Below are 57671 nucleotides of genomic sequence, written 5' to 3'. Positions count from 1 at the left end.
CATTCGCACAGCCTTCACCTCCGTCATCAGCGATGTGAAGATCTACCCCCCGTTTACTGGTAATAACTCACGAAGTTTTCCCTGTACGTTGCTTTCAGAGGCGTTTAAACGCCCGGTGTCTGCAATTCAGGGAGGACTGAGCCATGTCTGCTAATACTTCTGCCGCTCCGGCGACTCAGCGCGTACAACTGCGTAAAACCCTGACGCTGGTTCAGGTTGTGATGATGGGTCTGGCCTATCTGCAACCGATGACCATTTTCGATACGTTCGGCATTGTGTCCGGCCTGACCGATGGTCACGTCGCGACGGCGTACATCTTTGCGCTGATCGCCGTGCTGTTTACCGCCGTGAGCTACGGCAAACTGGTGCAGCGTTTCCCGTCTGCCGGTTCTGCTTACACTTACGCGCAAAAAGCCATCAGCCCGCACGTCGGCTTTATGGTCGGCTGGTCATCATTGCTGGACTACCTGTTCATGCCGATGATCAACATCCTGCTGGCGAAAATTTACCTGGAAGCCATCTTCCCGGGCGTGCCGTCGTGGATTTTCGTGACTGCACTGGTCGCGATGATGACCGCGTTCAACCTGCGTGGAATCAAAGTGGTGGCTAACCTCAACAGCATCATTGTTGTCGTGCAGGTGGCAATCATGGTGGTGTTCCTGGGGCTGCTGGTCCGTGGCGTTTACATGGGCGAGGGCATGGGCACGCTGGCGACTACCAAGCCATTCTTCAGTGAGAATGCGCACGTGGTGCCGATGATCACCGGTGCGACAATTCTGTGCTTCTCGTTCCTGGGCTTCGACGGCATCAGCTCGTTGTCTGAAGAAACACCGAACGCGGGTAAAGTCATCCCGAAAGCGATTTTCCTGACTGCACTGATTGGCGGCATCATCTTCGTTGTGGTGTCTTACTTCCTGCAGCTTTATTTTCCGGACATCTCGCGCTTTAAAGATCCCGACGCGTCACAACCTGAAATCATGCTGTACGTGGCGGGTAAATTCTTCCAGTCCGTCATCCTGTGCTTTAGCTGCGTCACCGTTCTGGCATCTGGCATGGCCGCGCACGCGGGCGTTTCCCGTCTGCTGTACGTGATGGGCCGTGACGGCGTATTCCCGGAGAAAGTGTTCGGTTACGTGCATCCGAAATGGCGTACCCCGACGTTCAACGTTCTGCTGGTCGGTGTTGTGGCGATGTCTGCCGTGACCTTTGATCTGGTGACCGCCACGGCGCTGATTAACTTCGGTGCGCTGGTGGCCTTCACCTTCGTGAACCTGTCGGTGATTTCCCAGTTCTATATCCGTGAGAAGCGTAACCGCACGCTGAAAGACCACGTCAACTACCTGATCCTGCCGGTAATTGGGGCGCTGACTGTGGGGGCGTTGTGGCTGAATCTGGAAGCAAGTTCAATGACGCTGGGCTTAGTCTGGGGCGCGATTGGTCTGGGGTATCTGGCGTTCATCACCAATGCGTTCAGGAAACAGCCACCGCAGATGAGCGGGGAGATAGCGCCGGAGGCGTGATTTATAGCCCTTTGAAAAGGGCAGGAAACTTTCTTTGCAGAAAGGCCGCTGCAATGGCGACTTTTCAAATCTGATTGAGAATATTTCGGTTTCTCACGAACGGTGATTATTTAACGTTTCGCGCCGAAACCGACGAGAGAGGAAAATGCTTTTCCTCTCTCGACTCTCCTCGCTTTTTTCACTGCGCGCTTTGCTTGTTACTATGTTTCAGGTGCTATTGCGACAGGCTGGAAATCTTGCCGCTGCGCGGTACCTTCTCCCGGTCTTCGAGCCAAAGGTCTCGAAGCCGCTCCTTCAGCAAGATTTCTGAACCGCCCGGACGATCTTAAAATCACAGGCAAACGTTTCTTTATCTTTTAGAAATGTTGATTGGCGCGATCAAAAATGGCACCGAATGAACGGTTCGAGACCAGAGGCTCGAGCCGAGCGGAGGGAGACAACGTCACGAAGTGACGGCCCGAAGGGCGAGGCCGTAGGCCGAGTAATCCTGAAGTTCGGGAATCGCGTAGCGATGACATTTTGCGCCATTCACTATTGCCACAGGATATGTCCGTCGTGCCAGCGATAGCGCGCAGTAAAAAAGCGGGGAGGAATCCAAAGGAGTGAAAGCACTTCCCTCCTTTGGGCGGTTTCGGCGCAACGAAATAAGTGATCACTGCACGTGAGAAACCGAAATGTACCCGGTCAGTTTTTAACGACGGGTACTCACTGCTTTTGAAAAACCGAAACTTTCACTATTCCAGAAGGGGCCTTTGGGGAATCCCCAAAAATTAACCCACCAGTTTCTTCCCATATTCAAACAGCGCTCCGAGCAATGCGATCTTCTCCGAATCCCCCTCATGCAAGTTATAGAGCGCCTCAAGCTCTAACGCATAATTCTGGAAACGCTCGTCAGTGAGTTTCGTCTGACGATGCAAGAGCCAGCGCTTTTGCTCGGCATCGGTCAGCGTTGCGGGGTAATTGCGTGCGCGGAAACGGAACAACAGCGGTTCGATGCGCGAATCATTAAACGTCAGATCCAGCGCCGGAAGGTTTTCCGGGCGTGTCTCCAGGATAATTCGCATTGCGGCGCGATCCGCATCGCTGAAGAAGCCATCGTACAAACGGGCATCCACATCTTCTGAGGGCGTAAAGGGCTCGGCTTCGGCAAACATCGTCACCACTTTTTCACGCACCTGCGGGTTCTGGCGAAGTAACTGTAAATTCTCAAGACAACGCTGACGATCAATGCCCAGACGTTCGGCGTTTTCCGGTAACAGCGTTTTGGCCGGAGCCAGCACCGGACATTTATTGATGTGAACCAGTTTGATCGGCAGCGGAGATTGCCCGGCCTGCAAACTGTCGCGGCGGCTGTACAAGCGCTCGCGCATCTGGTCGGGGTCGAGATCTAACAGCGTGGACATATCGCCTGCCAGATCGCACATGATCACGGCGTTTTTGTTTTCTGGATGCCAGGCCAGCGGCGCGACCCACGCGGTATTACCGCGCGCAGCACCAAACATGCCGGAGACATGCACCAGCGGCGCCATCGCCGGAATATCAATCAGCGTATTGAGTTTGTGCTTGCTGCGGTGCTCAAGCAGGAAGCTGAACAGACGCGGTTGCGCCTGTTTCACCAGTTTTGCCATCGCAATCGTGGCGTAAACATCGGCCATCGCGTCGTGGGCATTTTCATGTTCAATGCCGTTGGCTTTGGTCAGATGTTCAAGACGAAAACTCGGGAAACCGTCGTCGTTTTCCGGCCAGTTGATGCCTTCAGGGCGCAGCGCGTAACAGGCGCGCATCACATCCAGCAAATCCCAGCGGGAATTACCGTTCTGCCAGCTGTAGGCGTACGGGTCATAAAAGTTGCGATAAAGGATATTACGGCTGACTTCGTCGTCGAAACGGATGTTGTTGTAGCCCACAATGCAGGTGCCCGGCACGCTAAACGCTTTGTGGATTTGCGCAGTAAACTCGGCTTCAATCACGCCACGTTCCAGCGCAATTTGCGGAGTAATTCCGGTGATCATCACCGCTTCCGGTTCTGGCAGATAATCATCAGAAGGGCGGCAATAAATCACTAACGGTTCTTCAATGATATTGAAATCTTCGTCAGTTCTCACCCCGGCAAACTGCGCCGGGCGGTCCAGCGCCGGATTTTTACCGAATGTCTCGTAATCGTGAAAGTAGAAGGTTTTTTGCGGCTTGTCTGACATTACGAAGATAACCTTATCAGTGCGGAAATAGGGGCGAAACGTTGACTAGGATACCATCCGGCGCAGTGAAGTCATGTCAAAATCCGTGGTGCTGCGGGATAACGTCCAAAACGTCGTAAAATTCAGCATCAATCCGCCAAAACCCTGACTAAAGCAGGGTGATCACCTCAGGTAACTCAGCTAGACTTAACGCCTTCTTTGAATTTTCGCCTTACGGCAGGCTAAACGTGCGCCTCGACAAGAAAATTTCTCCGCTGGATAACGTCATTTACCGTAACTACCGTATTACTCATGCGCTGCGCATCGCGGTGGCGTTTATTCTGACATTCCTGATCGTCCGTCTGACTGAAATCCCTGAAGGCACCTGGCCGCTGATCACGCTGGTGGTGGTCATGGGGCCGATTTCGTTCTGGGGAAATGTAGTTCAGCGCGTGCTGGAACGCATTACCGGTACAGTACTTGGCTCCGTTTCCGGCCTTATCGCGCTGTGGCTTGAGCTGTATTCGCTGCCGGTGATGCTGGTCTGGTGCGGCGTTGTCATGTTTGTCAGCGGATATCTGACGCTCGGCAAACGGCCCTACATGGCGCTGCTGATCGGCATCACGCTGGCGGTGGTGTGCGGCGCAGGGCCGGGCGACATGGAGATGGCGCTGTGGCGTTCCGGAGACGTGATTTTCGGTTCCCTGCTGGCTCTGCTGTTTGCCAGCATTTATCCGCAGCGCGCGTTTATTCACTGGCGCATGCAGATGGCCGATTATCTGATGTCGCTCAATAAACTCTACAGCGCGTGGCTGTCGCCGAACATGCTGGAACGTCCGCATCTGCACGGCAAAATGAAAAGTACCATGAGCCAGATGGTGAAAATGCGTTCGCTGTTTGCGCCCGCCAGCAAAGAATCTCATGTGCCGCGCGAGGCGTTTGACGCCATCCAGACGCTCAGCCGTAACCTGTTGTGTACGCTGGAACTGCTGGCCGATGCTTACTGGAGTTCGCGCGAAAGCCATTATCTGATGCTCAATGCCCGCACGCTGCGCAGCGCGCAATTGCTGATGCTCAGCACGCTGGAGAAACTCAGCCTGATGTTGCTCAACGGCACGCGGGGCGATGAAGTGGCAATCAGCCATGAGCTGAATGAATCTGCTGAAGAGCTGAAAGCGCTGCTTACCGAGATGAATGCCGCGAATCACCTGGAAGCACAGGTCTACGGTTACGTCTGGCTGAGCACGCAGGTGGCGGAGCAGTTGCGCTCAATGGGCGACCTGATCACCATGGTGATGCAAAAAGAAGAAGCTCAAAATATCAGCGGTAAAACAACGAAAGCATGAAGGGATTTTTGTCTGTGGCCTAAAACGGGTAAGATGGGGCCATTGGACGATTATCTGAGCGTACTGCCCGATTTTTGCTACGCTAGCTATTCCTGTAGCGTCAAATCGGGTTGCGGCAAATCAGTCACTGAATCTGTGTAACTTAATCGAAGGTGTTAAAATGGACAATATCAATAAGCCGAGTTTCCAGGACGTTCTGGAGTTTGTGCGTGTTTTCCGTCGTAAAAACAAATTACAACGCGAAATCGCTGATAACGAAAAGAAAATCCGTGACAACCAGAAACGCGTTCTGCTGCTCGACAACCTGAGTGATTACATCAAACCAGGCATGAGCATCGAAGAAATTCAGGCGATCATTGCTAACATGCGCGGCGACTATGAAGATCGCGTTGATGACTACATCATCCGAAATGCTGACCTGTCGAAAGAACGTCGTGAAATGTCCAAAAAGCTGAAAGCACTGGGCGAAATCAAAGCCAACGAAACCAAATAATTTCGCTGCCGCTTAAAGAGAAAAACCGGGTTTATGCCCGGTTTTTTTTTGCCTGAAATCCGGATTAGCTCAGCGTCCGCACCGGGTTTCCGGCGAGAAATGCCTGGATGTCTTCGACGGCTTCACGGAAATATGCCTGATAGTTGCCGTCGGAAACGTAGCCCAGATGTGGCGTCGCCAGCACGTTGGGCAGCACTCTGAAAGGATCGCCAGGCGGCAGCGGTTCTGTTTCGAAAACGTCCAGCCCGGCACCGGCAATCTGCCTGGTTTGCAGGGCGTGCAGCAGGGCAGGCTGATCGACAATCGCGGCGCGCGAGGTATTGATCAGCAATGCGTCGGGTTTCATCAGCGCCAGTTCCGGTGCGCCGAGCAGCCCGTGCGTGCGCTCACTCAGGACCAGATGCACTGACACCACATCGCTGGTTTTCAGCAAGGCTTCTTTCGATGCCGCCAGTTCCACGCCATGCTCAGCGGCGCGTTCGGCAGTCAGGTTCTGGCTCCAGGCGCTGACTACCATCCCGAATGCCTGCGCAATCAGCGCTACTTTCTGCCCGATTTTACCCAATCCCAGCAGGCCGAGACGTTTGCCGCTCAACCCGGTGCCGACCGTGCTTTGCCACGGCCCGTTGTGGCGCAGTGCGTTATTTTCCGTCACCAGATGCCGTGCAAGCCCGAGGATCAGCGCCCAGGTCAGCTCAACCGGCGCCGTCGAACCGCTGCCCGTGCCGCAAACCGTCACGCCATTTTCACGGGCGGCGGCCAGATCGACCGACGCGTTGCGCATTCCCGAGGTGACCAGCAGTCGTAGCTTTGGCAGACGGGAAAATAGCGCTGCGCTGAATGGCGTGCGTTCGCGCATGATCACCACAATCTCTGCGTCCTGTAACTGCGCGACCAGCTGGTCTTCATCACTGATATGCACCGTCAGCGCGCGGCATTCCACCTGCGGCGCGAGTGCCTGCCTGCCAGCCGGCCAGAGACAGTGCGACATTTTGATAATCATCCAGGATCAGGCATTGCATGGGCATGGAACTTCCTCATCTGTAAAAAAGAGATAAAGAGGTATAGCACTGAATTTACGCGGAGGTGAAGCAGGGCGCCGGTTCTTTTGCAACAGAGTCTTAGCAGGAATACCCGCCCGGCGAAGGGCGGTTATTGATAATGGCATTAATGCAGATGTGAAAGGCTGGCGGCACTGATGCGCAGGCCGTCTTCACCAAATACCATGCAGCGTTGGGCGTCGAACCAGGTTGTCAGGCTCTGATACGGATTAAAGGCCATATCGCCCGGCAGCAGCATTTTAAACCCGTCGATGCCATAACACTGGCCGAACAGATAGGTGCTGTTGCCCAGACGCTCAACCACCTCGCAGTTAAATTCCAGCTGATTTTCGGTTTCATGGGAAAGCAGATGTTCCGGGCGAATGCCCAGCGTCACTTTGTCACCCGCCGCCAGCTCGCGGGTACTCAGCGCCAGCGTCAGGGTTTTCTCCGGCGTCAGGCGCACTTCAAGCCGGTCGGGCTGCCAGCTCAACACTTCGGCAGGCAGGAAATTCATTTTCGGCGACCCGATAAAACCGGCCACAAACTGATTCACCGGGTTGTAATACAAATCCATCGGTGCGCCCGTTTGCTCGACTTTGCCGTAGTTCATCACCACGATTTTATCGGCCAGCGTCATGGCTTCGGTCTGATCGTGCGTCACATAAACCATGGTGGTTTTCAGTTCCTGATGCAGTTTGGAAATGTGCAGACGCATATCCACGCGCAGTTCGGCATCCAGATTGGAAAGCGGCTCATCGAACATAAAGACCTGCGGATTACGCACAATTGCGCGGCCAATGGCAGTGCGCTGGCGCTGGCCACCGGAAAGCTGCTTCGGCTTTCTGTCCAGCAGATGGGAAAGCTGTAACGTTTTGGCGACCATCTCCACCTGATGGCGGATTTCGTCTTTAGGCACCCCGTTCACTTTCAGGCCGTAACCCATGTTCTCGGCAATCGTCATATGCGGATAGAGCGCGTAAGACTGAAACACCATCGCCACGCCGCGGCGCGACGGGTCGACGTCATTCACACGCTGCTCGCCGATATACACATCACCTTCCGTTATATCTTCCAGCCCGGCAATCATGCGCAGCAATGTGGATTTTCCGCAGCCGGATGGTCCGACGAACACCGTAAATTCGCCGTCTTCTATATCAATATTGATGCCATGCAACGTCACCGTTTTATCGAAACGCTTAACCACATTTTTAAGCCTGATGCTGGACATGTTTGACCTCGTAATAAATTCATACCGCTGATATTTCGGACTATAACCACCTTGTGTAAACGTTTGCACGAGCGGGTTCGAATTTTGCAGTTGCGATCACACAATACACATCTTTTGGTAGTGATTTTCGGGTTATAAGTCTAACGTATAACACGATATTTATGACGGCATTAATCACTTTGTATTCAGCATTTGTAGGGTTCCTATCGCTGGGTGTTGATTGGGTGTCGTTGTTATACACACAAAAATGTTATACCTTCACATCCAGGAGCAACAATGAAAATTACACACCTTACTGCCTTGGTACTGATGTCATTAAGTCTGAGCAGCCAGGCCGTGCGGGCAGCCGAAGGACAGCTACTTGTCTGGGAAGATATTAAGAAATCCTCCGGTATTTCCGATGCTGTAAAAGACTTTGAAAAAGAGAACAACGTCAAAGTTGTGGTGCAGGAAACGCCGTATGCACAACAGACTGAAAAACTGCGTCTCGACGGCCCGGCGGGCATCGGCCCCGACGTGGTTGTGATCCCGAACGACCAGCTCGGCACCGCCGTGGTACAGGGGTTGCTGGCACCGCTGACGCTCGAGAAAGGGTTCACCGACAGCTTTACGCCGTCGGCTATTCACGCGTTCCAGCTCAAGGGCCACACCTACGGCGTGCCGAAAGCCGTTGAAACGCTGGTGCTGATATACAACAAAGATTTGCTGCCCGAAGCCCCGGCGACGCTCGACGAGTATTACACCTTCTCGAAAGCGGAAAGGGCGAAGGGCAAATACGGCCTGCTCGCCAAATTTGACGAAGTCTATTACGCCTACGGCGCGATGGCTTCCATGGGCGGCTACATCTTCGGTAAAGATGCCAAAGGGGAGATCAACGTCGACGATATCGGCCTGAACAAACCGGGCAGCATTGAAGCCGTCACGTACCTGAAGAAATTCTATGCCGACGGTTTATTCCCGGCGGGGATCACCGGCGACAACGGCCTGAATGCCATCGACTCGCTGTTTACTGAGAAGAAAGCCGCCGCCGTGATCACCGGCCCGTGGGCGTTCCAGCCTTATGAAGCCGCTGGCATCAACTACGGCGTGAAAGCGCTGCCGCTGTTGCCGAACGGCAAACCGATGAGCTCATTCCTGGGCGTTAAAGGTTATGCGGTATCGACCTACAGCAAACAAAAACCGCTGGCCGAAAAATTCATCACCTTCATCAACCAGCCGAAATACGCCAAGGTGCGCTACGAAGTGACCAAGGAAATTCCGGCACTGACGGCGCTGGTGAATGACCCGATGATCAAAAATGACGAGAAAGCCAATGCGGTAGCCGAGCAGTCAACCCGCGCCACAGCGATGCCCGGCGTACCTGAAATGCAGGAAGTCTGGGGTCCGGCGAACAACGGGATCCAGCTGGGCGTAACCGGCAAACAGCCGGTGGACGCAGCGCTCAATGACGCCGTGAAAAATATCCAGATGCAGATTGAAGCCGCGAAAGCCAGCAACGAGTGATCTGCGGGTAACAGCATCGGCAACCGCATCTGAAACGGCTGTACGTCTGAAAAGAGGGAGTGATTTCACTCCCTCACAGTGAAAGGAATATCTTTGTGTCTATGCGTCTTCATGAGGAAAACCAGGAGCCACTGTCTGCCCGCCATCACGCGCCGGTGGCACTGGCTTTGGCATTCATTCCCGGTTTTGGTCAGTTCTATAACGGGCAATGGGCCAAGGGAATTCTGTTTTTTATCATTCTGTTTTGTTTCGTTGGTGTTTTTTATGATTTCCTGCAACAGGGAATGTGGGGGCTTTATACGCTGGGGGAAGAAGTTCCTCGCGATAACTCGATATTCCTGCTGGCGAAAGGAATTATCAGCGTATTAATTGGTGCGTTTGGCGCAGGCTTTTATTACTGGAGCCTGCGTGATGCGTGGATTAACGGAAAACGCCGCGATCCGGGCATGGAATTACCCAGCGTCAGAAAGCAATATCATTTGCTCCTGCGCGAAGGTTTCCCGTATTTAATGATTACGCCCGGTTTTATTCTGCTGGTCTTCGTGGTGGTGTTCCCGATTATCTTCGGCTTCTCCATTGCCTTTACTAATTACAATTTATATCACACGCCGCCGGCTAAATTAGTTGACTGGGTGGGATTCAAAAACTTTATTAATATCTTCACGCTCAATATCTGGCGTTCGACGTTACTCGATGTCTTACAGTGGACCGTCGTCTGGACCGTGCTGGCGACCACGCTGCAATGCACCGTCGGCGTGATGCTGGCGATTCTGGTGAACCAGAAAGATCTGCGCTTCAAGGCGCTTATCCGCACGGTGCTTATCCTGCCGTGGGCGGTGCCGGGCTTCGTTACCATTCTGGTCTTCGCCGGGATGTTCAACGACTCGTTTGGCGTGATTAACAACGGGATACTGGCGGCGTTAGGCATTGAACCTAAAGCGTGGATGACCGATCCGTTCTGGACCAAAACGGCTCTGATCATGATGCAGACCTGGCTCGGTTTCCCGTTTGTCTTTGCGATGACCACCGGCGTATTACAGGCGATCCCTAACGACCTGTACGAAGCCGCCACGATGGACGGAGCCAGCACCTGGAAGAAATTAAAAACCATTACGCTGCCGCTGGTATTGTATTCCATTGCGCCAATTATTATCACGCAATACACCTTCAACTTTAATAACTTCAATATTATCTATCTGTTTAATAACGGCGGCCCGGCCGTAGCGGGATCGAATGCAGGCGGAACGGATATTCTGGTGTCGTGGATTTATAAACTCACCATGTCTTCCTCGCAATATGCGATTGCCGCGACCATTACGATTTTGCTGTCGATATTTGTTGTCGGTATTGCGCTGTGGCAATTCCGTTCAACCAATTCATTTAAACAAGATGATATGGCGTAAGCGGGAGCAAACTGATGGATAAGAACAGCAGTATTAAAAGAAACCGGTTTATCCGCCTGTCGCTGAGTTATTTCCTGTTACTGATTGTGGCGGTCATTATTATTTATCCCCTGATCTGGACCGTCGGCGCGTCGCTGAATGCCGGGAACAGTCTGCTCAGCACGTCGATTATTCCGCAGAACCTCTCCTTCCAGCATTACAAAGATCTGTTCAACGGACAGGTGAATTACATGGCGTGGTACTGGAACTCGATGAAAATCAGTTTCCTGACCATGGTGCTGACGCTGATTTGCGTCAGCTTCACCGCCTATTCCTTCTCACGCTTTCGCTTTAAAGGGCGCAAAGACGGGCTGATGCTGTTTCTGTTATTGCAGATGATCCCGCAGTTCTCGGCGCTGATCGCCATTTTCGTACTGGCGCAACTGCTCGGCCTGATCAACAGCCATCTGGCGCTTGTGCTGATTTACGTCGGCGGCATGATCCCGATGAACACCTATCTGATGAAAGGGTATCTGGACGCAATCCCGAAAGATTTGGATGAATCGGCACGCATGGACGGCGCGGGGAATTTCCGCATTTTTATCGAGATCATTATGCCGCTGTCGAAGCCGATTCTGGCGGTGATTGCGCTGTTTTCCTTCACCGGGCCGCTGGGCGATTTCATTCTCTCCAGCACCATTTTGCGCACGCCGGATAAATACACGCTGCCGATTGGTCTCTACAACCTGGTCGCACAGAAAATGGGCGCGAGCTACACCACGTATGCAGCGGGCGCGGTGCTGATTGCCGTGCCGGTGGCGATTTTCTATCTCGCCTTACAAAAATACTTCGTCTCCGGCCTGACCGCTGGCAGCACCAAAGGATAATCACATGACTCTCTTTACTCAGAAGATTTTCACGAAAAGCGCCGTGGCCTGTGTGCTGCTGGCGATGTCTTTTTCCTGTGTGGCACAGGACGTGGTCATCAAAAAAGTCGCCAATGTCCCGGCGGATTTCATTAAGGGCGCGGATATTTCCACGCTGATTGACGTGGAAAAACACGGCGGCAAGTTCTACGACCAGAACCACAAACAGACCGACGCGATGGTGATCCTCAGACAGAACGGTTTCAACTACGTGCGTCTGCGGCTGTGGGTGGATCCGAAGGATGCGCAGGGGCATCCGTACGGCGGCGGCAACAACGACCTGGCGACCACGCTGGAACTGGCGAAACGCGCCAAAGCGCAGGGTTTTAAAATCCTGCTCGATTTCCACTACAGCGACTTCTGGACCGATCCCGGTAAACAGTTCAAGCCGAAAGCCTGGGAAAAAATGGATTATCCGCAGCTGAAAACTGCCATTCATGATTACAGCCGTGACGTGATTGCGCAGTTTCGTCAGCAGGGCGTTGTGCCGGATATGGTGCAGGTCGGCAATGAAATGAACGGCGGGATTTTGTGGCCGGAAGGAAAAAGCTGGGGCGCGGGCGGCGGCGAATTTGACCGTCTGGCCGGGCTGCTGAATGCGGCGATCTCCGGTGTCAGGGCCGACGAGAAAAACCCTTCAGACATCAAAATCATGCTGCATCTGGCCGAAGGCACCAAGAACGACACCTTCCGCTGGTGGTTCGATGAAATCAACCAGCGCAAGGTGCCTTACGACGTTATCGGCCTGTCGTTTTATACCTACTGGAATGGCCCGATTTCTGCGTTACAGGCCAACATGGACGACATCAGCAAACGCTACAACAAAGACGTGATCGTGGTCGAAGTGGCTTACGGCTACACCCTTGAAAACTGCGATGCCGCGGAGAACAGTTTCACCGCCAAAGAAGCTAAAGATGGCGGCTATCCGGGAACTGTGCAGGGGCAGGCCGATTTCCTCAGCGACATGATCAAAAGCCTGGTGAGCGTGCCCGGGCATCGCGGCAAAGGCCTGTTCTACTGGGAACCGACGTGGATCCCGGTTAACGGCGCAGGCTGGGCAACACCGGCGGGCATGACCTACATCAACGACCACTGGAAAGAGGGCAATGCCCGTGAAAATCAGGCGCTGTTTGGCTGCGGCGGTCAGGTTCTTCCTTCCATTAAAGTCTTCAACTGATCCCCTTTTCCCCGGCTAATTTGGCCGGGGAGTTTTATTTCTTAAAGTTCGTAAGGACCTAACATGACGAAATTCCCTCTTCTGAGCAGTAAGATTTCCGGCCTGTTACACGGCGCGGATTACAACCCGGAACAGTGGCTGCAAAGCCCGGAAGTACTGATTCGCGATGTCGAAATGATGAAAGAGGCGCGCTGTAATGTCATGTCTGTCGGGATTTTCAGCTGGTCTGCACTGGAACCCGAAGAAGGACGTTATACCTTTGACTGGATGGATCAGGTGCTGGACAGATTGCACGAAAACGGCATTTCGGTGTTTCTGGCCACGCCAAGCGGCGCACGTCCGGCGTGGATGTCGCAAAAATACCCGGAAGTGTTACGCGTCGGGCGTGACCGCGTAAAAGCGCTGCACGGCGGGCGTCATAACCACTGCATGACCTCGCCGGTGTACCGCGACAAAGTGCAGCAGATGAACACGGCGCTGGCGAAACGTTACGCGCATCATCCGGCAGTGATCGGCTGGCATATTTCCAACGAATACGGCGGCGAATGCCATTGTGATTTGTGTCAGGAACGGTTCCGTGGCTGGGTAAAAGCCCGATATGAAACCCTCGACGCGCTGAATACCGCCTGGTGGAGCACCTTCTGGAGCCACACGTACACCGACTGGTCACAGATCGAATCACCGTCACCGCAGGGCGAAAGCGGGGTGCATGGTCTGAATCTCGACTGGCGTCGCTTTAATACCGATCAGGTCACGCGTTTTTACAGCGAAGAGATCCGCCCGCTGAAAGCCGAAAACCCGGCATTACCGGCGACCACTAATTTCATGGAATATTTCTACGACTACGATTACTGGAAACTCGCCAGCGTGCTGGATTTCATTTCGTGGGACAGCTACCCGATGTGGCACACGCGCAAAGACGATATCGGGCTGGCGGCGTACACCGCGATGTATCACGACCTGATGCGCACGCTCAAAAAAGGCCAGCCGTTCGTGCTGATGGAATCGACGCCGAGCTTCACCAACTGGCAGCCGACCAGCAAACTGAAAAAACCGGGGATGCACATTTTGTCCTCGCTACAGGCGGTCGCGCACGGTGCGGATTCGGTACAGTATTTCCAGTGGCGCAAAAGCCGCGGTTCTTCCGAGAAATTCCACGGCGCTGTGGTGGATTACGTCGGACACATTAATACCCGCGTCGGTCGCGAAGTGGCGGAACTCGGCACTATTCTCTCGGCCTTAGCGCCGGTCGCGGGCAGCCGCGTGGAAGCTAAAGTTGCGATCATATTTGACTGGGAAAGCCGCTGGGCGATGGACGATGCGATGGGGCCGCGCAACGCCGGATTGCATTATGAAAACACCGTGGCCGCGCATTATCAGGCACTGTGGGCGCAGGGCATTGCGGTTGACGTGATCAACGCCGACTGCGCACTGGACGGTTACGACTTAGTCATCGCCCCGATGTTGTACATGGTGCGCGAAGGCGTCGGTGAGCGGATCAGCGCCTTTGTGCAGGCGGGCGGGCGCTTCGTCGCCACTTACTGGAGCGGCATCGTCAACGAAACGGATTTGTGTTTCCTCAACGGATTCCCGGGTCCATTGCGTCCGGTGCTGGGCATCTGGGCGGAAGAAATCGACAGCCTGACAGACGAACAGCACAACAGCGTTTGCGGTATTGAAGGCAACGCACTGGGGCTGAACGGGCCGTATCAGGTTTCCGAATTGTGCGAAGTGATCCACCTCGAAGGGGCGGCAGCGCTGGCAACTTACGGCGATGATTTCTACGCCGGAACGCCTGCGGTGACCGTGAATCTGTACGGCAAAGGGCAGGCGTATTATGTGGCATCGCGCAACGATCAACAGTTCCAGGCGGATTTTTTCACCGCGCTGGCAAATGAGATGAACCTGCCGCGCGCCATCAGCACGACGCTGCCGGAAGGTGTCACCGCCGCACGCCGTACCGACGGCAAAAGTGAATTCATCTTCCTGCAAAACTATTGCAGCGACAGCCAGACCGTCAGTTTGCCGGGCGATTATCAGGATATGGTTCACGGCGGAATATTGCCGCACAAATTAACGTTACCGGCATTCGGTTGCCAGATACTGACGCGTAAAGTCTCCCGATAATTTTTAATCACCAACGTGCAGCGGGGAATATTCCCTTCTGCACGTTTTTTCATTTCTGAAAGAGGGTATTCATTATGGTTAATATTAAAGATTTCATGCATGTCTTTTCCGCAAAGAATAAAAACCCTAAAGATGACGTTCCGCCGTCAACGGACGTGGCGTTATTAATTGATGCGTTAGGCGGACGCGAGAATATTATTAACGTCGATGCGTGTATCACACGACTGCGCGTTACGGTGAAAGAACTCCGGCGGGTTAATTCCGGTGCTATCCAGCAGACCGGCGCGATTGGCGTGGTGATCATCGGGCAGGAAGTCCATGCGATATTCGGTAAGCAGTCCGACAGCCTGAAGAAACTCATGACCGAGAAATTTGGCTTAAAAAGTCAGTAATCGGGTCTGGTTTTAATTTGGCGTATTAAATAAAAGAAGAACATTGAAATAAATAAAGGCAGCCCGACACAAGGCTGCCTTTATTGTTTACTGCTTTATTTTAAATAATGATGCTGCTGTGCGGGTACAAAAACGTCACGATCCCCTACAAGAGAAAATGCGTTAAACCCTGAGCGTTTATTACAATGAGGATTACTGTTTTAATTAACGACTATAACTATTTCCAAAGTTATTGGAGTTGCAGCAAGGCGGCAAGTGAGCGAATCCCGATGAGCTGACTGATGTCAGTGATTCGGGTGAGCAAACGCAGCTAACGCAGTTGCAGCTTCAGGAACGAAGGAAATTTACCACCAGGCTTCTACCTGCACACCAAAGTTCCACGTATCGGATTTAGTGTGGTCTTCAAACGTATTGCCGTGCTCTGAATCATTCAGGTAAGAGGCGAACACGCGCAGTTCCGGGCGTGACATAAACTCAGGACCGGCCGCCAGACCCATCGCCAGCGTATATTTCTGCCCGCCTTGCTTATAGTTGGTGCCATTCTTGTAATCGTCTTTCTGGTAGAACGTACCGACTTCACCGATGGTGCGCACGTAATCCGTCCACTGATATTGCGCACGGCCAACCAGAGAAACCAGCTCGGTAGTGTCGGTGTAATCCGTGATATTTTCCGCATGGCCGTAAGTCAGCACATGGTTGAGGCTGAACTTGCTGGTGATCGGGATAAGACCGGTGATGATGCCGCGATAACCGCTGGCGTCGTTGGTGTAGTTCCACATGTCATACCAGCCGCCGCCCTGGGAAATCATGTTCTGCGCCAGACCTTTGTTGGCGTACTGTAAAACCAGCTTGTTGTAGCCGCCCCACATGTCCTGGCTGATTTCGCCGGTCAGCATTACGCCATTTTCCGCGTCATACAGGCCGCCGTAGTCTTTCTGATCGTGCGTCAGGTTCGGCATGGCGTAGTCGGCACCGACTTCCATCCACGCGCCGCTCCAGGGTTTGATACCGGCATAACGCACGTCGATGAAGTTAATATTGACATCGTTATCGCCGTCTACGCGGTAATCCACATCATTGGCATCGCCGCGGATCCAGGCCACTGACAGCGCGCCTTCGCCCATTTTCAGGTTTTCCACACCGGCGCCTGCACCGGAAATGTTCCAGTATTTGGTATCGATGATATGTAAATCATGGCGCTGGTAATAACGTTTACCGCCCCAGATCACCGCATCTTTGTCCCACGGCACCAGCCCTTTGATTTGCAGATTCAGCTGACGCAGGCCAAATTGCGCATCATCATTGAGCGTGTTTTCGTCATCGTTGGACCCGTCTGACACCATGCTGACCATGGAATCGACGTAAAAACTCACATCGTCCTTTTTGTAAACTTCACTGCCCAGTTCGATTTCGCCGTAAGTGTCATTTTCGTTGCCCAGACGACCGACTTTGTTTTTCTGAAACTGCTCCAGACTGCCGCTGCCGGAAACGCCCAATCCGGAACGCAGATATCCATGAAAATCAATGTCGTTAGCCACTGCGGGGCCTGTCACCAGCCCAAGAGAGACCGCCACAGCCAGAGTACGTAAGTTGTGTTTCATTATTTTTCCTTATTGATGTATGACGTTCACATTTACGGAATCTATAAGATACCCAGAAACAATAATGATCAATTTAACACAGTGTGAATTGTGAGTTAGATCCACAAGTTGTGTGTTTAAAATAAACGTCTGGTGATTTAAATCACGAATTTAACGAATGTTAACGTATAACTTTTAAGTCAAACGGTTCTCAGATTGAACTTTTAAATGAGATCCCGTACTTTGGCTCGATTATCATGAGATTGCGTAAAATCACGGGCTGCAAAACGGGAAAAGCATGAAATCGAAAAGTTCGACATTAGAAGACGTTGCCCGCTATGCCGGTGTTTCCTATCAGACGGTTTCGCGTGTTTTAAACAAATCGGCCAACGTATCCGACGCTACGCGCCAGAAAGTTGAGCAGGCGATTGAAGAGCTGCGTTATGTACCCAACCGGCTGGCGCAGCAGTTAGTGGGAAAACAGAGTTTTACGATAGGGCTGGTGACGACCTCGCTGGCGTTGCACGCTCCGTCGCAAATTGCTGCTTCGGTGAAGAAATATGCCCACCAGGCCGGGTATCAGGTACTGATTTCAATGATTGACGAAGACGTGAATCAGAGCATTCAGGACTCCATTAACGAGCTGAAATCGCAGCGGGTTGAGCGCGTGATCATCAACATTCCGCTGGAAAGTGCCGAAGCCGAACGCATTTACGAGAACAACCGCGACATTCTTTGCCTGTTTCTGGATGTGGATCCGACCAGCCCGGTGTTTAACGTTTGCTTTAATCCGGCCGACGGTTCGCGCGCCAGCGTGGAATATCTGCTTGATTTGGGGCACCGGGAATTTGCCTTGCTGGCCGGGCCGGAAGAGTCGGTATCTTCGCGTCTGCGTCTGGAAAGCTGGCAGAAAACGCTGACCGAAAAAGGATTACAGCCGGTGACGGTGGTTCACGGCGACTGGAGTGCCAAAAGCGGTTACTACGGCGCGTTGCAGATTTTGCGGGAGACGCCGCAGTTTACGGCCCTGCTGGTAGGGAATGACCAGATGGCGCTGGGCGTGATCAGCGCGCTGCATCAGCACAACGTGGCGATCCCGCAACAGGTTTCTATTATCGGCTACGACGACACCTACGACAGCGCCTTCTTCCATCCGGCGCTGACCACGGTTTCTCTGGATCTCGATTTGCAAAGCAAAGAAGCCGTCGGGCTTTTGCTGGCAACGGAGCCTGACACGACGTCGCGTATTTTGCCTGCGCAACTGGTCGTGCGAAATTCCACGCGCGCGCCGGGACAGCCGGACAAAGACCTTAACCAGATCGCCGATCAGCTCGATAAACTCGCCCGACAGCTGCGCGGCCAGTGACGTCCGGCAGATGTAAATAAAGATTTCAGAATGCTTTTGATAGCGTTTAAGATATGAAAAATTTCAAACGATAAACAAAAGGATATGACGGAATGACCGTATGGCAGTGTTTTGTTCGGGGCTGGAAAGGGTACGTGAAGTTTGAAGGGCGTGCGACCCGCAAAGAGTTTTGGGTGTTCACGCTGGTCAATATCTTGCTGATGATTTTGCTGACGGGGACTGTGGCGACCGTGATGGCGCTGGCGGGAAACCCTTACGGCGTGTTCTATGCCGGTATGGCCTACACTATTTACGCCCTGGCGCTGGCATTACCGATCCTGGCGGTCGGCATCCGCCGTATGCACGACATCAACCGCTCCGGCTGGTGGTTCGGCGGTGTTTATCTGGCAGGTATCGTGTCGCGTTTGCTCAACATGATCCTGATGGAATACGCGTCACCGGAAACCTATGTCTGGATGAAAATTACGCTGGGTATCGTGCTCGGCTGGATCCCGCTTCTGGTGATGATTTACCTGTGCTGCGTGAAATCCAAACCGTTACCGGAAGCAGATAACCGCATCGTCCGTTAAGCCTGTTTTCAACGGGAGTTTGCCGACAGTCGCGCGGCAAACTCTTCCAGTTTTGCCTGCCCCCACGGCCATTCTCCGAAACCCGATTCCACATTGATATGCCCGGCCTCGCCGATATCCACCAGCTCGCAGCCCCACGCCTGCGCCCAGAACTGTGCGCGGATAAAAGGCAATAACGGATCCGTATGGCTGGCGACCAGCAGACCGGGAACCGCCAGCGGCTCAGGTAAAATGTCATCGTCCAGACCAAAACGCATCGGTTCTGCGGGGGCGACCAGCATCACACCTGCGCAAAGCGGCGGATTGCGGTTCGCCCACACCAGACTGGCGAGCGCGCCAAAACTGTGGCCAATCAGCAGCAACGGGTTTTTCGCCAGCTTCTGCTCGCGGTCGATAGCGGTGATCCAACCTTCGAGATCCACCTGCGCCCAGTTGCGCTGTTTCACCCGCAGCCACTGCGGATTTTGTTCATGCCAGCGGCTTTGCCAGTGTCCGGCTTCGCTGTCGCGTAAACCGGGAACCAGCATCCGCGTGATGTTTGAATTCTCATTCATTGCGGGAAAGCCATCAGTACGGTCGCGATTGCCAGCAAATCGGCACTGCCGCCGGGGCTGAGATGCCGGGAAATCAGCGCCTGATCCATCTCCTGTAAATCCTCTTTTTGCCAGCCGCTTTTCAGCAACTTGCGGGCATAATCCTGAACAAAATGCAGCCCGCTCAGCCCGCCGCGGGACACCAGATTCGTATCCGGGTTAAACGCCATCAGACGCAGCAGGGCGTTCAGACCACGGCGTTCAGGCTGGGTTTCTGTCTGCCAGTAAGGAAAAACATGGCGACGCAACGTCACGAATCCGCTCTGCACTTCGCCGCGCGCGCCGGTCATGCCGTGCGCCTGAAACAACCGTTCTCCTGCGGTCACCGGCTGGCGGCAATGTTGTAATTCCCGTTCCACCAGCCCTTGCGTGAGCGCGGCCACTTCGGCGCATAACGCCGTGCGGGTCAGCAGTTGCTGACGGGCGCTGATCCGGCCTGCCGCCGTACACAAAATTCCCAAAGAAAAAATGCCGCCTTTGTGCGTATTTATGCCGTTTGTTGCGCCGAACATCGCCTGCTCACAGGCCAGGCCGGCAGGGCGGATCCGCATCAGCATTGCCGTGGCCGGTTGCGCGGTATCCTGCTGGCCGAGCCGGTAAAACTGATGCAACCACGGCGTAATCGCACCGATGCTGCGCAAAAACATCGGCAAATCCATGTCACTGTGTGAACCGTTATTGGCGCTGTCCACCAGACCGGGTTTAGGCGTCAGCCAGACTTCCTGGCGGAGCGCGTCGGCCGCCAGGGTGGCGATGTCGGTACAAACCTGCGGCTCAATGAGTGCGATGCCAGCCATCAATCAGCGCCTCCACTTTGGCGATCACGTCGGGCAACGGATGCCGACGCGAACGCGCGCAGGCGTGGGCGGGGCCGTCACAGATAAGACACCGGCGGCTGGCATTATCCAGCGACCGGCGGCCTACAACGCCAGCCTCGGGGCAGATCACATCGAAATCCCATAAACGCCCAAGCGCATGTGATTGCTCAAGCGCGACGGTAGCCGCTTTCACTTCCGGCGCCGGGTGCTCAATGCTCCAGAACGCTTCCGCGCCGGTCGGCAACCAGAATACTGCGTGTTTGAGCACCGCCCAGCCACGTTGTAACAGCAGTGTTTCCGCCGCGCCCAACGCTTCGCGCATAACCTGGCGATAACTCACGCTATCTTTCACCGCGCCGGGCGTAACCAGCGTGAGAGAAATCAGGGTGTGTGGGAATTGTGTCAGCCAGTCGGTTTGCCGCTGCGCACGCTGTTCCTTTGCCGCCAGCAAATCCTCCAGACTGACGCCTGCATTTGCAGGCGTCAAAATCGTCATTATGCGTCCTCTTTGACCTGATGAACGACGTCAATCACGCTGCCGTCGCGGTAACGGATCACGCCCACGACGCGCTGCGTAAACTCAATCGGCTTCGGTTCGCCGGTCAGGGATATGGCACGCTGATACAACGTTTCGATATCCATGATTTTCATGCCGGCTTCTTCGAGCCGCTGGCGGATTTCAGGACGTGCCGGATTGACGGCGATCCCGTGGTCAGTGACCAGCACATCGATGCTTTCGCCCGGTGTGACGCGGGTTGTGACACGGCGCACGACGGTCGGAATGCGGCTGCGCAGAAGTGGCGCGACCACAATCGTCAGGTTGGCGGCGCTGGCGACGTCGCAATGGCCGCCCGATGCGCCGCGCATCACGCCGTCGGAACCGGTAATCACGTTCACATTAAAATCGGTGTCGATCTCCAGTGCGCTCAGAATGACGATATCCAGCTGATCGCAGCTTGCGGCTTTGGCCCCCGGATTGGCGTAAACATTGGTGGAAATTTCAATGTGCTGCGGATTGCGGCCCAGCGATGACGCGGCCTGACCGTCGAAGCATTGCGTATCCAGCAGCGTTTCGATCAATCCTTTTTCGTGCAAATCCACCAGACTGCCGGTGATGCCGCCGAGGGCAAAACGCGCGGTGATCTGGTTACGTTCCATCTTTTCTTCCATGAAACGGGTACAGGCCGTTGCCGCCGCGCCGGAACCGGTTTGCATTGAAAAGCCGGATTTGAAATAGCCAGAATATTCAATGACTTCGGCTGCCGTGCGGGCAATCATCAGCTCGCGCGGGTTACTGGTGACGCGAGCTGCGCCCACGCTGATTTTCGCCGGGTCGCCGACCTGATCGACTTTCACGATGTAATCCACCTGATCCTGCACCAGGCTGGCGGGCATGTTAGGGAAGGGCACCAGTTCTTCGGTCAGCAGCACGACGGTTTTGGCGAACTGCGCATCCACCATCGCATAGCCCAGCGAACCGCAGCAGGATTTGCCGTGCGTACCGTTGGCATTACCGAATTCATCACTGCAAGGAACGCCTAAAAAGGCGACGTCAATATTCAGCTCGCCGTCCTGCAAAAGTTTGACCCGGCCACCGTGAGAGTGGATCTGGACCGGTTCCTCCATCAGGCCGTGCGAAATGGCATCGGCCAGTTTGCCGCGCATCCCCGAGGTATAAATGCGGGTGATCACGCCGTTGCGAATGTGTTCGATCAGCACGTCGTTGCAGGTCATCAGGGAACTGGACGCCAGCGTCAGATTTTTGAAACCCAGACGTGCCAGCGTGCCGACGACATTATTAATCACCTGATCGCCTTCGCGAAAAGCGTGGTGGAAGGAGATAGTCATGCCGTCTTTCAGCCCGCTGCGGGCGATCGCCTGTTCCAGCGAATCACATAATTTACGATGCAGACGGGCATCGGGATCAGAAAGATACGGCGTGGTGCGGTGTGCTCCGTCGAAAGCAACCAGATGCTTCATGCCGGGATATTGGCTGTGCAACATTTCTGTTAAATGGCTCATTCTCTTCATATTCCTGTGCAAAATTGAGGGCTAGCGACGCACACCGGAGGCGCTGGCGCGTTCAAGCACCACTTGTGCGTGGTTGATGATCGGGCCATCGATCATCTTGCCGTTGAGCGAAATTACGCCGAGGCCTTTGCGCTCGCCTTCTTCTGCGGCGGCGATAACGCGACGCGCGTAATCCACGTCTTCCTGCGTCGGCGCGTAAGCGTTGTGCAGCAACTCAATCTGGCGCGGGTTAATCAGGGATTTGCCGTTGAAACCCATTTTGCGGATAAGCTCGACTTCACGCAGGAAACCGGCTTCATCGTTGATATCGGAATACACCACATCAAAGGCGTCGATACCGGCGGCGCGCGCGGCGTGCAGCACGGCGCATCGGGCGTAGAACAGCTCAGTGCCATCACCGCGCTCAGTTTGCATGTCCATCACATAGTCGAAAGCGGCCAGCGCGATGCCAATCAGACGCGGCGAACAGCGGGCAATGGCGACGGCGTTGATGACGCCAATAGCCGATTCGATGGCGGCCATGACTTTGGTGGAACCGACTTCACGCCCGCAGTCTTTTTCGATGCGTTCGATGTGCGCTTCGAGCTCGAAAATATCTTCCGGCGTATCGGTTTTCGGCAGACGAACCACGTCCACACCGGCGCGTACCACGGCTTCCAGGTCCTTCAAACCAAACGGCGTGCTGAGCTGATTAATGCGCACGACGGTTTCGATATCCTTGTACATCGGGTGTTGCAGGGCGTGGAACACCAGAATGCGGGCGGTATCTTTTTCGCGCAGGGAAACCGCGTCTTCCAGATCAAACATGATGGAATCAGGACGATAGATAAATGCCGTGGATAACATGGCGGCACTGGCCCCCGGCAGGAACAGCATGCTGCGGCGGAGTTTTTTCATCGTAACGTCTCCCAGTGAATATTTTCTTCCTGTGCTGCACGCAGTACCGCGCTTTGCACGCGGGCGCGGATAACGCAATCGAGCGCGCCTTTATCTTCAATAATCAGTAAGCCTTCTTTCACGCCAAGGGCTTCCAGCGTTTCGTTCACAACGCGGCGGATCTGGTCGCCAAACTGCTTGATCACTTCGCTGTTGATCACCACGCTCAGCTCGCTGGCCGGGGCGATTTTTACCAGCAAATCGCTGGATTCAACCGTACCTGCCAGCGCCTCCTTCACAATTTTCATTCGTTTTTTCCTGCTTTAACAAAGAGTGGTAGAAATAATAAGTTCATCGCTGCGCGCCGTTTCGGCGGGCGCCTCAGCGCAATAATGGTGTTCAAGATGCGTATACGTGCTGGGCGGAACAATGTCGCGGATGCGCGGTAACTGACAGGTTTTCAGCAATGCGCGGACTTCAGAGGCTGAAATCGCGATGCCACCGGCATGGCGTTTACGCGGCAGTTCAATAACGGTCAGCGGTTTTGAGGCCGAACGTGAGGGCGTTTCCAGCCAGTCGTGCATGTCGCAGTTGTACTGATGCGTGACCGGGCAGAAGGGCTCGCTGCCGACAAAACGATGCGTTATACCCAGCGCCGGGGCGATGTACTGGCGGAAAATCAGCAGATCCATCACGCTCCAGGTCTGGTTCACCAGCCCGGCATCTTTAAGGAAATAACCGGGAAACGTGGCGCGTGAAATCATGTATTCAGAACCGGCGTGAACCGTAACATTCGGTAAATCGGCGACGCCCTGACGCACCATTTCCAGCCGTTCCTGAAACGGGAAATACGACACGTCTTCGCTGACCACAAACACGTGCAGCCAGTCGCACGTCGCCGCCGCCTGTTCCGCCAGATAACGATGGCCGAGCGTAAACGGATTGGCATTCATCACTACCGCGCCAACGCGCTGACCTTCGTGATAATGGCGCTTCAGGGCGCGGCAATATTGGCTGATGCCGACCGGCGTGTTTTCCATCAGCACCGCGACGTTGTCCCACTGCACCAGCGGATAAAATCCGCAACCGCGAAAGCGTTCCAGATTGCCTGGACGGGTGTAGAGAAACAGATGGAGTTTGCCGCGCTGAACGGCAAAGTTTTCGACTTCACTGAGCAATCTGGCGCTGAGATTTTCGCCGCGCCAGTCAGCCGCCACTGCCACGCATTTGATGGTGTTACTGACCAGACCTGCACATCCGATCAGCCGTCTGCCGGAAAGGGCCACCACGAAATACTCGATATCATCATCCATGCCCAGCTGGCTTTGATGCAGCAGGGCGCGGATATCGGCCAGCAAGCCCTGAGGTGCCTGGCTGGTGGTGATGACGTGAAAGTCGGGTTCGTCACGGCTGAACATAATGCATTCCTGATATCGGGTATTGTTCAAATAAAACGGAGCATGCCGGGCACGAAGCCCGGCGTTTAACACGTTAATGGGCGGCAGGTGCATGGCTCACCTGACGGTCCGCGGCAACAATGACGTTGCTGAGATGACCGATTTTTTCGATTTCCACTTCAATGCGGTCGCCGGGTTTCATAAACAGCGGCGGTACGCGTTTCTTGCCCACGCCGCCCGGAGAACCGGTGATGATCACGTCGCCTGCGCTCAGTGAGGTAAAGGTACTGATGTACTCAATCAGCTCGGCAACCTTGTGGATCATGCTGCGGGTGTTGTCGTCCTGAACCATATTGCCGTTCAGCCAGGTGCGGATTGCCAGCGCATGCGGATCAGGAATTTCATCCGCCGTGGTCATCCACGGGCCAAAGGCACCGGTCTGCCGCCAGTTTTTACCGGCGGTAAACCAGGTGTGCTGCCAGTCGCGGGCGGAACCGTCCATGTAACAGCTGTAACCGGCAACGTGGGAAAGGGCGTTTTCGCGGGAAATATTTTCGCCCGCTGACCCGATGATGACGGCCAGTTCGCCTTCGTAATCAAACTCAACCGAACGGCTGGGTTTGATGATCGGGGAGGCGTGGCCGGTTTGTGAGTCAGCAAAGCGGACAAACAGCGTCGGTGCCGGATTGTGCTGATCGAACTCTTTGCGTTTTTCAGCGTAATTCATGCCGACGCAGAGAATTTTTTCCGGATTCTGAATAACCGGCAAAAACGTCAGGTCGTCAAAGCTCAGATCTGCCGGTCGGCTGGCCAGTTCCTGCGCCTGTGACAGTGCGTCGCCCGCCAGCAGAGCCTTGAGGTCGGGATAACGCTGGCCGAGAAGGCGGCCAAGGTCGATCATGCCGCTCTGCGTTGCGATGCCGTAGGACTTGCGCCCCTGATAGAGATAACTTGCCAGTTTCATAAATATGTCCTGAATTGAATCAATCAAAAATCACAATCGTGCTTGCCGGATAACGCTGTCAGACCAGGAAATTCCCCAGAACCAGCAGTGCTACCGAAACGTTGATCGCGCCGCCGATGCGGGTCGCGATTTGTGCGAAAGGCATCAGTTGCATACGGTTGCCCGCCGTCAGAATGGCGACGTCACCGGTGCCGCCCTGACCGCTCTGGCAGCAGGACACGATGGCGACATCAATCGGGTGCATACCGATTTTCTTGCCCACGAAGAAGCCGGTGGCAACCAGCGCGGCGACGGTGCTGACGATGACCAGCAGATTTGAAATAGTGAACGCGGCGACCAGTTCGTTCCACGGTGTGATAGCCACGCCCACGGCAAACAGAATCGGGTAGGTCACGGAGGTCTGGAAGAATTTGTACACCACCTGCGAACCTTCAAGCAGGCGAGGTGAGACGCCGTGCGCCAGCTTGAGCGCGACCGCGGCAAACAACATGCCGACCGGGGCAGGCAGGCCAATCAGTTTGTGTAACAGCATGCCGACCATGTACAGCAGAACCGCCAGCAGGGCGCCTGCGGCAATGGTGGTGACATCGGTTTTACCGCTGGTTGCCGACAGCGCGCTTTTATCTGCGGTGGCATTTTTGGCGGAAGGCATCAGCTGGCCTTCGCCGGTAAGATGCGGATAACGTTTACCGAGCTGATTGAGTGAGCCCGAGATAACAATGGCGGTCAGGCCGCCGAGCATCACGATAGGCAGAATGCGGCCCAGCGCCACGCCCTGATCCATATGCAGCAACGTGGCGTAGCCGATAGACAGCGGGATCGCGCCTTCACCTACACCCCCGGCCATAATCGGCAGGATCAGGAAGAAGAAGATCTGGAAAGGTTCCATGCCCAGTGCCAGACCCACGCCCATCCCGACCAGCATGCCGACCACTTCACCGCACAACATCGGGAAGAAAATACGCATGAAGCCCTGAATGAGCACTTTGCGATCCATGCTCATGATGCTGCCGACAATAATGCAGCAGATGTAGAGATAAAGGATGTTGGTGCTTTTGTAGAATTTCGTGGTGGATTCGACCACGACGTCCGGCAGCAGGCCGTAATACACCAGTGCGGAGGGAATGAAGGTCGCGCAAATCGCCGCGGCGCCCATTTTGCCGATGAACGGCAGACGTTTACCGAACTCGCCGCAGGCAAAGCCGAAGAACGCTAACGTCGCCACCATCACCACGATATCGCTCGGCAGTTTGCCGTCCAGACAGTCGATGGCAATCAGCACACCGGCCATCACAAACAGTGGTAAAGGAATAATGCCAATTTTCCAGGTGTCGAGAATGTGCCACCATTTATCTTTTAATGAGAGCTGTTTTGCAGGCACTGAACCTGCGGGAACAGAATAAGTGTTGTCGGTTGTACTCATGATGAATCCCCTGTGTCAATTTGTGCAGGGAGTGTAAGAGAGATAATAACCGGTATTATGTGAAGTCCCGCAAGTTAACACCGATATTTTAAAGGAGTGAAAGGTTTTTATGGTTTTAATTAATTCTTAGGGTTTTGCTTAATATGTTTTTCTGTGGTTTTTATGGTGTTATTTGTAATTATAATATTACTGTTAATTTATGGTGAAATAACTGTTGTGAACTTTGCTATCAGCCGCAGGGGGCTTGCTGCGCCTGCGGTTGTTCTGCGGTGTGCCTCGCAACTTTGATTTTCCCATCTGACAGAAATAGCCCCGGATGATAAAGTGCCGTCACTGTTAATAATTATCTCAGCGCTCTTTATAACGGATGTCACGATGCAGTTTCGACCCTCTTTCCAGATAAAGCTTTTTATTTATCTTGTGGTTTTATTCGTCACGCTGTTTTCAATAGTGGGTGTTTATTACTATCACGATATTGAACGTCAGTTATATGAAGATATGGGTGTGCGTGCAAAAGTACAGGCAGAAGAAATTGCACTTATACCGTCGTTAATTACCGCAGTGGAAAATAAGGATGTTTCTGCAATTAACAGACTGATGAGGAATATATCCGCGCACAGTGACGCGAGTTATATGGTGATTGGTGACGGAAAAGCGATGCATCTTTTCCATTCCATTTATGCCGACCGCGTGGGTAAGGCGCTGGTCGGCGACGACAACGTCGATGTGCTGGCGGGTAAAAGCAGCACCACTGTGCGCCTCGGCGGTATCGGCCTGTCGCTGCGCAGCAAAGCGCCGATTTTAAATGCGCAGGGCCACGTCATCGGCATCGTCTCTGTGGGATATCTGACCAGCCACATTAATACGCTGACCGTCGAGAAAGCCATCCGTATTCTGGTGGCCGCCGCGACGCTCCTGCTGGCGCTGTTTACCTTCTCGTGGTTTTTCTCGCGCTCGATTAAAAAGCAGATGTTTTCGCTGGAGCCACGCGAAATCGGTCTGCTGGTTCGTCAGCAAAAAGCGCTGATGGAATCCATTTATGAAGGCGTGATCGCCATTGACGGGCAGTCGCGTATTGCCGTGATTAATCAGGCGGCGAAAAAACTGCTGAATCTGGACACACCCTCGCGGGAACTGCGCGGAAAACCGCTGGAAGAGGTGATTGTGCCGGTCAGCTTTTTTGATCGTCAGGTCATGCTGGAGAAAGATATTCACGATGAAATCTGCCTGTTCAACAACCTGACAGTGGTCGCCAGCCGTGTGCGGATCATGCTGGAAGACCAGCTTCAGGGCTGGGTGATTACCTTCCGGGATTGCAGCGACATCGATCGCCTGAGCATTCAGCTCAGTCAGGTGCAGCGCTACGCCGATAACCTGCGGGTGATGCGCCATGAGCAGCTGAACTGGACGGCAACGCTGGCCGGGCTGTTACACATGGGTCGTTACGATGAGGCGATCCGGTATATCGAAGCGCAATCGGAAAGTGCGCAGGAACTGCTGGATTTTGTCTCGGCGCGGTTTTGTTCGCCCAGACTGTGCGGATTGCTGCTGGGGAAATATGCGCGTGCGCGTGAAAAGGGCGTAGAACTGGCCTTCGATCCGGCGTGTGAATTAACGCATTTGCCTCCGACGCTGAGTGAAACAGAGCTGATGTCGGTTATCGGTAACCTGCTGGATAACGCCATCGAAGCCACCCTGCTGCGCGGCGAAAATGCCGGGCCGGTTGAGGTATACATCGTTTCCGCCCGCGCGGATCTGGTGATCGAAGTCGCCGATCAGGGCGTCGGTATTGCACCGGAGCGGCGCGAGCAGATTTTCTCGCTCGGTGTGACGTCCAAACGGGAAGGGGATCACGGGCTGGGGCTGCATCTGGTTGCCAGCTATGTCAGCCACGCGGGTGGCACCATTGAAGTTTCTGATAACTCCCCGACAGGTTCTGTTTTCTCTGTCTTCATACCTGACGGGCTGCCGGTCCATTCAACCGGAACAACGGGAAAAGCATAAATGATTCAAGCTGAAATGATTGACGTAATGATTGTGGAAGATGAAAACCAGCTGGCGCAGCTTTACGCCGAGCTTATCGATAATCACCGCTGGCTGCGGCTGGTGGGGATGGCCTCCACGCTGCGGGAAGCGAAGATGCTGATTGAGGAAAAGCGGCCGCAGCTGTTGCTGCTGGATAACTATTTGCCGGACGGACAGGGGATTTCCCTGCTTGAAAATGATGTGCTGAAGAAAACGAATTGCTCGGTGATTTTTATCACGGCGGCCAGCGACATGAACACATGCAGTCAGGCGATTCGTTCTGGCGCGTTTGATTACATCCTCAAACCGGTGTCCTGGAACCGTCTGCAACAATCGCTGGAACGGTTCATTCAGTTCAGCCAGACGCAGCGGGCGTGGAAAGTGGTCGATCAGCAAAACGTCGACAGTCTCTATCAGCTACAGGCCAAAGACTTCACGCCCAGGGCCGGAAACAAAGGCATCGAAGAGAACACGCTGAATCTGGTAGAAGCGATTTTTATACAGGATGCCGGGCGCTGTTATTCGGTCGATGAAGTGGTCAGTGAAACGAAGTTAAGCAAAACCACCGCCCGCCGGTATCTCGAGCATTGCGTTCAGAAAGGGGATTTGCGGGTGGAAATGCTGTACGGAAAAATCGGGCATCCCCGCCGGATGTACCGGCGGGCGTAACGCAGGGCTTTATTGCGTTTTTTTCTCTCTCGGGTATTTCCACAACCAGCGGCCGCTCGCCATACGCCAGTAGAAAAAGATACCGCGTACGATCCAGTCGAGGAACATCCCGAGCCAGATACCCACGACGCCGAAATTAAGCACGATACCGAGGAAGTAGCCTACTACGATGCGACAGCCCCACATGCCGACCATGGAAACGTACATGGTGAAACGGGCATCGCGCGCGCCTTTCAGCCCGGCAGGCAACACCCAGGAGGCGGCCCAGAATGGCATAAAGGCGGCGTTCAGCCAGATCAGGATTTTTACGACGTCGATAACGTCCTGTTCATTGGTGTAGAACCGCGCCAGAAGCCCGGCGAACGGCACAGACATAAAGGCCAGCACGCAAAGCCCGAAAGTCGATAACCAGAAAATATGCCGCAGCTGGCGTTCGGACTGGGCGATTTGCCCTTTGCCCAGACGGGTGCCGACAATAATCGTTGAGGCCGACCCTAAGGCGTTCCCCGGCAGGTTAATCAGGGCGGCAATCGAGAAGGCGATGAAGTTACCGGCAATCACGTTGGTGCCCATGCCCGCCACAAACACCTGCGTCAGTAATTTGCCGCCGTTGAACAGTACGGATTCAATACTGGCCGGAATACCGATGCCCAGCACTTCGCGCAGAATGTTGGTATTGAGTGGCAGAAAGTAACTTTTGAGGGAGATTTTCAGCGACGGGTTAAAGCCGATCATCAGGACAAAAATGACCGCCACGGCACCGATATAACGGGAAATCGTCAGCCCCAGACCGGCACCGATAAAGCCGAAACCCTGCCAGCCGAAGCAGCCGTAAATGAGCACGCTGCTGATGACCAGATTGAGGATGTTCATGCCGCCGTTGAGCAGCATCGGGATCTTGGTATTACCGGCACCGCGCAGGGCACCGGAACCGATCAGCGCAATGGCAGCGGCCGGATAACTCCAGCTGCTCATCTGAAGATAAGAAAGTGCCATTTCTTTCACTTCAGGTTCAGCGTTACCGGCAATCATGTCGATAATGACATGCCCGGAAAACTGAAGCAGCACCGCCAGAAGCACGGCGAAAACGGTCATGATCGCCAGTGACTGGCGGGCGGCCGCGCGGGCGCGTTCGTGGTCAAGTTTGCCCAGGCTGAATGCAACGACAACGGTGGTTCCCAGATCGACCGCGGCGAAGAAAGAGATGACCACCATGTTAAAACTGTCGGCCAGCCCGACACCGGCCATCGCTTCTTTACCCAGCCAGCTGACGAGGAACGTGCTCAACACGCCCATTAACAGAACGCAGGCATTCTCAAAGAAAATTGGTACTGCGAGGGGCGTTATTTCACGCCAGAACAACGTACGGTATGAACGCCGTTTCGGATACCAGGGCGTGCGCTCGATGGCTTTGCGCAAAGAGACGATGACGTTTTGCAAGAGAATTCCAGGGTGGCAGAAAGTAGAACAGCGTTTTAATTTATGATGGTAAAAGACTTCGCATTATGCAAAGTCTTTTTCATCCAAAGCTCTAATTAAATTGTTAAAAAAGAATTAACGGAAAGGCGGTTCGTTAAAGGTACGTAATTTGCGTGAATGCAGATGATCGCCCTCGGCGCGCAGCAGGTCGATGGCGCAGATGCCGATTTGCAGATGTTCCGAGATAGCGCCTTCGTAAAATTTATTAGCCTGTCCCGGCAGCTTGATTTCGCCGTGCAAAGGCTTATCAGAAACGCACAACAACGTGCCGTATGGCACACGGAAGCGGTAGCCTTGCGCGGCAATGGTGGCGCTTTCCATATCAACGGCCACGGCGCGGCTGAGGTTAAACCGCAGCGCAGACGCCGCATAACGCAGTTCCCAGTTCCGGTCGTCGGTCGTCACCACGGTGCCGGTACGCAGACGTTGTTTGACTTCTTCGCCCGGCATGCCGCTCATCATTTTTGTGGCGTCATACAGCGCGCGCTGCACTTCGGCGATGCTTGGGATCGGGATGTCCGGCGGTAACACGGCGTCGAGAACATGGTCGTCACGCAAATAAGCGTGTGCCAGCACGTAGTCGCCGATAGACTGCGTTTCGCGCAGCCCGCCGCAGTGACCAATCATCAGCCAGACGTGCGGACGCAGCACGGCAAGGTGGTCGCAGATGGTTTTTGCATTCGCCGGGCCAACGCCAATATTGACCAGCGTAATGCCTGCACCGTCGCGGGCAATCAGGTGATAGGCGGGCATCTGGTGTTTTTTCCACGCCAGATCAGAAACGGCTTGCTCCGGATTTTGCGTCTCAGCGGTGATAAATACGCTGCCTGCGCAAGCCAGCGCTTCATACGGGCTTTCAGGGTCGGCGATTTGCGCGCACGCCCAGCTCACGAACTCATCGACATAACGGGTGTAGTTGGTGAATAACACATAAGGCTGGAAATGCTCGATCAGCGTGCCCGTGTAATGGCGCAGACGAGCCAGCGAGAAGTCGGCGCGCAGCGCATTAAAATGCGAAAGCGGGAAAGTATCGCCGGGATACTGCAGGCCGTCCGCGGTTTCATCGCCAATCTGCGAAAGTTCGGTGGTCGGGAAATGTTTTGCCAGCCCGGCACTCATTGAGCGATCCAGCATCAGATCTGAACCGTCGATCACGTAGGAATAGGGGATTTCCTGTTGTGACGGCACGACTTCAATCAGCGCGTCATATTCTTCTTCGAGCAGGGAAAGCTGTTCCAGCAGGTAATCGCGGAACAGTTCGGGATGGGTGATGGTATTGGCATAACGCCCGGGATGTGAAAAACGTCCATAGGCGCGGGTCGGGTTTTTCGCAGGCGTGACGCCGTCCCAGCTGACGCGTAATTCCGGGTAAACAAACAGCCCGGCAGCTCTGGCCGCAACATCCGGCAGCTTACCCTGAACGATGAAATCTTTAATCGCATCCCGCAGGGCGGCAACAGAGTTGTTATACATCTCCTCGAGCTTATCAATCGCCTGTGCGGAGGTGAGGGATTTGTTATCCATACGTTTTTCCTTTGTGCTTCGTTCATCATCATTCTTTCTAAATATGGCTTGTCTGGCCGGAGCCGCCAATGTTTTATTGGAGCGCGGCGGCCGGATGATGATTTTATGAGCGCATGAAGTGAGCATGAAAGGAAACGCCAGAATCTGAACCGGAGAAGCCCGCCAGTTTCCCGGCGGGCAAGATGCAAAGTTTTCGACGGTGTTTACCCGGCCTGCGGGCGGATCACGCGTTTTTGCGCCATATCGAGCGTCAGCCCGTCGCCGGGAATAATATTTTTCAGCGCGTCATATTGCTGGCAGAGAAACGCGATACCGGCCTCGCGGGCAATAATCGCGCTGTGGGAAACATCGCTTCCCGCGCGAAGGCAAATGCCTTTTATCTGCTGCGCATCGAGCTGCAAAACCGTTGAAGGGAAAATGTCGTCGGCGATAAGAATCGCAGGCCAGCTGATGGCCGGTTGCGCGACGGATTTGCCTGCCAGATGCGCCAGCGTGCGGTTTCGCAAATCTTCGATATCGATATAACGCGCCTGTAAATAGCTGTCGTTGAGCTGTCGGTATTGTTTACTCAGCTCGGTCATGACCGAATCCCACGCCCACGAGGCGCTGCAATATTTCTCGCTGATGATCCGGCACGCTTCTTCATACAAATCTGCATCATCGAGCAGCATGTGATGGCCGGAAAATATGGCGGCAATATCGGCGGAGTATTTTTCTTCGGCCATGACGGTGAGCACGTTCAGGTCATCCAGCGTCAGTTCGATGGCGCGCATTAAATTGCGCTGTTCCTGCAAGACGTCCGTGCAGGGTTGCAGGCCGGGAAGCTGATGCGGTAAATCCCACAACACGGCGCTGCCCTCCACGCGGGTAAGAAGAGGTGCAGGCGCAGGGGTTTCTGCTTTCGCGATCTCCGCGCTTTCGCCAAAATCTTCGGCTGCCAGCGCGGTAAATGCGGCCAGCGCAGCGTCTGCCTGGGGTCCGCGTGCCAGCAAAGTCAGCGGGTCATTGCAACGCACCTGCAACAGGGCAATCTGGTTGATGTTGTCCGGCGTTGCCCGTTTTCCGTCTTTCTCCAGAACCAGTTCGGCATCAAAGCCGGAAAGCACGGCAACCAGACGCGAGGCAGGGCGCACATGCAAACCGTTAGGATTTCTGATCATCACCGACGCCGACCGCACGTCACGATCATCGGCAAAAGAGGCCACCACCGGCGATGGCGGTGTGTGCGGCGGTAAACCCAGTTGTACGCGTTTTGCCTCCAGGGCGTTCATCGCGTCGTTAATCACTTTGTCGATACCAGCACCGGCCGCCGCGCTGACCGTGGCGGCCAGGGTTCCTTCGACCAGCGGTGCTGCGCACAGCCGGACTTTGGCGGCAATTGCCGGATCGAGTAAATCCAGCGCAGTTTCTGCACTGAGCAGCGCGCTGCCAATGTCCATCATCACCAGCACATGATCGGTATCGGCGACGGACTCAATGGCTTCCATCACCTTGATCGGGTCCGTGCCAATCGGATTATCCACATCGTCAATGCCCGCAGCGATGGCCAGTTTGCAGCCATCGCCCGATAACATCTGCCGCGCCAGTTCTCCAACGCCATTGCCCAGTTGGGCACTATGAGAAACGATCACCAGGTTTACCATCGCGTTTTCCTTACTCTTTGGCTGCCGCTGCCAGCATCTGAATCATGAACATCACCGAGGTGGCACCCGGATCCTGATGGCCGATGCTGCGCTCGCCCAGATAGCTGGCGCGACCTTTGCGCGCCTGCATGGTGATGGTGGCATGCGCGGCGGCTTCGGCCCGTTCACTGGCCGCATCCAGCGCGGCGCTGACAGACAAATGCTGCCCGCTTGACTGACGCAGTGAATCGACCACCGGCAGCCAGACGTCGCACATGGTTTTATCGCCGGGCTCGGCCTTGCCGCGGCTGATGACGCCTTCTGCACCTTCGCGGATCATCTCGCACAGTTCTTCCAGCGTCAGGCTTTGGTGCGCCTGCGTTACCGTCGCGGCGCGGATAAAGAACGTCCCGAGCAGCGGGCCGCTGGCACCGCCGACGTTGGACAGCAGCGTCATGCCGGTGTTTTTGAGAATAAAACCAATGTCTTTGTCGGCAATAGACGGCAGTTTTTCTACCACTTTGCTGAACCCCCGGTGCATGTTCAGGCCGTGATCGGCGTCGCCTATTTCCTTATCCAGCCCGGTCAGAAAGTCACTTTCCTTGGTGAAAATATCCCCGCAGCGGTAGAGCCAGTTGACGATTTGCGTTCTGTTCAGTGACATGTGTTGCTCCTTATTTTCCCCAGTTCAGGCCGGGGGTATGGACCGGCGCATCCCATAATGCGAGCGTGTCGTTATCGACTTTCAGCAGCGTGATGGAAAATCCTGCCATATCCAGAGACGTGCAGTACGCGCCAACCAGGTTGCGTTCGATGGTGATACCGGTTTGCTGGCAGCGTTGTTCGAGGCGGTTATAAACACCATAAAGTTCAGACAGCGGGGTCGCACCCAGATTATTGACCAGCGCAATCACGCGGTCTCCGTTGCCCAGCGCCTGTTTACCTTGCTGGACATCCTGCCAGCTGCCTTGCGCGGTATCCCACTGGCGCAGCGTGCGGCTGTAAGTGCCGTTTTCCAGCAGCGTGTCGAACATTTCATCCACGGTCTGATCGAGCGAACTGAAGCGGCGGCGGTCGATGCCCGGTTCGCCGTGAATACCGACGCCGAATTCCATTTCGTCATCTTTGAGCGTGAAAGAGGGTTGTCCGGCGGCAGGCACGGTGCAGGCACCGAGTGCGATGCCAATGGAATGACCGAGGTTATTGAGTTTTCGACCCAGTACGGCGCAGGCCTCCAGCGAATCACCGCGTTCAGCAGCGGCACCCACCAGTTTCTCGATAAGCACGGTATTGGCTACGCCGCGGCGTCCGGCGGTGTACAGGCTGTCTTTTACCGCGACATCATCATCCACCACCACAGTGGAGACTTTTACGCCGCTTTCGTGCAGCAGTTCAGTGGCAGTTTCGAAATTAAGAATGTCGCCGGTGTAGTTTTTGATGATCAGCAGAACGCCTTCGCCGCCGTCGATATGCATGGCGCATTCGAACATTTTGTCCGGCGTCGGCGAGGTGAAGATTTCACCGGGGCAGGCGCCAGACAACATTCCGTGGCCGATAAAACCGCAGTGCATCGGTTCGTGACCGCTCCCGCCACCGGAAAGCAACGCCACTTTTCCGGCCACGGGCGCATCGGCGCGGGTGACATAAACAGGATCCTGGTGAAGTGTCAGTTCCGGGTGAGCCTTTGCCAGCCCGCTCAATTGTTCACTCAGCACATCTTCTACACGGTTAATGAGCTTTTTCATTATTCGTACTCCGTCGGAGGTTATCTGAAGCTGCCCCTTATAGGCGGTGGCAGTCATCGTGCGTAGGGTTACCGGTCATTGTCACCTGGCCGGTAGAGTGATTCTGGATGAGTTAGCGGCAAAAAGAATTTCGGAAAAATGAGTTCCAATACGGAACATGAATCAGAGGTTTTTGTTTCTGAATGGAACGTTTTGGAAAGGAAAAAACCGAAACTGGGACGCAGCGCTATTTTCTGACGGCCATTCACGGCAAAGATAGAACCACGACAGACAGTTTTTTGCGCCTGGACTGCGATTCTCAGCACGACAGGCTGTTTCGTTGTTTTGCTGTGGTGAATGATTTTGAAGAAAACGGCAGACAGCGATCGCAATCCGCACTGTTTTTATGGCTTTACGTTTCATTATGAAACGCATTGTTTTTCACAAGGTTTCAAATCAGAACATAAACGCGAAAGATTTATTTGTGTTTCGCGAGCCCTAGAGTGATTGCATCACGTCGGGACAACATTTCGCGCCGCAGGTTATTGAAAGCAGAGCGGAACGTGAACCGGCGACATTCTGCAAACATGGACTATCTGAGGGCGAAAACAATGCTGAAAGTAATTCAATCTCCGGCCAAATATCTTCAGGGCGCTGACGCGTCTGCGTCATTCGGGCAATACGCTAAAAATCTGGCGGAGAGCTATTTCGTGATTGCTGACGACTTCGTGATGAAGCTCGCCGGGGACAAAGTGATTAACGGCCTGCACGATTACGGCGTCAGCAGCCACGCGGAACGCTTTAAAGGTGAATGCAGCCACGCCGAAATTAAGCGCCTGATTGCCATCCTGAAACAAAAGGGATGTCAGGGTGTGGTCGGTATCGGCGGCGGCAAAACGCTGGATACGGCAAAAGCCATCGGCTATTACCAGAAATTGCCGGTGATTGTTGTGCCGACGATTGCGTCAACGGATGCGCCGACCAGCGCACTGTCCGTGATTTACACCGAAGCGGGTGAGTTTGAAGAGTATCTGGTTTACCCGAAAAACCCCGACATGGTGGTGATGGATACCACGATTATCGCGAAAGCGCCGGTGCGTTTGCTGGTCGCCGGAATGGGCGATGCGCTGTCGACCTGGTTTGAAGCCAAAGCCTGTTATGACTCCCGCGCCACCAGCATGGCGGGCGGCCAATCCACGGTGGCGGCGCTCAGCCTGGCGCGTTTGTGCTTCGATACGCTGCTGGCGGAAGGCGAAAAAGCCCGGCTGGCCTGCGATGCCGGCGTGGTCACTGAGGCGCTGGAACGTATTGTTGAAGCCAATACCTATCTTAGTGGCATCGGTTTTGAAAGCAGCGGGCTGGCAGCGGCGCACGCAATCCATAACGGATTCACAATTCTTGAAGAGTGCCATCATCTTTATCACGGCGAAAAAGTGGCGTTTGGCACATTGTCGCAACTGGTGCTGCAAAACAGCCCGATGGACGAAATCGAAACCGTTCTCGGTTTTTGCCACAAGGTCGGGTTACCGGTGACGCTGGGCGAAATGGGCGTGAAAGAGGGGATTGAAGCGAAGATTATGGCGGTGGCGCAGGCGACCTGTGCGGAAGGGGAAACCATTCACAACATGCCTTTCCCGGTTTCGCCGGACAGCGTTTACGCCGCTATCGTGACCGCAGATAAACTGGGGCAACAGTGGCTGGCGCGCTGAGTCGCCGCGAATAACTGATCTGACCGTTCATCTGCGGCATAACGTTTCCCCTCTGACTCGGCGATAAATGCGCATCAGAGGGGTTTTTTATGACACATAAAACGGAAAAGGTTATGACAAGCCGGGAACAGGATGTGGAAAAAGAAGAAGTCTCTTCGCTTATTGCGCGGTCATGGCAACGCTGCGACCGGTTTATGCAGCGCGAAACCTGGCAGCCGCCGCATCAGGCGCAGGGGCTGACGTTTGAATCGATTTGCCGTCGCAAAACTACGCTGCTGACTATCGGCCAGGCAGCGCTGGAAGATGCCTGGGAATACATGGACAACCGGCCCTGCGCGCTGCTGATTCTGGATGAATCGGCCTGTATTCTCTGCTGCTGCGGTGACCCATACACGCTGTCGCAGCTGGCCGGTTTAGGCTTTCTGGCAGGCAGTTATTGTGCCGAAAGTATTATCGGAAGCTGCGCGTTATCGCTGGCGGCGCTGCTCGGGCAGCCGGTCAGAACCCATGGCGCTCAGCATTTTAAACAGGCGCTTCACCCGTGGTCGTTCAGTACCACGCCGGTGTTTGATAACCACGGGCGGCTTTCGGGTTCGATTTCCCTTTGCTGCCTCAATGAGCAGCAGGCGTCGTCTGATTTGTCCCTGACGCTGGCGGTCGCGCGCGAAGTAGGCAATTCACTTATCACCGACAGCCTGCTGGCGGAATCCAACCGGCATCTTAATCAGATGTACGGTCTGCTGGAAAGCATGGACGATGGAGTAATGGCGTGGAACGAGCAGGGCGTTTTGCAGTTTCTGAATGTTCAGGCCGCGACGCTTTTGCATCTGGATGCGCAGGTCAGCCAGGGGAAAAATCTCAGCGAGCTGGTGACGCTGCCCGCGTTGTTGCGCCGCGCCATCAAACACGCACGCGGGCTTAACCACACCGAAGTGACGTTCGAGAGCCAGCATCAGTTTATCGACGCCGTGATTACCCTTAAACCGATCGTTGAAGAGCAGGGCATCAGCTTTATTATGCTGCTGCATCCTGTGGAACAGATGCGTCAGCTGATGACCAGCCAGCTCGGCAAAGTCAGCTACACGTTTGAGCAGATGTCCGCCGACGATCAGGAATCGCGCCGGTTAATTCATTTCGGGCGGCAGGCAGCGCGGGGCAGTTTTCCGGTGCTGTTATGCGGGGAAGAGGGCGTGGGCAAAGAGCTGCTCAGTCAGGCCATTCACAATGAAAGCGAATGCGCCGGCGGCCCGTATATTGCGGTGAACTGTCAGCTTTATGCCGACAGCGCGCTGGGGCAGGATTTCATGGGCAATGCGCCCACCGATGATGCTAAAGGGCGGCTCAGCCGTCTGGAACTGGCCAACGGCGGCACGTTATTTCTGGAAAAAATTGAGTATCTGGCGCCGGAGTTACAGTCGGGTTTGTTGCAGGTGATCAAGCAGGGTGTCCTGACGCGGCTGGACGCGCGGCGGCTGATCCCGGTGAACGTCAAAGTGATTGCCACGACGACGGTGGATCTTTCCGCGCTGGTCGAACAAAACCGCTTCAGCCGTCAGCTTTATTACGCGCTGCATTCTTTTGAGATTGTCATCCCGCCGCTGCGGGCGAGGCGCAGCAGCATTCCGTCGCTGGTACATAACCGGCTGCACAGCCTTGAAAAACGCTTTACGTCGAAACTGAAAGTTGATGACGACGCGCTGGCACAGCTGGTGGCGTACTCCTGGCCGGGCAATGATTTTGAGCTTAACAGCGTTATCGAAAATATCGCCATCAGCAGTGAAAATGGCCGTATCCGCCTGAGTCATCTGCCGGAATACTTGTTTTCTGAACGTCCGGCGGGCGAGAATCCGTCCACGCTGATGCCAGCCAGCCTCACGTTTTCTTCCATCGAGAAAGAGGCCATTATCCACGCCGCCCGCGTCACCAGCGGCCGTGTCCGGGAAATGTCTCAGCTTTTAAACATCGGGCGAACCACGTTATGGCGGAAAATGAAGCAATACGAGATCGATGCCAGCCAGTTTAAACGCAGTCATTCGAACTGATTGCGGCTAAATTTGCAGGTATAATCCAGGAAATTATTCAACGGATTTAGAAACGAAGATGACAAAACTCACCTTACAAGAGCAGCTGCTGAAAGCGGGACTGGTAACCTCCAAGAAAATGGATAAAGTCCAGAGAACGGCCAAAAAGTCACGCGTTCAGTCGCGTGAGGCCAGAGCGGCTGTGGAAGAAAACAAAAAAGCCCAGCTTGAGCGTGACAAGCAGCTTAACGAACAGCAAAAACAAGCGGCTTTGTCGAAAGAACATAAAGCGCAGGTGAAACAGCTGATTGAGATGAACCGTATCGACATTTCTAAAGGCGATATCGGCTTTAACTTCACCGATAATAATCTGATTAAAAAGGTTTTTGTCGATAAGACAACGCAGGCTCAGCTGATCAGCGGCCGTCTGGCGATTGCGCGTCTGGTCACGGAGAGCAATGGTGAGAGCCAGTACGCGATTATCCCCGCCAGCGTCGCGGATAAAATTGCACAGCGTGACGCCAGCAGCATCGTCTTAAACAGCACGCTGAGCCAGGAAGAGCAGGACGAAGAAGATCCGTACGCTGATTTCAAAGTGCCTGATGATCTGATGTGGTAATCAGCTTCAGAACGGGCTGTTACACCGCGCGCTGACCGGTTTTCCGCTGACCGGGTGAACAAAATTCAGTTCACTCGCGTGCAGCATTAAGCGCGGTGTCTTTTCGGTGCCGGGCAGCAGAAGGCCGCCATACAGATCGCAGCCTAAAATAGGGTGGCCCAGTTGCTGGCAGTGGATGCGCAGCTGATGGGTTCGCCCGGTTTCCGGGGTCAGCTGCACCCGCGTCAGCGGCAGTAACGTTCCGTCTTCCCGTTTTTGCTCAAAGCGCTCAAGCACCCGATAGTGCGAGCGGGCGGGCTTTCCGCTGATTTCGCAAATTGACATCAGCGGGAACAGCGCCGGATCTTTAGCAATCGCTGCATCAATCACCCCTTCATTGTCCGCCACATATCCGCAGAGCAGCGCGACGTAGACTTTCGTGACCGTACGCTGGCTGAACTGCTGGCAAAGGGCGGCATTAATCGCCTTATTCCGCGCAATCACCATCAGCCCGGAAGTCCCGAAATCAAGACGATGCACCAGCGTGCAGCCGGGGAAAATCCTGACCAGCCGGTGATGTACGGAATCGAGGTTTTGCGGGTTTTTGCCCGACAGACTCAGCAACCCGGCAGGTTTATTGATCAGCGCCAGATGCTCGTCCTGAAAGAGGATTTCTATTTCGTCATGACACGGCGGGGCAACAAAAGTATCGATAATCGCGGACATCAGGCTAACCGAAGGGAAAGTGGGAGCGGATGATAACCAATTTTCAGCCCGCTGACGACCCGGCTGATCCGATGCAAAGCAAAACGCCCGCTCAGGTTTTCTAAGCGGGCGTTTTCAGATGCGATCTCAAATTCAGTGCGGCTTTGGCGACTTCATCAGTATCGCCGTCAGTGCCGAAAGCAGGCAGCCTGCCATCAGATAAATAGCCACAGAATGCCATTCACCACCGGAGAACGTCAGCAATGCAGCAGCAATAAACGGCGTGAAACCGCCACCCACCACGCTGGCAACCTGATACCCCACGCCCGCACCGCTGTAGCGATAACCGGCGCCAAACATTTCCGTAAACATCGGCTGTTGCACGCAAACCACCATGTCGTGGGCGATATTCGCCAGCAGCAGCGAGAAGATCACCACGCCCACAATTGAGCGCGCATCCAGCGCCATAAAGAACGGGAAAGCGCTCAGCGCACCGACGATTGCGCCGGTAATGTAGATACGGCGTCGCCCGAACCGATCGGCCAGCCAGGCGAACATCGGGATGGTCAGGCAGCTCACACCGCCGATCAGCAGCCCGATATTCAGAAACAGTTCGCGTGACATCCCCAGATTATGCGTCGAATAATTAAGCGCAAACGCGGTGACGATGTACATCGTCAGCAGTTCGCACAGGCGCAGGAGAATGATTTTCAAAAACGCGCCGGGGTGGCTGATTAGGGCTTCGAACACCGGCAGACGCTTTTTGGCCTGCTTCGGCTGTTCTGCCAGAGCACGTTCGAACTCGACGGACTCTTCCATACCGTTTCGCACCCACAGCGCGCCCAGAACCAGCACAATGCTGAACAGGAAAGGTAAACGCCAGCCCCAGCTCAGGAACTGCTCGTTGGTGGTCAGGCTGCTGATAAGTGAGACCAGCCCGGTAGACAGCAACAGGCCAACGCCATATCCCATCTGGATCCCGCTGCTGTAAAAAGCTTTCTTGCCGGAGGGCGCACTTTCAACGGCCAGCAGCGCGGCGCCGCCCCATTCACCGCCCACGGCAAACCCCTGAATGGCGCGCAGCGTGACCAGTAAAGCAGGTGCCCACCAGCCAATTGCAGAATACGACGGAAGAATACCAATACACGCAGTGGCGATGCCCATGATCCAGACGGTCATCATCAGCATGCGTTTACGGCCTAAGCGGTCGCCAAAATGACCGAAAACAATGCCGCCGAGGGGGCGGAATAAAAAGCCCACGCCAAAGGTCGCAAAAGCCGCAAGCGTGCCCGTCGTCGGGTCGACCTGCGGAAAGAATTCGCTGTTAAACACCAGTGCCGCGGTAATGCCATAGAGTAAAAAATCGAACCAGTCGACCACGGCCCCGGCGAAACTGCCCCAGGCAGCGCGGCGTGCGCGGTTAAGTGAAGGTATCTCCTTATCGGGGCGGGGAGTAATGAGCGTGGAGTCCATAGTTGTTCTGACCGTTCCTTAAATTTCTAAAATTTTTAGTTATTAAAATAGGCAAAAAGGTAATACGTCGTGCACAGCAAAAATCAGCCGCTGTTGAGACTACAGGGACAGCCGTCAGGTTAAAACGCTTTTGCAAAAACAGCAGGTTTGAAAGGGAGATTTAACTCAGGGAATGCGGATGCGCAGATAATTATCCGGCGGCGGAGGGCAATAAGCGATGATGCTGAGCGTACGGATCCGCCCGAAAAACGGGGAAAACACAAAAGCAAAACGCCCGCTTAAGTTTCCTTAAGCGGGCGTCTTTAATTTGGCTCCTCTAACTGGGATCGCCTTAGCCATTAACTGGCTAATAATTAAATTAAATCTGATTTACCCGTCTGTCAAGACCACCAGAATGACCACTTTTTTTGCATGTTGAACAGGCATGGTGCTCCACAATAAACGTCTAGTGTCCATTAAAGACCATAAAACGTTTACGCCTATCATCGAATAACACATATGGCTAACATTCATCTGCTGGTGGAAAGTTGTCTATTTGCCAGGTGCGCGGTTTTTCACTACACAAAAATGCCAGCGGCGTCCATTACTTTGCAATTCGCTTATACTGAGCGGGTGGATATCAATACACTTAAATGACTGAGGTGGTGCGCCGAGAACGTCGACGATCATTGCGCGGATTACGGCTGCGGGTACAACTGCACAGTGAAGACTCGGAATATTAAAATGTTGAGCCAGCCATGCGACGCAGCGTGCCAATAACTGAACGCGTGACTCGACGTCTGGTGGTGCAGCACCCTCAAGCCAGCGTGGAACGCTTCGGCATCCTGCGTCATCACCTCGCGTAAGGGCCGACCGGCTCAGAGGCGGTAGTCGGTGGCCGGACCGTTGCGCTCGATGTACTGCGTCGGCTCAGGCGTTCGAATGCCGCAAAATGCCTGCTAGCGAATTTCTGGATAATTTCGGCTTCTTGCGGACTTTCGACTTGGCTTGATGTGTATCCAAAGGCTACACTTGGAGCCATGAAAGAAAAAGATGCCGGAATGCGAATCCGCGTCGAGCGGGAGCTTCGCGATGAATTTCTCAAGATATGCCGTGAGCAGGATCGTCCTGCCGCGCAGGTCATTCGGGAGTTCATGCGGGAATACATAGCGGCGAAGAAATCAAATCATGCTGGTCAGACTGAGAATGCCAGCGGCAGGCCAGTTGCTCCAGAGGGCCAAGGATGAATGCCGTAGAGAAAGCCGTTCTTGGTGGACAACAAGCTTACGTTTGCATTCATTCAAGCGTTTAGAGTGAAAGAAGCAACATATGAAAAATGAGAATATAGTCCAGAAAATTTGGAACCTTTGCCACATCCTTCGTGGTGATGGGATCAGCTATCACCAATACGTGTCTGAACTAACGTATCTCCTTTTCCTCAAAATTGCAGAAGAGAATGGTGTTGAACGCCTTCTGCCATTTGGCAACCGCTGGAAAGACCTCCTGAGTCATCCTAAAGATGGCTTGCTGGGCTTCTATCAGGAGATGCTGACCCACCTTGGTACTAGGGCAGAAAGTGAAACGATTCAGGCAATATACGCCTTTCCCACTACGGTGTTTTCGCACGACGAGAACCTTCACGCCGTAGTAGATGGCATCGCCAAAATTGATTGGAATGATCTCTCGGGTGATAGATTTGGACACATCTACGAGGGGCTGATCGAAAAGAGCTCGCAAGATGTGCGTTCTGGAGCAGGTCAATATTTTACTCCAAGAGCATTGGTTAATTCCATGGTGCGAGCCATGAAACCAAAATTGGGTGAGATAATTCAGGACCCAGCGGTTGGAAGTGGCGGATTTCTAATTGCAGCGGACCGGTTTGTTCGTTCGGGGAATACGAAACAGGCATACGAGAAAACGCCCCCGAAATATCAAGGCGTTGAAATTGAAAAAAATACACGCCGAATTTGTTTGATGAATACGTTTCTTAATGGGCTTGATGCCGAGGTCATATACGGCGATGCGCTGACGGATGACGCAATTGGGCTCAAGTCCGCTGATCTTATTCTTGCGAACCCGCCATTTGGGAGCAAGGCCGGGAGCAGACGATCGCTTCGCACCGATCTCCCACACAATAACTCCAACAAACAATTGGCCTTCCTTCAGCACATATATCTTGGCTTGAAACCGGGTGGACGCGCTGCGGTCGTTTTGCCGGACAATGTGCTGTCAGATGACGGCGTTGGCAGAATGGTGCGGCGCGATCTATTGGATAAGTGCGATCTACACACAGTTCTGCGGCTCCCAACGGGAATTTTCGCAAGCGCGGGCGTCAAGACAAATGTTCTGTTTTTTAGCCGTGGCAATAAGAAGGATAGTAATACAGAGTCTGTTTGGATTTATGACTTGCGTTCAAGCATGCCTGTATTCGGAAAAACTACGCCATTGCTCGATGCGCACTTCTCTGAATTTGAGAAATGCTTCGGAAATGATCCGCAAGGTAAGTCAAAGCGCGTAGATCAAGGAGAAACTGGCCGGTTCCGTTGCTTTTCACGACGGGAAATTGCTGATCGAGATGATAGTTTGGCTATTTCTTGGCTGCGCGATGAAAGCGGCGATGCCGAAGATGCTGCGGAAACTCCGGAGGAGATTGCCGCTCTGATCCTCTCTCATCTCCAATCGGCAATGAATGAAATTGAAGCCGTCGTCGGAGAACTCATTGAACCTTCTGAGGTTAACGAATGACGATGAAGGAGATATTTACTCAAATAATCCAGTTGGTTTTGGTAGTTGGAGCAGACGGATTGGAGAGTGAAGGGTTTAAAACAGCACAGCTAAGACAGGCAACATGTCCGTGCCGCAACATGGGAGGTGGGCATGAGTGATTTACCAAAGGGGTGGGCGTCTACAACCCTGAAAACGGTCGTCGCTCCATATGAGAGTATTGATCCTAGGCGACAACCTGAGCGGCAATTTCGATATGTCGATATCGGCTCCATTGATAATCGGATACAGAAAATAACAGAGCCAAAGGAATTCCTCGGGCAGGAGGCTCCCTCCCGTGCACGTAGAGTGATGAAAACTGACGATGTTCTATTCGCAACGGTAAGAACATATCTGAAAAACATTGCACTAGTAACGGAGGATTTAGATGGCGAATTAACCACAACTGGAATTGTACCACTTCGTTCCAATAACGCGATAACACCAAAATATCTGTTCAATTGGGTTCGTTCTGATCGCTTTATCGCATCTATTTCAAAGTCTCAAAGTGGAACGCTTTATCCTGCGGTATCGGAAACGGACATTTTAGACGCAATGGTCTCTGTTCCACCTCTCGCGGAGCAAAAGAGGATAGTTGCCAAGCTTGATGAGTTGAATTCTCGCACGGCCTCCGCTCGCGATGCACTCGATCATATCCCAGCATTGATTGAAAAATTCAGGACGCGTGTTTTGGCTCTCTCTTTTAACGGCGGATTGATCGGAAAGATAGAGAGCGAAACGACCCTACCCGAAAGCCGATGCTGGAACTTACCAGCACACTGGCGCTGGGTAAGATTTGAAGAGGTTGCTACTGTTGCCGCCAGTTTGGTTCGCCCGGATAGCATTCTTGCTCTGCCGCATATTGCACCTAACAACATCCAAAGCGGCACGGCTAAGCTTCTGTCATATCAGACAATTGGAGAGGACGGCGTCACAAGCGCCAAACAACGATTTTATCCCGGGCAGATTTTATACTCAAAAATTCGACCTTATCTCCGAAAAGCGGTACTTGTCGACTTTGACGGCGCTTGCAGCGCAGACATGTACCCAATAAATGTTGGTTCACAATTAGAAGCAAAATTTTTGCTTTATTGGCTTGTTAGCGAGGATTTCGCGCAGTTCTCTGCCTTGCGTGAAGGACGTACTGTACTACCAAAAATCAATAAAAAAGAGCTCAATAGCACGCCGTTGCCGTTGCCACCAAAAGAGCAACAGGCAGAAATTGTCCGCCGGATTGAAACCGCTTTTGCTTGGCTCGACCGTGTATCTGACGAATACACTGCAGCATCAAATCAGCTTTCTAGACTTGACGCATCTATTCTTCAAAAAGCATTCAGGGGAGAGCTTATTCCACAAAATCTGAATGATGAGCCCGCCTCAATCCTGATCGAGAGGTTAAAGACAGAAAGCGAGGCAATAAAGAAAAAAACAAGCTCAGGACGCAAGGCGGCATCGCGTCCCCACAAGCCAATTAAGAGAGGGGCGAAGATGGCGAATTTGATTGAGGTTATGAAATCCAAAGAAGGTTGGGTTTCCGCTAGTCACGCAGCGCAAGCGTTGGGCGTTGGCGATGGCGCGACATCTGATGCGGTTGAGGAGTTCTACAACGAGCTGCGGATACACCTGCAAAATGGTGACCTTGAGGTCGAGCGCCGGGGAAATGAAGACTGGTTGAGGCTGATGCCGATCAATGAGGAGTGATCATGCGTATCGATTGGCTATGGATTGGCGAATATAAAAACCTGAAAAACCTGGCGATTGACTTCGCTCAGGGGCATTTGATTACTGTCTTGATTGGCAGGAACGGGACTGGCAAGTCGAATGTTCTGGAGGCAGCTACAGTTCTTTTCCGGGACCTGATCATGGGTGAGGACGGGAAAGGGAACAAAAACAAACCGTCCTTTGCTTATCGAATTTGCTATCAGATCAAGGACAAATGGGTTCGCATCGATGCTGATCCAGCGGGCAAGGAAGCATATCGCATTAAGCTCGCGACCTATAATCCCGATGCTAAATCTCCGCCTGCTGCCCTCAGCTTTGAGGAATCACCCGGCGAAGCCTTGGCTCTTTCCAAGCTGCGAGATCCAGATGACGGCTATCTGCCGAGGTTTATATTTGGCTATTATTCAGGCCAAAGCGAAAGGATGGAAGAGGTTTTTCTCAAATATCTCGAACGGTACGATAGAGACCTGCGTGCTGGAAAAAATCCTGGATTGAAGCGTCTGTTCTATGCGCTTCCAGTTCATAGCAATTTTGTTTTGCTATCTTTCATAGTGAATAATGCCGAGTTGACAGATAAGTTTTTGCAGGAACAGCTCGGCCTTGAAGAAGGGGGAATCGAATCCGTTCTCTTTGTTCTTAGACAGCCATCATGGACATCCAATGACGGCGACCCACGCTTCTGGAATGCACGTGGCGTCGTATCCGATTTCTTGGCGACACTTTACGATATATCTCTTGCGCCATTGCGGATCACCCGCAAGGAAAAAGTCAGCCTGTGGAACTCGCGAACACTGGAATTCTTGTATCTTTTTGTGAAAGACCTTGGTGCTCTGCGCAAGCTGGCTGGAGGAAAGAGCCCCGCCCAGTTCTTTCAAGATTTGGAAAGTACCTATGTTTCTGAGTTAATCGACGAGGTACGAATCAGGGTCAAGCTGCGGAAAAATGATGGGTCTGTTACATTCCGTGAACTGAGCGAAGGCGAACAACAACTTCTAACTGTACTAGGCTTGCTTCGCTTCACAGCGGAAGAGGAAAGCCTGTTTCTGCTCGACGAGCCCGATACGCACCTTAACCCAAGATGGAGCGTCGAGTATCTTCAACATATCCGCAATTTTCTGAATGTGAATGGGATAGAAAAGCAGAGTAGTCACGTTCTTCTGGCAACGCACAATCCAGTTGCCGTAGCTGAGCTTCAGAAGGAGCAAGTTCAGATTCTTACGCGTGATAAGGATACGCAGGCGATCTCGGCTGCGGAGCCGGACACGCACCCGCGTGGAATGGGCTATGCGGGTGTGATGACCAGTGAAATGTTTGGACTAAGTGCGGCCCTAGACACCCATACCCAAGATCTTCTTGCGAGGAAGCGCCATCTCAGCGGACAGGATGTGCTAAGTGAAGATGACAGGAAAATGCTGAAGGAAATCAACGAAGAGCTCCAAACTTATGGGTTCCGCTATGAGGTGCGAGATCCCGAACTTAAAGAGGCATTGCGAAGGCTGGATCAGGAAGCGATGCCAGTAAGTGAAAGGGAAGAACTGCCTGGCGAGGCTGAGAAAGCTCGCCGTCTAGTTCAGAATGCCTTGAATAAGAGGGGGGATTGATACGTGCGCTATATTAATCTGGACCAGTTGGAATTACCAGTTGGCTGGCAGGTGCGTGCAGACGCCGCTATCGCAGATGAGCCTGGAAAAATTAAAGATCATTCAGATGTATGGCGCGACCTAAAGCGACCATTAATGAAGCTTTCGCATGACAAATGTTATTATTGCGAGATTGTGCAGGAACGGTCTGATGGAGCAGTAGATCACTTCCGTCCAAAGAGCAAATATCCGTGGTCGGTTTTTAGCCCTTCCAACTATAGATTTGCATGTACATTCTGCAACAGTGTGCGGTCGGATAAAGAAAGCGAGAAGACAGGGGGGAAAGGAGATAATTTTCCCCTCCACGATGAGAATAAGCGGGCAACTTGCTGTGCAGATGAGGCAAATGAGGGTCCAATTCTTTTGGACCCCTGCAAGCCAGACGAACCCGGCCTTGTAGATTTTGACGAAACTGGAAGGCCTATACCGACATATTCGGAGGAAAATCATGCCGGTCGCAACAGGCGAGCAGCTGAATCAATCAGGCTTTACCACTTGGATCACTCTGATCTTGTTGACAAACGCAAGACGCTCGCTGTTTCAATAACGAGAAAGATTGATGCCGCCGATAGGTTATTTCCGCTAACAGAATCTGGAAATGTGGATATCGATAATTCGTTTTCAGAACATGTGCGTGCTCTTGCGGATTATATTTCCGAGGGTGCGGAGTTGTCGGCCTTTGCTCGAAGAATTGTGGCCGGCCGCCGAGATGTTTTATGGGTTGAGAATTTGCTTCGCTCGGCCTGAAAATGATCTGCTATCTCAGCTTAGACGTTTGTCACTATTCGCGACCCATTTCATGGATCGATTGACACCAATTCGGTTCTGAAAAATTTAACAATGCTATTTGGTCTCAGAATAATGAACGATCTCTGAGGTTAATGCTTTTCACCACTACCGACCAATTGCTTCAGTATTTTCCGATAGCCCCCGCGTGATAACCATTGTGCTCGTTCGAGATGGCTTTGACTGCAACGAGAGGTCTGAAGTTCCGCCGCCGCCGAGTCGCAATGCAACACGCTCCGTGCCACTTCTCGCCAGTCCGCATCCTCTGCTTTCGCATCCAGTAAACGCAGATAGTTAACGTAATGCCGTTCCTCATCATCATGACGTTCTGGCTCGTGTCACTGCCAGAACGAAGTGAACTCGCGCGCATCAAGGCATCGTAAGACTACATACGTGAATTAAGCTCAGCCAGCACGACGACTGTGGGGATAGACTTTACGCTGTGTTCAATAAGGAGACAGCCCTGACCCGGTAGGGATTGATGCCGGAACGAGGCAATTTAAGAACAAACCGCCCCCAGTTAGCAGGATCGTCTCGTCCGGCAGGAAAGCATGCTAACACTTACATGAAGTTCCTGTCAGTGCCGGTCCCAGACTCAACACCACTAATTTACTTTTCACCAATGCAGAGCAAGGGGCGCTACACCCGTCTATGCAGTGTCAGTTTTTCTCCGTGTGACTTCCGTTCTCGTATCAGCTTCCGGTTAATCGTTTCCCAACACAACCCGTCTCGCAAGGGTAAATGGCACGCATTCTGCGCCCTTGCTGGCCGGAACGATGCCGGGAAAGCGAACCGTCAGGCGATAAGAAGACGAAAAATCACACCACTGACGGAGAAAAAACATGACCATTTCCCTGCATACCCAGACTAGCGCCCCTAACACCGCAGCGGCGACCAGCGTATCCCCGCTGGAGCAGTCCGGCTCCTCAAAAACGAAATTTTCTAAAGCCAAAACCGATATTTATCAGACTGTCACCAACAAGATCATTGCAGCGCTTGAAGCCGGTGTAAAACCGTGGTCTTGCCCGTGGAAACGAGTGCCGGGCATGTGTGGGTTGCCTTCCAACTTCGCAACCGGTATCGCGTATAGCGGAATGAATATCATGCTGTTGTGGTACAGTGCATCAGAACAGGGCTTCTGCGATTCACGCTGGATGACCTACAAACAAGCGCAGGCAGTAGGTGGACAGGTTCGCAAAGGTGAGCACGGCACGACAGCCATTTTTTATTCAACCTTAGAGAAGGAAAACGAAGATGGCGAAATCGACCAGATCCCGATGCTGAAAACCTTCAATGTATTCAATGTTGAGCAAATTGATGGTCTTCCACTGACAACTGAAACTATCAGCCCGGAAGCAACCTTTGACCCATTACAGCAGGCTGAAAATCTGCTCAGGAAGAGAGGCGCAAACATCATCGAGAAAGGACAAAACGCCTTTTTCAGCCCATCAACCGATGAAGTCTGGTTACCGGAGCGTCATCTGTTTTCCGATGCGGCTAACTTCTATGCCACCGGCCTACATGAGCTGGTTCACTGGAGTGGTGGTAAAAAAAGGCTTAGCCGTGAAATGAAAGGAAAATTTGGCAGTGAGGATTATGCGTTTGAGGAGTTGATCGCCGAGTTGGGAAGCGCGTTCCTGATAGCGGATCTTGGGATTGTCGGAGAGGTCCAGCACGAAAGCTATATTGCTTCCTGGCTGAAAGCACTGAAGAACGACAAACGATATATTTTCAAAGCCGTTAGTGCGGCATCGAAAGCGCATCGTTATTTGATGGATAAAGCTTGAGGGCATGGTAAGAAGCCGTAAAGGAATGCGGCTTTGACCATATATTTCTGTGGGCAGAGTCGTGGTGGTGTTAAAGGTATAACCTACCTGCGAATTTTTCGTGGCACTGTGTGTCAGGAAAAATTCGCAGGCTGCGGGGGCGGGCGGCAAAGAGCCCGCTCATCGCTTTAGATGTATTGGCTCAGACTTGATCTGACCGTGAGAACACGATTCAGCATGACAGTCGGCAACGAGCGATGAGCGGACTAAGTGGTGCAAAATTAAGTATGTCGTGTCACAATGAAAATTGTAAACCAAGATGTGTCAAAGAAGACGGGTAGCAGATCGATCTGGCATCAACAAAAGGCCTCTTTAGAATTTTGATGGCTATAAGCATGATGAACAGCCAACTTCTTATTTGTGTGATGTTCTTAAAGAGGAGGTATTATAGACGACTCAGACATCTTAGGGTTTTCCCCTTCTAATAACATGAAGTGATTTTCTTTCTGTTTCCCATTAGAACTAAAAAACAAGGATAATATAGCTGTGAGTATTGGGAGTCAAAATAGTCAAGCAGGTAAACCGTCACTGACCGCTGCTGATGAATTAAGCAAGAGACTTAGTCCATATACTTTCCCAGTGTATCTTTTATTAGATAATGATGCAAATGAAGATACGGTAGAGCATATTGGCAGTGGATTTTTGATCAGTCACAGAGGTATGAATTTCTTTGTTACAGCCGGCCATGTGTTTGACCATCGGTCTAAAGGCAGACTTTTCTATTATGTCAGCGATGACAAAATTGAGTTTCTTGACAGAACCTTTGAAACAACACCATCGGAGAGTAAAACAAGAGAGGATGACTTTCTGGACATTGCAGTCATTATTGTAAACCCCAAGATTGGTGAAGGGGTTCCTGCTGACGGTTACCAGCACCAGTGTATTCCAGAAAACATGGTACATCGTCACCGGGCTGCTGTACCTAAATGTTTAAACACGATTGTAGGTTTCCCCCTTACTCGCAATAAGGTATATGAAGTTCGTGGAAATGAACTTAATCCTCAACAGTTAATATTTCATGCAAAACAGAACGATGATTCTGTATACAAAAAAGCAAGGTTTAATAAAAATGATTTTTATTTAGCGAGATTCAAAGAGAACAACGTTGTGAGAGTAGCTACCGGTGAAGGTGGGGTGACAAACCTGAAGCCAAAGGGAATCAGTGGTGGGACATGTTGGGGGACAATGATATTCAAAGAAGATACAAATAGTTATAGAAATGGTGACTCTTTTTTACTTGGAATTATCACTAAGCATATTCCTGAAGTGAAGTCGATTCTATGTACCAATATAGAGGTAGCATACGAACTGGCCGACATTCTATTGAATAGAATTATTACTCCAATACCCTCGATAAATGAATTGTTTACATTTAGCATTAATGGTATTGACATTCCCTTTGATATTACATTCATCCGACCACAGAGAGATGCTAAAGGTTTTTTTCGCTAATTAGGCAAAGTGACTGATATTGAATCACTCCCATTCATTTGGACAAGATGATAATTTCATTCTGACACAAAGACACCAAAACTGATTGTTCTCCATCCGCTATAAGCAGGGAGCGGGCGTTAAGAATACCTACATGACCTATAAGCAAGAGAAGTCGTGAGAGACTATCTTGAAGTCCCATCCGTTTATGCATTCAAGCAAATGGGTCTAGTATTATAAATTCATCTCCTCGCTTCATTACATTTTTTGGCTCAACCAAATCAATACCTAAATTATTTTTCTTGGCATATATAAACAATATTTCTATGTCATCAACCAAATCGAAAGGGTCAGTTACAGGTTTTTTTCCTTGTCTTATTTCATTTAAAGCTACCGAAGCCCATTTTTTATAATAAATACACTCAGGTTCAGACATTGAAGCTAACAACTCCATTTCTGTGATTGAATACTCGTTATTAATGCTTGAGTCATTTATAATACCTAAAGGTTCATTGTGAGAATATATTTTAACTACATTCTTTAGGCTAGAAGTAGTCGAGCTAACAAGCCTAGCGAAGTGCGAATAACCCGGATCGCCGCCAATACGAACAACAGTCATACCGTGAACTAGAACATCAGTACTAAGTCCTGATGAATTATTCGATATCTCCCTATAACCGTTTAGTTTGTAAAAATCAATTGATTCTTGTCTAGTCATTTCCTTTCCTCTACGCCCGCAAGAAACCTGCTTAGTTCTCTACATTTTATCCGATATTTAACTAAATGACTTTAACTTCATCGGTAATCTAAGCTCACTCATTACAAAGTACACGCTCTGCCTGGATGATAATTACTTATTAAAAATCAATTGGATAATTTAATTTTCTTGTTAAATAATATACATGCATACCAAAAATCCCCTTCTCCGAATAGTCCCCCGATATAACTCCCCTACTACAAGCTTATAGGGGGATCAAAGTCCGCTCATGGCACAAAATTGCCTGTCAGATTAGGTTATGGCACTGAGTCATATAAGTGTTAGCTCAAATCTTAGCTAACACTTTTAGAGGCTTTCAATTATCAAGGTGTTTTCCTGCACCGCCAGAACGAACTGTGGTGCTCAGTGCTGCCGCAATACGTCTGCAAGCAATTTTCACATAATCCTCTTCTCGGTCAATACCGATGAAACAGAAACCTTCCGTCGCCGCAGCTTTGCCGGTACTTCCACTTCCCATAAAGGGATCAAGTACGGTGCCGCCCGTGGGAGTAATCAGGCGGCAAAGGTAACGCATCAGCTCGGTGGGCTTTACACATGGATGATTGTTACCCTCACCACGGTCCTTTCTGCTGGCTTTCGCACAATAGAAGAATCGACTGGCGCTGCTAATTTCTACCTGCTGAGGGCTATCCCGGAACCAGGCAAGTACTGCGTTACTGCCATCATGGATAAAATTGGCGGGCCAGCGACCATCAGGACTTCCTTGTTTGGCGATACTCCCATCACCTTTACTTCTACCTCGCCACATATGGTTAGGCTCAGTGCCACCCGGTCCATTTGGATAATCATAGGGAGATTCCCCGTCTGCAAGAGGGATCCTGCACTTGCTGATGTTTAGAGTGCCGGTACTATGCACGCATACGTTCGATGCTATAGACCCCTTGAATGGCTTACGGGCAACAGTAATAGGCTCCATAGCCGGTTTTAATGCGTGGTGAGTTTTAGGAAAGCCCGAACCGTATACCCAGCCCAGCATTCCATCATTTCCAAATGTCGCGTCCAGTAATTTGAGCTGATCCGGCGATAAACTTTCAATGAGGACCTGAGCAGCAGTGCTGGTCTCGTAGAGAAATACGATCATGTCACGTATTTCAAAGCCCGAATCCTCAATACGCGCTGCCATACGGTGTTGAGTGCGGGATCCCGCGAAGGACAGCAGATGACCACCGGGCTTGAGTACGCGCAGACATTCTTCCCAGATGGTTTGTGAAGTAACATCATAGTCCCATGTCTTACTAATGAATTTAATACCATAGGGCGGGTCGGTCACAATGCTGTCCACATAGTTGTCCGGCATACTGCGCAGAACGTCAAGGCAGTCGCCATGAGTCAAATTGTCATGCATGGCGTTCCCTCCAGTTGTCGCCACCAACTGAAGAAGAGGGGGCACCCTGTTTATCACTGATTTTTTCTTCCAGTTCATCAAGGGTGCGGAAGAGAAACATCTCGCGGTTCTTCGCATCAAACGGAACGGGAACACTGTTTCTCATCACCGTCCTGATACTGTCAAACAGCCTGACCAGCGATTCTTTAGTTTTACCATCCGGCATAACATACATCGCATAGTGCCAGCGTCCGGCGTCGCTGGCGGCGAGATGACTGTTAATAATGCTGATGTAACGAGCGCGGGTTTTCATCGATCTCTCTGTTTCCACCGCAACGATGGCACCGCTGCTTAAGGTAATAATGCCGTCGGGTCGGTGCCGGATACCCGGGTACCGCGCCATAAACTCTCCCCGGTCTCCGTTTAGCCAGCCTGTGCCTCCTTTTTCCTCAAGGACGATCCTGACCCGCTGGTTTAACAGTCGATGTTCCAGTGTCGAGTGTCTGAGTTTCCCCGGCTCAAAATAGGCAGGGAAAACCTTGTCATTAGCGCTAACCACCATCGCCAGTCCCTGCATGGTGATCCCCCACAATGATTTTTTCCCGGTCAATACCGTGTATTCATGTTTATTCAGGAGGCCCATTGCAACTGCTTTATTAAGCAGGTTATACATCGCATGGTTATGTTTTCCTTTATAGCCGACAACTTTTTTTAAGGTCCGCAAATCAGAGAATGTTTCTTCCTTGAGAAAATAAAGCAATGCCCGCATTCTCTGTTTTGCAGCTTCAGTTCTTTCAGCAACGTTATGAATAAGCATTGATAGCCTCACAGATTAATGGAGGGTTTGTGGATCTGGCTTTCTTTTTCGGTGTGCGAAGGGTTTTTATTCTCAAATGAAAGAATGTCGATATATTGCTTTTTTGCCGGTATGTGGAATAGTTTGGTTGCCTTTGCCAGATCATTCTGGGTGAAAACAAAACCAACAAACTGGGGGAGATTAAGCAACATGTTGCTGTCTATATAATAGCGTTCAGCCTGACGGATCATCCTGTCAGTTTCTATTTTCTCCGTCAGGGATATATCCGTTTTAACTTTCCTCATTTCATCATCTACCAGAATAGAGCCGGTCATCCTTGCCACCCAGTCGGCGGTGTCCGGATCGCGAAGGCGATAAACCAGCATAAACTTGCAGTTCTCAATCACCGAACCGGCAACGGCATCACCCTCCAGATCTGCCGGGCAGTCATACAAATCTTTTACCGACTGGTGGGCCATGATGATATGCACACCTTTGTCCCTCGCTGCGCCAAGCCCTTCAAGCGCAGGGCGGGAAAGGTGATACTTGAGTTCATCAAGGAAAATAGCGACCGGACGAGGTTTGCCTTTTATCCGGTCACGCGTTTCGGCAATCTGAATCAGACGGATTAAAATCATTCGCTGAGCCGATATGATTTTCTGGTTACGCATTGAGCCGATAATGTAACAGCATCCACCTTCATCAAAAATCGTTTTTAAGGAAAACCCCTTATTGGCATTAATGGAATTCACTAAAGCGATTTCCTCAAGCTCGCCATAAAAAGCAGGTACATCTTCACTAATAGACTTCACAAAGTCAGTATTATATAAGTCGCGTAACGTCATTCCCTTTTCATAAATAGCTGCCGTATTTCTGGCTGCGCGGCGATCGGCGATACGGTAAAAATCAGCACCCTCGCCTTTTTTACCCAGGCTGAAACCAGCATTAAACAACTCCTCCAGTTGTTCATGAGAAATATCAGTCAGTAAATCAATCTGTAAATGAAGGTCATTCAGGTTAATAAGAACAAATTGTTTTCCCGCTTTCTGGCAGGCTTCCCGCAGGACATGCGGTGCCCACTCGTCATTTTTAGGATCTTCGACAAATACGCCTTCACCTGAAAGTATTGCCTGATAAAGCAGCACACAGGCACTGACGCCTTTACCAGAGCCTGTGGTGCCGATAAGGTCGGCGTGCTGAGTTTGAAATTCTTCGGGGGTGATATATTGCGGCTGGTCGTCTTTATCCAGCCCGATAAAAATACCTTTATTCAGGTCAATATAATCCAGTGGGTTATACGCAATGCTGTCAGGTAACATGTCCCTGATTTCACGAACATCCGTTCTGACATTTCTTTCCAGCTTGCTTTTTTTAATCATCCGGTGTTTCAGACTGTCTATTTCACCCGTCAGCAGCCTTCGGGCTGCAATATGAAAAGCCAGACCTGCAAGCGTAAACCCGATAGTCAGTATCCAGAGTGATAATCTGAGCAGTATTTTATTGTCGAGTATTTTAAAGAAAAAACTCAGCCCCTGAATGGTCAGAGGTGACAGGGTGCCGAATATGAAAAAGAAGGTGGATACACCCGCCACCGATTTTAACCAGAAGGGGGCATTTTTTCTTTCTTCACGTGGCAGATGAAAGATGAATGGCAGCGTCAGCCCGGCGAACAGAGATAATATGACAGGGTTGTGTTGCAGCCACAGCAGAAAAACAGAAAAGGCATCCGAAAAGGCATTCAGCCTTTGCATCAGATGAGTTCCCATTGCAGTGATCTCCGGTCTGATTTCGGTGTGACGGGCGCATCACATGGGCGTCACCGATGGACGTTAAACCCCACGCCCACACGCGACGCCTATTGAGGACGCCCATAAACGGATGAAAGGCACTGAACGTCTCCGACGCTCATGCCTGTTATCCGCGCTTTCAGAAAACAGCCGACGCATGGTCGTCCGTCCCCTGAAACGCCCGAATGACGGGCAACGGCGTGTGACAATACGCTCGGGCTGGACGCTCTCACTGCCTGTCGCATGGGGTAATGTCGCGGCTGGACGCCGAGCCAAAACCCCCAACATCAACGGCGGCACACCGTCGCCCGCTACGCGCGACCACCCCCTTTAAGACGGTCGCTTTCGCCTTTTTCTTC

48 protein-coding genes, 1 other RNA gene and 2 pseudogenes are annotated in these 57671 nt (G+C 52.6%); 25 read left to right on the top strand and 26 right to left on the bottom strand.

All coding sequences use genetic code 11. The features are described from left to right. Nucleotides 1-143 precede the first annotated feature (143 nt). Both J8X26_RS07865 and J8X26_RS07860 read left to right on the top strand, forming a co-directional pair. A complete protein-coding gene (locus J8X26_RS07865; protein WP_152324105.1) occupies nucleotides 144-1520 on the top strand; it encodes an APC family permease in 1377 nt (458 codons plus the stop codon). Between the two features lie 392 nt (nucleotides 1521-1912). Beyond that, nucleotides 1913-2008: non-coding RNA, RtT sRNA (locus tag J8X26_RS07860), on the top strand. 282 nt (nucleotides 2009-2290) lie between these two features. Here J8X26_RS07860 and sbcB read toward each other — a convergent pair. Then, nucleotides 2291-3718: an exodeoxyribonuclease I gene (gene sbcB, locus J8X26_RS07855; RefSeq protein WP_208950608.1), complete on the bottom strand. Its 1428-nt coding sequence runs from the start codon at nucleotides 3716-3718 to the stop codon at nucleotides 2291-2293. A gap of 227 nt (nucleotides 3719-3945) precedes the next feature. On the opposite strand from sbcB, the gene J8X26_RS07850 reads away from it, so the two are divergent. Both J8X26_RS07850 and tmaR read left to right on the top strand, forming a co-directional pair. Beyond that, nucleotides 3946-5043, top strand: coding sequence for an FUSC family protein (locus tag J8X26_RS07850; RefSeq protein WP_152326829.1), 1098 nt, complete (start codon nucleotides 3946-3948; stop codon nucleotides 5041-5043). Nucleotides 5044-5203: 160 nt separating this feature from the next. Further along, nucleotides 5204-5536 (top strand): PTS system regulator TmaR, encoded by a 333-nt coding sequence (gene tmaR, locus J8X26_RS07845; RefSeq protein WP_152326830.1) that lies wholly within the window; start codon nucleotides 5204-5206, stop codon nucleotides 5534-5536. Between the two features lie 64 nt (nucleotides 5537-5600). Here tmaR and J8X26_RS07840 read toward each other — a convergent pair. Beyond that, nucleotides 5601-6564: pseudogene (locus J8X26_RS07840) on the bottom strand (D-2-hydroxyacid dehydrogenase family protein). Nucleotides 6565-6703: 139 nt separating this feature from the next. Next, the gene (locus J8X26_RS07835) at nucleotides 6704-7807 is read right to left on the bottom strand and encodes an ABC transporter ATP-binding protein (protein WP_208950607.1); all 1104 of its coding nucleotides are present in this window, start codon (nucleotides 7805-7807) and stop codon (nucleotides 6704-6706) included. A 276-nt stretch (nucleotides 7808-8083) separates the two neighbouring features. On the opposite strand from J8X26_RS07835, the gene J8X26_RS07830 reads away from it, so the two are divergent. The 6 genes from J8X26_RS07830 to J8X26_RS07805 all read left to right on the top strand — a co-directional run bounded on the left by J8X26_RS07830 (nucleotide 8084) and on the right by J8X26_RS07805 (nucleotide 15314). Then, a complete protein-coding gene (locus J8X26_RS07830; RefSeq protein ID WP_152326833.1) occupies nucleotides 8084-9310 on the top strand; it encodes an extracellular solute-binding protein in 1227 nt (408 codons plus the stop codon). Nucleotides 9311-9411: 101 nt separating this feature from the next. Next, on the top strand, nucleotides 9412-10713 hold the full coding sequence (locus J8X26_RS07825; protein ID WP_208950649.1) for a carbohydrate ABC transporter permease: 1302 nt from the start codon (nucleotides 9412-9414) through the stop codon (nucleotides 10711-10713). 14 nt (nucleotides 10714-10727) lie between these two features. Next, nucleotides 10728-11579 (top strand): sugar ABC transporter permease, encoded by an 852-nt coding sequence (locus J8X26_RS07820; protein WP_208950606.1) that lies wholly within the window; start codon nucleotides 10728-10730, stop codon nucleotides 11577-11579. Nucleotides 11580-11643: 64 nt separating this feature from the next. Further along, nucleotides 11644-12795: an arabinogalactan endo-beta-1,4-galactanase gene (locus J8X26_RS07815; RefSeq protein WP_374101273.1), complete on the top strand. Its 1152-nt coding sequence runs from the start codon at nucleotides 11644-11646 to the stop codon at nucleotides 12793-12795. A gap of 63 nt (nucleotides 12796-12858) precedes the next feature. Beyond that, nucleotides 12859-14922: a beta-galactosidase gene (locus J8X26_RS07810; protein WP_208950604.1), complete on the top strand. Its 2064-nt coding sequence runs from the start codon at nucleotides 12859-12861 to the stop codon at nucleotides 14920-14922. Between the two features lie 74 nt (nucleotides 14923-14996). Beyond that, complete coding sequence (locus J8X26_RS07805; protein ID WP_101075845.1) at nucleotides 14997-15314, top strand: glucose PTS transporter subunit EIIB; 318 nt, start codon at nucleotides 14997-14999, stop codon at nucleotides 15312-15314. A 344-nt stretch (nucleotides 15315-15658) separates the two neighbouring features. Here the strand turns inward: J8X26_RS07805 and J8X26_RS07800 are convergent, their stop codons facing one another. Next, nucleotides 15659-16915 carry a maltoporin gene (locus J8X26_RS07800; protein ID WP_208950603.1) on the bottom strand — a complete coding sequence of 419 codons (1257 nt, stop codon included), beginning with the start codon at nucleotides 16913-16915 and terminating at the stop codon, nucleotides 15659-15661. Nucleotides 16916-17192: 277 nt separating this feature from the next. Between J8X26_RS07800 and J8X26_RS07795 the strand changes: the two genes are divergently transcribed. Both J8X26_RS07795 and J8X26_RS07790 read left to right on the top strand, forming a co-directional pair. After that, on the top strand, nucleotides 17193-18260 hold the full coding sequence (locus J8X26_RS07795; RefSeq protein WP_208950602.1) for a LacI family DNA-binding transcriptional regulator: 1068 nt from the start codon (nucleotides 17193-17195) through the stop codon (nucleotides 18258-18260). Nucleotides 18261-18352: 92 nt separating this feature from the next. Further along, nucleotides 18353-18829, top strand: coding sequence for a DUF805 domain-containing protein (locus tag J8X26_RS07790; protein ID WP_208950601.1), 477 nt, complete (start codon nucleotides 18353-18355; stop codon nucleotides 18827-18829). Between the two features lie 8 nt (nucleotides 18830-18837). Here J8X26_RS07790 and J8X26_RS07785 read toward each other — a convergent pair whose 3' ends face one another. The 9 genes from J8X26_RS07785 to J8X26_RS07745 all read right to left on the bottom strand — a co-directional run bounded on the left by J8X26_RS07785 (nucleotide 18838) and on the right by J8X26_RS07745 (nucleotide 26931). After that, nucleotides 18838-19383 carry an alpha/beta hydrolase gene (locus J8X26_RS07785; protein ID WP_208950600.1) on the bottom strand — a complete coding sequence of 182 codons (546 nt, stop codon included), beginning with the start codon at nucleotides 19381-19383 and terminating at the stop codon, nucleotides 18838-18840. Continuing rightward, the gene (citG, locus tag J8X26_RS07780) at nucleotides 19380-20219 is read right to left on the bottom strand and encodes a triphosphoribosyl-dephospho-CoA synthase CitG (RefSeq protein ID WP_208950599.1); all 840 of its coding nucleotides are present in this window, start codon (nucleotides 20217-20219) and stop codon (nucleotides 19380-19382) included. Before citG ends, J8X26_RS07785 begins: the two co-directional genes overlap by 4 nt. Continuing rightward, a complete protein-coding gene (gene citX, locus J8X26_RS07775) occupies nucleotides 20197-20736 on the bottom strand; it encodes a citrate lyase holo-[acyl-carrier protein] synthase (protein WP_165058023.1) in 540 nt (179 codons plus the stop codon). The genes citG and citX overlap by 23 nt, the downstream gene beginning before the upstream one ends. Further along, entirely contained in the window at nucleotides 20736-22262 is a 1527-nt protein-coding gene (citF, locus tag J8X26_RS07770; RefSeq protein ID WP_208950598.1) for a citrate lyase subunit alpha, read from the bottom strand. The genes citX and citF overlap by 1 nt, the downstream gene beginning before the upstream one ends. Nucleotides 22263-22292: 30 nt before the next feature. Next, nucleotides 22293-23168 (bottom strand): citrate (pro-3S)-lyase subunit beta, encoded by an 876-nt coding sequence (citE, locus tag J8X26_RS07765; protein WP_101075837.1) that lies wholly within the window; start codon nucleotides 23166-23168, stop codon nucleotides 22293-22295. After that, nucleotides 23165-23455, bottom strand: a complete 291-nt coding sequence (citD, locus tag J8X26_RS07760; protein WP_104921538.1) for a citrate lyase acyl carrier protein — start codon at nucleotides 23453-23455, stop codon at nucleotides 23165-23167. The genes citE and citD overlap by 4 nt, the downstream gene beginning before the upstream one ends. 15 nt (nucleotides 23456-23470) lie before the next feature. Beyond that, nucleotides 23471-24565 (bottom strand): [citrate (pro-3S)-lyase] ligase, encoded by a 1095-nt coding sequence (citC, locus tag J8X26_RS07755; RefSeq protein ID WP_208950597.1) that lies wholly within the window; start codon nucleotides 24563-24565, stop codon nucleotides 23471-23473. Between the two features lie 73 nt (nucleotides 24566-24638). Continuing rightward, nucleotides 24639-25508 carry a fumarylacetoacetate hydrolase family protein gene (locus J8X26_RS07750; RefSeq protein ID WP_208950596.1) on the bottom strand — a complete coding sequence of 290 codons (870 nt, stop codon included), beginning with the start codon at nucleotides 25506-25508 and terminating at the stop codon, nucleotides 24639-24641. 58 nt (nucleotides 25509-25566) lie between these two features. After that, complete coding sequence (locus J8X26_RS07745; RefSeq protein ID WP_208950595.1) at nucleotides 25567-26931, bottom strand: 2-hydroxycarboxylate transporter family protein; 1365 nt, start codon at nucleotides 26929-26931, stop codon at nucleotides 25567-25569. 375 nt (nucleotides 26932-27306) lie between these two features. Between J8X26_RS07745 and J8X26_RS07740 the strand changes: the two genes are divergently transcribed. Next, nucleotides 27307-28935 carry a sensor histidine kinase gene (locus J8X26_RS07740; RefSeq protein ID WP_208950594.1) on the top strand — a complete coding sequence of 543 codons (1629 nt, stop codon included), beginning with the start codon at nucleotides 27307-27309 and terminating at the stop codon, nucleotides 28933-28935. 3 nt (nucleotides 28936-28938) lie between these two features. Continuing rightward, a complete protein-coding gene (locus tag J8X26_RS07735) occupies nucleotides 28939-29625 on the top strand; it encodes a response regulator (RefSeq protein WP_193333178.1) in 687 nt (228 codons plus the stop codon). Nucleotides 29626-29634: 9 nt separating this feature from the next. Here J8X26_RS07735 and J8X26_RS07730 read toward each other — a convergent pair whose 3' ends face one another. The 5 genes from J8X26_RS07730 to dhaK form a co-directional block, all read right to left on the bottom strand. Then, the gene (locus J8X26_RS07730) at nucleotides 29635-31065 is read right to left on the bottom strand and encodes an EmmdR/YeeO family multidrug/toxin efflux MATE transporter (RefSeq protein ID WP_165058014.1); all 1431 of its coding nucleotides are present in this window, start codon (nucleotides 31063-31065) and stop codon (nucleotides 29635-29637) included. A 114-nt stretch (nucleotides 31066-31179) separates the two neighbouring features. Further along, entirely contained in the window at nucleotides 31180-32754 is a 1575-nt protein-coding gene (locus J8X26_RS07725; protein ID WP_255533945.1) for an AMP nucleosidase, read from the bottom strand. A 77-nt stretch (nucleotides 32755-32831) separates the two neighbouring features. Next, the gene (gene dhaM, locus J8X26_RS07720; protein WP_208950593.1) at nucleotides 32832-34271 is read right to left on the bottom strand and encodes a dihydroxyacetone kinase phosphoryl donor subunit DhaM; all 1440 of its coding nucleotides are present in this window, start codon (nucleotides 34269-34271) and stop codon (nucleotides 32832-32834) included. Nucleotides 34272-34281: 10 nt separating this feature from the next. Then, nucleotides 34282-34914, bottom strand: coding sequence for a dihydroxyacetone kinase subunit DhaL (gene dhaL / locus J8X26_RS07715; RefSeq protein ID WP_152326854.1), 633 nt, complete (start codon nucleotides 34912-34914; stop codon nucleotides 34282-34284). A 10-nt stretch (nucleotides 34915-34924) separates the two neighbouring features. Continuing rightward, nucleotides 34925-35995, bottom strand: a complete 1071-nt coding sequence (gene dhaK / locus J8X26_RS07710; protein WP_152326855.1) for a dihydroxyacetone kinase subunit DhaK — start codon at nucleotides 35993-35995, stop codon at nucleotides 34925-34927. Between the two features lie 182 nt (nucleotides 35996-36177). On the opposite strand from dhaK, the gene J8X26_RS07705 reads away from it, so the two are divergent. The 4 genes from J8X26_RS07705 (at nucleotide 36178) to J8X26_RS07690 (ending at nucleotide 40323) form a co-directional block, all read left to right on the top strand. Then, a complete protein-coding gene (locus J8X26_RS07705; RefSeq protein WP_152326856.1) occupies nucleotides 36178-36402 on the top strand; it encodes a hypothetical protein in 225 nt (74 codons plus the stop codon). Between the two features lie 183 nt (nucleotides 36403-36585). Continuing rightward, on the top strand, nucleotides 36586-37683 hold the full coding sequence (locus J8X26_RS07700; RefSeq protein WP_152326857.1) for a glycerol dehydrogenase: 1098 nt from the start codon (nucleotides 36586-36588) through the stop codon (nucleotides 37681-37683). Nucleotides 37684-37796: 113 nt separating this feature from the next. After that, the gene (gene dhaR / locus J8X26_RS07695) at nucleotides 37797-39725 is read left to right on the top strand and encodes a dihydroxyacetone kinase operon transcriptional regulator DhaR (protein WP_152326858.1); all 1929 of its coding nucleotides are present in this window, start codon (nucleotides 37797-37799) and stop codon (nucleotides 39723-39725) included. 58 nt (nucleotides 39726-39783) lie between these two features. Beyond that, nucleotides 39784-40323 (top strand): DUF2058 domain-containing protein, encoded by a 540-nt coding sequence (locus tag J8X26_RS07690; RefSeq protein WP_165058002.1) that lies wholly within the window; start codon nucleotides 39784-39786, stop codon nucleotides 40321-40323. 6 nt (nucleotides 40324-40329) lie between these two features. On the opposite strand, the gene J8X26_RS07685 is transcribed toward J8X26_RS07690, so the two are convergent. The 3 genes from J8X26_RS07685 to J8X26_RS07675 all read right to left on the bottom strand — a co-directional run bounded on the left by J8X26_RS07685 (nucleotide 40330) and on the right by J8X26_RS07675 (nucleotide 43236). Continuing rightward, nucleotides 40330-41028: an RluA family pseudouridine synthase gene (locus tag J8X26_RS07685; RefSeq protein ID WP_208950592.1), complete on the bottom strand. Its 699-nt coding sequence runs from the start codon at nucleotides 41026-41028 to the stop codon at nucleotides 40330-40332. A 132-nt stretch (nucleotides 41029-41160) separates the two neighbouring features. Further along, complete coding sequence (shiA, locus tag J8X26_RS07680; protein WP_208950591.1) at nucleotides 41161-42480, bottom strand: shikimate transporter; 1320 nt, start codon at nucleotides 42478-42480, stop codon at nucleotides 41161-41163. A 531-nt stretch (nucleotides 42481-43011) separates the two neighbouring features. Continuing rightward, the gene (locus tag J8X26_RS07675) at nucleotides 43012-43236 is read right to left on the bottom strand and encodes a histidine phosphatase family protein (RefSeq protein WP_244370417.1); all 225 of its coding nucleotides are present in this window, start codon (nucleotides 43234-43236) and stop codon (nucleotides 43012-43014) included. Between the two features lie 263 nt (nucleotides 43237-43499). On the opposite strand from J8X26_RS07675, the gene J8X26_RS07670 reads away from it, so the two are divergent. From J8X26_RS07670 to J8X26_RS07650, 5 genes are all read left to right on the top strand, one after another. After that, nucleotides 43500-43706 (top strand): hypothetical protein, encoded by a 207-nt coding sequence (locus tag J8X26_RS07670; RefSeq protein WP_136345391.1) that lies wholly within the window; start codon nucleotides 43500-43502, stop codon nucleotides 43704-43706. An 82-nt stretch (nucleotides 43707-43788) separates the two neighbouring features. Then, the gene (locus J8X26_RS07665) at nucleotides 43789-45204 is read left to right on the top strand and encodes an N-6 DNA methylase (RefSeq protein WP_208950590.1); all 1416 of its coding nucleotides are present in this window, start codon (nucleotides 43789-43791) and stop codon (nucleotides 45202-45204) included. A 132-nt stretch (nucleotides 45205-45336) separates the two neighbouring features. After that, a complete protein-coding gene (locus J8X26_RS07660) occupies nucleotides 45337-46923 on the top strand; it encodes a restriction endonuclease subunit S (RefSeq protein ID WP_208950589.1) in 1587 nt (528 codons plus the stop codon). Nucleotides 46924-46925: 2 nt separating this feature from the next. Next, nucleotides 46926-48545: an AAA family ATPase gene (locus J8X26_RS07655; RefSeq protein ID WP_208950588.1), complete on the top strand. Its 1620-nt coding sequence runs from the start codon at nucleotides 46926-46928 to the stop codon at nucleotides 48543-48545. 3 nt (nucleotides 48546-48548) lie between these two features. After that, on the top strand, nucleotides 48549-49331 hold the full coding sequence (locus tag J8X26_RS07650) for a hypothetical protein (RefSeq protein WP_208950587.1): 783 nt from the start codon (nucleotides 48549-48551) through the stop codon (nucleotides 49329-49331). A 131-nt stretch (nucleotides 49332-49462) separates the two neighbouring features. Here J8X26_RS07650 and J8X26_RS28040 read toward each other — a convergent pair. Beyond that, nucleotides 49463-49681 (bottom strand): annotated as a pseudogene (locus J8X26_RS28040) (DNA -binding domain-containing protein); the annotation flags it as partial. A 531-nt stretch (nucleotides 49682-50212) separates the two neighbouring features. On the opposite strand from J8X26_RS28040, the gene J8X26_RS07640 reads away from it, so the two are divergent. Beyond that, nucleotides 50213-51157 carry an ArdC family protein gene (locus J8X26_RS07640; protein WP_208950586.1) on the top strand — a complete coding sequence of 315 codons (945 nt, stop codon included), beginning with the start codon at nucleotides 50213-50215 and terminating at the stop codon, nucleotides 51155-51157. 525 nt (nucleotides 51158-51682) lie between these two features. After that, nucleotides 51683-52648, top strand: a complete 966-nt coding sequence (locus tag J8X26_RS07635; RefSeq protein ID WP_208950585.1) for a hypothetical protein — start codon at nucleotides 51683-51685, stop codon at nucleotides 52646-52648. Between the two features lie 193 nt (nucleotides 52649-52841). Here the strand turns inward: J8X26_RS07635 and J8X26_RS07630 are convergent, their stop codons facing one another. From J8X26_RS07630 to J8X26_RS07615, 4 genes are all read right to left on the bottom strand, one after another. Continuing rightward, the gene (locus J8X26_RS07630) at nucleotides 52842-53345 is read right to left on the bottom strand and encodes a hypothetical protein (RefSeq protein ID WP_208950584.1); all 504 of its coding nucleotides are present in this window, start codon (nucleotides 53343-53345) and stop codon (nucleotides 52842-52844) included. Between the two features lie 355 nt (nucleotides 53346-53700). After that, nucleotides 53701-54750 (bottom strand): site-specific DNA-methyltransferase, encoded by a 1050-nt coding sequence (locus tag J8X26_RS07625; RefSeq protein ID WP_208950583.1) that lies wholly within the window; start codon nucleotides 54748-54750, stop codon nucleotides 53701-53703. Then, the gene (gene mobC / locus J8X26_RS07620; protein WP_208950582.1) at nucleotides 54743-55546 is read right to left on the bottom strand and encodes a MobC family replication-relaxation protein; all 804 of its coding nucleotides are present in this window, start codon (nucleotides 55544-55546) and stop codon (nucleotides 54743-54745) included. Before mobC ends, J8X26_RS07625 begins: the two co-directional genes overlap by 8 nt. An 8-nt stretch (nucleotides 55547-55554) precedes the next feature. Next, nucleotides 55555-57291, bottom strand: coding sequence for a type IV secretory system conjugative DNA transfer family protein (locus tag J8X26_RS07615; RefSeq protein WP_208950581.1), 1737 nt, complete (start codon nucleotides 57289-57291; stop codon nucleotides 55555-55557). Nucleotides 57292-57671: the final 380 nt, after the last annotated feature.

The sequence above is a fragment of the Rahnella sp. ChDrAdgB13 genome (assembly GCF_017655185.1).
In the GTDB taxonomy this organism is placed as follows: Bacteria; Pseudomonadota; Gammaproteobacteria; order Enterobacterales; family Enterobacteriaceae; genus Rahnella; species Rahnella contaminans.
Note: the sequence above shows the minus strand (reverse complement) of the source record. Positions and strands in the feature narration are given on the sequence as shown.

Excerpts from the sequence above, each read along its gene's own strand:
- J8X26_RS07865 (WP_152324105.1), top strand. The coding sequence starts at position 144 with ATGTCTGCTAATACTTCTGCCGCTCCGGCGACTCAGCGCGTACAACTG.
- sbcB (WP_208950608.1), bottom strand. The coding sequence starts at position 3,718 with ATGTCAGACAAGCCGCAAAAAACCTTCTACTTTCACGATTACGAGACA.
- tmaR (WP_152326830.1), top strand. The coding sequence starts at position 5,204 with ATGGACAATATCAATAAGCCGAGTTTCCAGGACGTTCTGGAGTTTGTG.
- J8X26_RS07835 (WP_208950607.1), bottom strand. The coding sequence starts at position 7,807 with ATGTCCAGCATCAGGCTTAAAAATGTGGTTAAGCGTTTCGATAAAACG.
- J8X26_RS07830 (WP_152326833.1), top strand. The coding sequence starts at position 8,084 with ATGAAAATTACACACCTTACTGCCTTGGTACTGATGTCATTAAGTCTG.
- J8X26_RS07825 (WP_208950649.1), top strand. The coding sequence starts at position 9,412 with ATGCGTCTTCATGAGGAAAACCAGGAGCCACTGTCTGCCCGCCATCAC.
- J8X26_RS07820 (WP_208950606.1), top strand. The coding sequence starts at position 10,728 with ATGGATAAGAACAGCAGTATTAAAAGAAACCGGTTTATCCGCCTGTCG.
- J8X26_RS07815 (WP_374101273.1), top strand. The coding sequence starts at position 11,644 with ATGTCTTTTTCCTGTGTGGCACAGGACGTGGTCATCAAAAAAGTCGCC.
- J8X26_RS07810 (WP_208950604.1), top strand. The coding sequence starts at position 12,859 with ATGACGAAATTCCCTCTTCTGAGCAGTAAGATTTCCGGCCTGTTACAC.
- J8X26_RS07805 (WP_101075845.1), top strand. The coding sequence starts at position 14,997 with ATGGTTAATATTAAAGATTTCATGCATGTCTTTTCCGCAAAGAATAAA.
- J8X26_RS07800 (WP_208950603.1), bottom strand. The coding sequence starts at position 16,915 with ATGAAACACAACTTACGTACTCTGGCTGTGGCGGTCTCTCTTGGGCTG.
- J8X26_RS07795 (WP_208950602.1), top strand. The coding sequence starts at position 17,193 with ATGAAATCGAAAAGTTCGACATTAGAAGACGTTGCCCGCTATGCCGGT.
- J8X26_RS07790 (WP_208950601.1), top strand. The coding sequence starts at position 18,353 with ATGACCGTATGGCAGTGTTTTGTTCGGGGCTGGAAAGGGTACGTGAAG.
- J8X26_RS07785 (WP_208950600.1), bottom strand. The coding sequence starts at position 19,383 with ATGAATGAGAATTCAAACATCACGCGGATGCTGGTTCCCGGTTTACGC.
- citG (WP_208950599.1), bottom strand. The coding sequence starts at position 20,219 with ATGGCTGGCATCGCACTCATTGAGCCGCAGGTTTGTACCGACATCGCC.
- citX (WP_165058023.1), bottom strand. The coding sequence starts at position 20,736 with ATGACGATTTTGACGCCTGCAAATGCAGGCGTCAGTCTGGAGGATTTG.
- citF (WP_208950598.1), bottom strand. The coding sequence starts at position 22,262 with ATGAGCCATTTAACAGAAATGTTGCACAGCCAATATCCCGGCATGAAG.
- citE (WP_101075837.1), bottom strand. The coding sequence starts at position 23,168 with ATGAAAAAACTCCGCCGCAGCATGCTGTTCCTGCCGGGGGCCAGTGCC.
- citD (WP_104921538.1), bottom strand. The coding sequence starts at position 23,455 with ATGAAAATTGTGAAGGAGGCGCTGGCAGGTACGGTTGAATCCAGCGAT.
- citC (WP_208950597.1), bottom strand. The coding sequence starts at position 24,565 with ATGTTCAGCCGTGACGAACCCGACTTTCACGTCATCACCACCAGCCAG.
- J8X26_RS07750 (WP_208950596.1), bottom strand. The coding sequence starts at position 25,508 with ATGAAACTGGCAAGTTATCTCTATCAGGGGCGCAAGTCCTACGGCATC.
- J8X26_RS07745 (WP_208950595.1), bottom strand. The coding sequence starts at position 26,931 with ATGAGTACAACCGACAACACTTATTCTGTTCCCGCAGGTTCAGTGCCT.
- J8X26_RS07740 (WP_208950594.1), top strand. The coding sequence starts at position 27,307 with ATGCAGTTTCGACCCTCTTTCCAGATAAAGCTTTTTATTTATCTTGTG.
- J8X26_RS07725 (WP_255533945.1), bottom strand. The coding sequence starts at position 32,754 with ATGCTCACTTCATGCGCTCATAAAATCATCATCCGGCCGCCGCGCTCC.
- dhaM (WP_208950593.1), bottom strand. The coding sequence starts at position 34,271 with ATGGTAAACCTGGTGATCGTTTCTCATAGTGCCCAACTGGGCAATGGC.
- dhaL (WP_152326854.1), bottom strand. The coding sequence starts at position 34,914 with ATGTCACTGAACAGAACGCAAATCGTCAACTGGCTCTACCGCTGCGGG.
- dhaK (WP_152326855.1), bottom strand. The coding sequence starts at position 35,995 with ATGAAAAAGCTCATTAACCGTGTAGAAGATGTGCTGAGTGAACAATTG.
- J8X26_RS07705 (WP_152326856.1), top strand. The coding sequence starts at position 36,178 with ATGGAACGTTTTGGAAAGGAAAAAACCGAAACTGGGACGCAGCGCTAT.
- J8X26_RS07700 (WP_152326857.1), top strand. The coding sequence starts at position 36,586 with ATGCTGAAAGTAATTCAATCTCCGGCCAAATATCTTCAGGGCGCTGAC.
- dhaR (WP_152326858.1), top strand. The coding sequence starts at position 37,797 with ATGACAAGCCGGGAACAGGATGTGGAAAAAGAAGAAGTCTCTTCGCTT.
- J8X26_RS07690 (WP_165058002.1), top strand. The coding sequence starts at position 39,784 with ATGACAAAACTCACCTTACAAGAGCAGCTGCTGAAAGCGGGACTGGTA.
- J8X26_RS07685 (WP_208950592.1), bottom strand. The coding sequence starts at position 41,028 with ATGTCCGCGATTATCGATACTTTTGTTGCCCCGCCGTGTCATGACGAA.
- shiA (WP_208950591.1), bottom strand. The coding sequence starts at position 42,480 with ATGGACTCCACGCTCATTACTCCCCGCCCCGATAAGGAGATACCTTCA.
- J8X26_RS07670 (WP_136345391.1), top strand. The coding sequence starts at position 43,500 with ATGAAAGAAAAAGATGCCGGAATGCGAATCCGCGTCGAGCGGGAGCTT.
- J8X26_RS07665 (WP_208950590.1), top strand. The coding sequence starts at position 43,789 with ATGAAAAATGAGAATATAGTCCAGAAAATTTGGAACCTTTGCCACATC.
- J8X26_RS07660 (WP_208950589.1), top strand. The coding sequence starts at position 45,337 with ATGAGTGATTTACCAAAGGGGTGGGCGTCTACAACCCTGAAAACGGTC.
- J8X26_RS07655 (WP_208950588.1), top strand. The coding sequence starts at position 46,926 with ATGCGTATCGATTGGCTATGGATTGGCGAATATAAAAACCTGAAAAAC.
- J8X26_RS07640 (WP_208950586.1), top strand. The coding sequence starts at position 50,213 with ATGACCATTTCCCTGCATACCCAGACTAGCGCCCCTAACACCGCAGCG.
- J8X26_RS07630 (WP_208950584.1), bottom strand. The coding sequence starts at position 53,345 with ATGACTAGACAAGAATCAATTGATTTTTACAAACTAAACGGTTATAGG.
- J8X26_RS07625 (WP_208950583.1), bottom strand. The coding sequence starts at position 54,750 with ATGCATGACAATTTGACTCATGGCGACTGCCTTGACGTTCTGCGCAGT.
- mobC (WP_208950582.1), bottom strand. The coding sequence starts at position 55,546 with ATGCTTATTCATAACGTTGCTGAAAGAACTGAAGCTGCAAAACAGAGA.
- J8X26_RS07615 (WP_208950581.1), bottom strand. The coding sequence starts at position 57,291 with ATGGGAACTCATCTGATGCAAAGGCTGAATGCCTTTTCGGATGCCTTT.